The sequence below is a fragment of the Streptomyces sp. NPDC002467 genome (assembly GCF_042889825.1).
Classification (GTDB): Bacteria; Actinomycetota; Actinomycetes; order Streptomycetales; family Streptomycetaceae; genus Streptomyces.
The window spans coordinates 180,903-237,232 of the sequence record NZ_JBIARJ010000004.1 but is presented as its reverse complement, the minus strand read 5'-3'; the positions used below and the strand labels follow the sequence as shown (position 1 = coordinate 237,232).

47 protein-coding genes and 2 pseudogenes are annotated in these 56,330 nt (G+C 72.2%); 32 read left to right on the top strand and 17 right to left on the bottom strand.

Annotation, left to right across the window (positions count from 1 at the left end):
- Positions 1-175 precede the first annotated feature (175 nt).
- Positions 176-637, top strand: a complete 462-nt coding sequence (locus tag ACFYYJ_RS10745) for an ATP-binding protein (protein WP_385126716.1) — start codon at positions 176-178, stop codon at positions 635-637.
- 103 nt (positions 638-740) lie between these two features.
- On the opposite strand, the gene ACFYYJ_RS10740 is transcribed toward ACFYYJ_RS10745, so the two are convergent.
- The 3 genes from ACFYYJ_RS10740 to ACFYYJ_RS10730 form a co-directional block, all read right to left on the bottom strand.
- Positions 741-2,381, bottom strand: a complete 1,641-nt coding sequence (locus ACFYYJ_RS10740; RefSeq protein ID WP_385126717.1) for an ABC-F family ATP-binding cassette domain-containing protein — start codon at positions 2,379-2,381, stop codon at positions 741-743.
- A gap of 218 nt (positions 2,382-2,599) precedes the next feature.
- Complete coding sequence (locus ACFYYJ_RS10735; RefSeq protein WP_384590976.1) at positions 2,600-3,016, bottom strand: SsgA family sporulation/cell division regulator; 417 nt, start codon at positions 3,014-3,016, stop codon at positions 2,600-2,602.
- Positions 3,017-3,195: 179 nt separating this feature from the next.
- The gene (locus ACFYYJ_RS10730) at positions 3,196-3,645 is read right to left on the bottom strand and encodes a (4Fe-4S)-binding protein (protein ID WP_389130897.1); all 450 of its coding nucleotides are present in this window, start codon (positions 3,643-3,645) and stop codon (positions 3,196-3,198) included.
- Between the two features lie 95 nt (positions 3,646-3,740).
- On the opposite strand from ACFYYJ_RS10730, the gene ACFYYJ_RS10725 reads away from it, so the two are divergent.
- Positions 3,741-4,841 carry a WD40/YVTN/BNR-like repeat-containing protein gene (locus ACFYYJ_RS10725; protein ID WP_389130895.1) on the top strand — a complete coding sequence of 367 codons (1,101 nt, stop codon included), beginning with the start codon at positions 3,741-3,743 and terminating at the stop codon, positions 4,839-4,841.
- A 175-nt stretch (positions 4,842-5,016) separates the two neighbouring features.
- Here ACFYYJ_RS10725 and ACFYYJ_RS10720 read toward each other — a convergent pair whose 3' ends face one another.
- Positions 5,017-5,316, bottom strand: coding sequence for a YciI family protein (locus ACFYYJ_RS10720; RefSeq protein ID WP_389130893.1), 300 nt, complete (start codon positions 5,314-5,316; stop codon positions 5,017-5,019).
- A gap of 26 nt (positions 5,317-5,342) precedes the next feature.
- Between ACFYYJ_RS10720 and ACFYYJ_RS10715 the strand changes: the two genes are divergently transcribed.
- On the top strand, positions 5,343-6,023 hold the full coding sequence (locus ACFYYJ_RS10715) for an endonuclease V (protein ID WP_385126722.1): 681 nt from the start codon (positions 5,343-5,345) through the stop codon (positions 6,021-6,023).
- A gap of 62 nt (positions 6,024-6,085) precedes the next feature.
- On the opposite strand, the gene ACFYYJ_RS10710 is transcribed toward ACFYYJ_RS10715, so the two are convergent.
- On the bottom strand, positions 6,086-7,300 hold the full coding sequence (locus ACFYYJ_RS10710) for a saccharopine dehydrogenase family protein (protein ID WP_389130890.1): 1,215 nt from the start codon (positions 7,298-7,300) through the stop codon (positions 6,086-6,088).
- Between the two features lie 300 nt (positions 7,301-7,600).
- Between ACFYYJ_RS10710 and ACFYYJ_RS10705 the strand changes: the two genes are divergently transcribed.
- From ACFYYJ_RS10705 to ACFYYJ_RS10685, 5 genes are read left to right on the top strand one after another with little or no spacing between them, the layout of a single operon-like run.
- A complete protein-coding gene (locus tag ACFYYJ_RS10705) occupies positions 7,601-8,812 on the top strand; it encodes a CaiB/BaiF CoA transferase family protein (protein ID WP_389130889.1) in 1,212 nt (403 codons plus the stop codon).
- Complete coding sequence (locus tag ACFYYJ_RS10700; protein ID WP_385126726.1) at positions 8,812-9,837, top strand: LLM class F420-dependent oxidoreductase; 1,026 nt, start codon at positions 8,812-8,814, stop codon at positions 9,835-9,837. Before ACFYYJ_RS10705 ends, ACFYYJ_RS10700 begins: the two co-directional genes overlap by 1 nt.
- A 9-nt stretch (positions 9,838-9,846) precedes the next feature.
- On the top strand, positions 9,847-10,989 hold the full coding sequence (locus tag ACFYYJ_RS10695) for an acyl-CoA dehydrogenase family protein (RefSeq protein WP_385126728.1): 1,143 nt from the start codon (positions 9,847-9,849) through the stop codon (positions 10,987-10,989).
- Between the two features lie 46 nt (positions 10,990-11,035).
- Complete coding sequence (locus ACFYYJ_RS10690) at positions 11,036-12,250, top strand: acetyl-CoA C-acetyltransferase (protein ID WP_389130884.1); 1,215 nt, start codon at positions 11,036-11,038, stop codon at positions 12,248-12,250.
- 50 nt (positions 12,251-12,300) lie between these two features.
- Complete coding sequence (locus tag ACFYYJ_RS10685) at positions 12,301-14,472, top strand: 3-hydroxyacyl-CoA dehydrogenase NAD-binding domain-containing protein (protein ID WP_389130881.1); 2,172 nt, start codon at positions 12,301-12,303, stop codon at positions 14,470-14,472.
- Positions 14,473-14,538: 66 nt separating this feature from the next.
- Here ACFYYJ_RS10685 and ACFYYJ_RS10680 read toward each other — a convergent pair whose 3' ends face one another.
- The 4 genes from ACFYYJ_RS10680 to ACFYYJ_RS10665 form a co-directional block, all read right to left on the bottom strand.
- The gene (locus tag ACFYYJ_RS10680) at positions 14,539-15,510 is read right to left on the bottom strand and encodes an antibiotic biosynthesis monooxygenase (RefSeq protein WP_385362836.1); all 972 of its coding nucleotides are present in this window, start codon (positions 15,508-15,510) and stop codon (positions 14,539-14,541) included.
- Positions 15,507-18,233 (bottom strand): molybdopterin-dependent oxidoreductase, encoded by a 2,727-nt coding sequence (locus ACFYYJ_RS10675; protein ID WP_389130878.1) that lies wholly within the window; start codon positions 18,231-18,233, stop codon positions 15,507-15,509. Before ACFYYJ_RS10675 ends, ACFYYJ_RS10680 begins: the two co-directional genes overlap by 4 nt.
- Positions 18,230-19,057 carry an FAD binding domain-containing protein gene (locus tag ACFYYJ_RS10670; protein ID WP_389131348.1) on the bottom strand — a complete coding sequence of 276 codons (828 nt, stop codon included), beginning with the start codon at positions 19,055-19,057 and terminating at the stop codon, positions 18,230-18,232. The genes ACFYYJ_RS10675 and ACFYYJ_RS10670 overlap by 4 nt, the downstream gene beginning before the upstream one ends.
- Before the next feature lie 122 nt (positions 19,058-19,179).
- Positions 19,180-19,908 (bottom strand): MerR family transcriptional regulator, encoded by a 729-nt coding sequence (locus ACFYYJ_RS10665; RefSeq protein ID WP_385126734.1) that lies wholly within the window; start codon positions 19,906-19,908, stop codon positions 19,180-19,182.
- A gap of 85 nt (positions 19,909-19,993) precedes the next feature.
- Here ACFYYJ_RS10665 and ACFYYJ_RS10660 point away from each other — a divergent pair, with 85 nt between their 5' ends.
- The 4 genes and pseudogenes from ACFYYJ_RS10660 (at position 19,994) to ACFYYJ_RS10645 (ending at position 24,046) form a co-directional block, all read left to right on the top strand.
- Positions 19,994-21,826, top strand: coding sequence for an AMP-dependent synthetase/ligase (locus ACFYYJ_RS10660; protein ID WP_389130876.1), 1,833 nt, complete (start codon positions 19,994-19,996; stop codon positions 21,824-21,826).
- A 110-nt stretch (positions 21,827-21,936) separates the two neighbouring features.
- Positions 21,937-22,944: pseudogene (locus ACFYYJ_RS10655) on the top strand (TrkA C-terminal domain-containing protein); the annotation flags it as partial.
- Between the two features lie 2 nt (positions 22,945-22,946).
- Positions 22,947-23,320: pseudogene (locus ACFYYJ_RS10650) on the top strand (aspartate 4-decarboxylase); the annotation flags it as partial.
- A 93-nt stretch (positions 23,321-23,413) separates the two neighbouring features.
- Positions 23,414-24,046, top strand: a complete 633-nt coding sequence (locus ACFYYJ_RS10645; protein ID WP_385126739.1) for a DUF2461 domain-containing protein — start codon at positions 23,414-23,416, stop codon at positions 24,044-24,046.
- Positions 24,047-24,105: 59 nt separating this feature from the next.
- On the opposite strand, the gene sph is transcribed toward ACFYYJ_RS10645, so the two are convergent.
- Positions 24,106-25,092 carry a sphingomyelin phosphodiesterase gene (sph, locus tag ACFYYJ_RS10640; protein WP_389130872.1) on the bottom strand — a complete coding sequence of 329 codons (987 nt, stop codon included), beginning with the start codon at positions 25,090-25,092 and terminating at the stop codon, positions 24,106-24,108.
- A gap of 234 nt (positions 25,093-25,326) precedes the next feature.
- Between sph and ACFYYJ_RS10635 the strand changes: the two genes are divergently transcribed.
- Positions 25,327-26,235 carry an oxygenase MpaB family protein gene (locus ACFYYJ_RS10635; protein WP_385362845.1) on the top strand — a complete coding sequence of 303 codons (909 nt, stop codon included), beginning with the start codon at positions 25,327-25,329 and terminating at the stop codon, positions 26,233-26,235.
- Positions 26,236-26,246: 11 nt separating this feature from the next.
- Here the strand turns inward: ACFYYJ_RS10635 and ACFYYJ_RS10630 are convergent, their stop codons facing one another.
- A complete protein-coding gene (locus ACFYYJ_RS10630) occupies positions 26,247-27,782 on the bottom strand; it encodes a M1 family metallopeptidase (RefSeq protein WP_385126742.1) in 1,536 nt (511 codons plus the stop codon).
- A 696-nt stretch (positions 27,783-28,478) separates the two neighbouring features.
- On the opposite strand from ACFYYJ_RS10630, the gene ACFYYJ_RS10625 reads away from it, so the two are divergent.
- From ACFYYJ_RS10625 to ACFYYJ_RS10605, 5 genes are all read left to right on the top strand, one after another.
- Positions 28,479-29,336, top strand: coding sequence for a hypothetical protein (locus ACFYYJ_RS10625; protein ID WP_389130867.1), 858 nt, complete (start codon positions 28,479-28,481; stop codon positions 29,334-29,336).
- 84 nt (positions 29,337-29,420) lie between these two features.
- A complete protein-coding gene (locus ACFYYJ_RS10620; protein WP_389130864.1) occupies positions 29,421-31,883 on the top strand; it encodes a Tex family protein in 2,463 nt (820 codons plus the stop codon).
- A 437-nt stretch (positions 31,884-32,320) separates the two neighbouring features.
- Entirely contained in the window at positions 32,321-32,653 is a 333-nt protein-coding gene (locus ACFYYJ_RS10615; protein ID WP_385126747.1) for a hypothetical protein, read from the top strand.
- On the top strand, positions 32,643-33,818 hold the full coding sequence (locus tag ACFYYJ_RS10610; protein ID WP_385126749.1) for an MAB_1171c family putative transporter: 1,176 nt from the start codon (positions 32,643-32,645) through the stop codon (positions 33,816-33,818). Before ACFYYJ_RS10615 ends, ACFYYJ_RS10610 begins: the two co-directional genes overlap by 11 nt.
- A gap of 22 nt (positions 33,819-33,840) precedes the next feature.
- Positions 33,841-34,617 (top strand): SDR family NAD(P)-dependent oxidoreductase, encoded by a 777-nt coding sequence (locus ACFYYJ_RS10605; protein WP_385363632.1) that lies wholly within the window; start codon positions 33,841-33,843, stop codon positions 34,615-34,617.
- Between the two features lie 76 nt (positions 34,618-34,693).
- On the opposite strand, the gene ACFYYJ_RS10600 is transcribed toward ACFYYJ_RS10605, so the two are convergent.
- The 3 genes from ACFYYJ_RS10600 to ACFYYJ_RS10590 all read right to left on the bottom strand — a co-directional run bounded on the left by ACFYYJ_RS10600 (position 34,694) and on the right by ACFYYJ_RS10590 (position 38,171).
- The gene (locus ACFYYJ_RS10600) at positions 34,694-34,954 is read right to left on the bottom strand and encodes a hypothetical protein (RefSeq protein ID WP_385126753.1); all 261 of its coding nucleotides are present in this window, start codon (positions 34,952-34,954) and stop codon (positions 34,694-34,696) included.
- Positions 34,955-35,202: 248 nt separating this feature from the next.
- Positions 35,203-36,840 (bottom strand): ABC-F family ATP-binding cassette domain-containing protein, encoded by a 1,638-nt coding sequence (locus ACFYYJ_RS10595; protein WP_385126754.1) that lies wholly within the window; start codon positions 36,838-36,840, stop codon positions 35,203-35,205.
- 68 nt (positions 36,841-36,908) lie between these two features.
- Positions 36,909-38,171 carry an SLC13 family permease gene (locus ACFYYJ_RS10590; protein WP_389131345.1) on the bottom strand — a complete coding sequence of 421 codons (1,263 nt, stop codon included), beginning with the start codon at positions 38,169-38,171 and terminating at the stop codon, positions 36,909-36,911.
- Positions 38,172-38,336: 165 nt separating this feature from the next.
- On the opposite strand from ACFYYJ_RS10590, the gene ACFYYJ_RS10585 reads away from it, so the two are divergent.
- Both ACFYYJ_RS10585 and ACFYYJ_RS10580 read left to right on the top strand, forming a co-directional pair.
- Positions 38,337-39,314: a GlxA family transcriptional regulator gene (locus tag ACFYYJ_RS10585; protein ID WP_385126976.1), complete on the top strand. Its 978-nt coding sequence runs from the start codon at positions 38,337-38,339 to the stop codon at positions 39,312-39,314.
- A gap of 31 nt (positions 39,315-39,345) precedes the next feature.
- Positions 39,346-39,975: a DJ-1/PfpI family protein gene (locus ACFYYJ_RS10580; protein WP_389130856.1), complete on the top strand. Its 630-nt coding sequence runs from the start codon at positions 39,346-39,348 to the stop codon at positions 39,973-39,975.
- Between the two features lie 117 nt (positions 39,976-40,092).
- Here ACFYYJ_RS10580 and ACFYYJ_RS10575 read toward each other — a convergent pair whose 3' ends face one another.
- Positions 40,093-40,845: an enoyl-CoA hydratase/isomerase family protein gene (locus ACFYYJ_RS10575; protein ID WP_389130853.1), complete on the bottom strand. Its 753-nt coding sequence runs from the start codon at positions 40,843-40,845 to the stop codon at positions 40,093-40,095.
- A 173-nt stretch (positions 40,846-41,018) separates the two neighbouring features.
- Between ACFYYJ_RS10575 and ACFYYJ_RS10570 the strand changes: the two genes are divergently transcribed.
- On the top strand, positions 41,019-41,549 hold the full coding sequence (locus ACFYYJ_RS10570; RefSeq protein WP_385126970.1) for an ATP-binding protein: 531 nt from the start codon (positions 41,019-41,021) through the stop codon (positions 41,547-41,549).
- A 15-nt stretch (positions 41,550-41,564) separates the two neighbouring features.
- Here the strand turns inward: ACFYYJ_RS10570 and idi are convergent, their stop codons facing one another.
- Complete coding sequence (idi, locus tag ACFYYJ_RS10565; protein ID WP_385126968.1) at positions 41,565-42,164, bottom strand: isopentenyl-diphosphate Delta-isomerase; 600 nt, start codon at positions 42,162-42,164, stop codon at positions 41,565-41,567.
- Between the two features lie 119 nt (positions 42,165-42,283).
- Entirely contained in the window at positions 42,284-43,579 is a 1,296-nt protein-coding gene (locus tag ACFYYJ_RS10560; protein ID WP_389130849.1) for a GNAT family N-acetyltransferase, read from the bottom strand.
- A 409-nt stretch (positions 43,580-43,988) separates the two neighbouring features.
- Here ACFYYJ_RS10560 and ACFYYJ_RS10555 point away from each other — a divergent pair, with 409 nt between their 5' ends.
- From ACFYYJ_RS10555 to ACFYYJ_RS10505, 11 genes are all read left to right on the top strand, one after another.
- Positions 43,989-45,785 (top strand): DUF5941 domain-containing protein, encoded by a 1,797-nt coding sequence (locus ACFYYJ_RS10555; RefSeq protein ID WP_389131342.1) that lies wholly within the window; start codon positions 43,989-43,991, stop codon positions 45,783-45,785.
- Positions 45,782-46,534 (top strand): sugar phosphate nucleotidyltransferase, encoded by a 753-nt coding sequence (locus tag ACFYYJ_RS10550; RefSeq protein WP_389130846.1) that lies wholly within the window; start codon positions 45,782-45,784, stop codon positions 46,532-46,534. Before ACFYYJ_RS10555 ends, ACFYYJ_RS10550 begins: the two co-directional genes overlap by 4 nt.
- Positions 46,522-47,583, top strand: a complete 1,062-nt coding sequence (locus ACFYYJ_RS10545) for an iron-containing alcohol dehydrogenase family protein (RefSeq protein ID WP_389130843.1) — start codon at positions 46,522-46,524, stop codon at positions 47,581-47,583. The genes ACFYYJ_RS10550 and ACFYYJ_RS10545 overlap by 13 nt, the downstream gene beginning before the upstream one ends.
- Positions 47,561-48,340: a CDP-alcohol phosphatidyltransferase family protein gene (locus ACFYYJ_RS10540; protein WP_385126960.1), complete on the top strand. Its 780-nt coding sequence runs from the start codon at positions 47,561-47,563 to the stop codon at positions 48,338-48,340. The genes ACFYYJ_RS10545 and ACFYYJ_RS10540 overlap by 23 nt, the downstream gene beginning before the upstream one ends.
- Positions 48,341-48,348: 8 nt before the next feature.
- Positions 48,349-49,221, top strand: coding sequence for a glycosyltransferase family 2 protein (locus ACFYYJ_RS10535; protein WP_384751163.1), 873 nt, complete (start codon positions 48,349-48,351; stop codon positions 49,219-49,221).
- 97 nt (positions 49,222-49,318) lie between these two features.
- The gene (locus ACFYYJ_RS10530; RefSeq protein WP_384751142.1) at positions 49,319-50,248 is read left to right on the top strand and encodes an ABC transporter permease; all 930 of its coding nucleotides are present in this window, start codon (positions 49,319-49,321) and stop codon (positions 50,246-50,248) included.
- Positions 50,241-51,023, top strand: coding sequence for an ABC transporter ATP-binding protein (locus ACFYYJ_RS10525; RefSeq protein WP_389130839.1), 783 nt, complete (start codon positions 50,241-50,243; stop codon positions 51,021-51,023). The genes ACFYYJ_RS10530 and ACFYYJ_RS10525 overlap by 8 nt, the downstream gene beginning before the upstream one ends.
- A gap of 345 nt (positions 51,024-51,368) precedes the next feature.
- Positions 51,369-52,298 carry a squalene synthase HpnC gene (gene hpnC, locus ACFYYJ_RS10520; protein ID WP_385363637.1) on the top strand — a complete coding sequence of 310 codons (930 nt, stop codon included), beginning with the start codon at positions 51,369-51,371 and terminating at the stop codon, positions 52,296-52,298.
- The gene (gene hpnD / locus ACFYYJ_RS10515; protein WP_385363638.1) at positions 52,295-53,248 is read left to right on the top strand and encodes a presqualene diphosphate synthase HpnD; all 954 of its coding nucleotides are present in this window, start codon (positions 52,295-52,297) and stop codon (positions 53,246-53,248) included. The genes hpnC and hpnD overlap by 4 nt, the downstream gene beginning before the upstream one ends.
- Positions 53,249-53,627: 379 nt before the next feature.
- On the top strand, positions 53,628-55,034 hold the full coding sequence (hpnE, locus tag ACFYYJ_RS10510) for a hydroxysqualene dehydroxylase HpnE (RefSeq protein ID WP_389130834.1): 1,407 nt from the start codon (positions 53,628-53,630) through the stop codon (positions 55,032-55,034).
- A gap of 47 nt (positions 55,035-55,081) precedes the next feature.
- Entirely contained in the window at positions 55,082-56,182 is a 1,101-nt protein-coding gene (locus ACFYYJ_RS10505) for a polyprenyl synthetase family protein (RefSeq protein WP_389130832.1), read from the top strand.
- Positions 56,183-56,330 lie beyond the last annotated feature (148 nt).

The window sequence follows — 56,330 nt, the reverse complement described above, 5'->3', positions numbered from 1 at the left end:
GAGACAAGTAGTAGCACTGTGCACCGGGTTACGCTACGGTCGGTAGCGCAAGTCTCACACGGGGCAACCCCCGTGACCTCGTACGACCCTCCACGACCCACCGGATGACCAGCCGGATGACCAACCGGTCTTTGGTCACACTGCCGTCGACCACACCCTTTTTTGGAGCAGCACGATGACGGGCACTCTCGGCGGCCTGCGGCCGGTCCATGAGCCCCGGCGGACACCGCCCGAGGCGGCGAAGCTGAACTACTCGATACGTCTGCCGGGCGGCGCCTACTGCGCGGGCACGGCCCGTTCCGTCGTCCGGACCCTGCTCGACCGGCACGGCCTGCCCGACCTGCGCGAGACGGCGGCCCTCGCCGCCTCCGAACTCGTGGCGTACGGACACCGCTTCACGCCCGACAAAGAGATGATGCTGAAGATCCGCTGGCAGTACGACGCGCTGCGGATCGTCGTGTACGACCAGCACCCCGCGCACTCCTCGCCCGAGGAGAGCGAGGAGTGCCGGAGCCGGCGCAGCCGCGGGATGTGGCTGCTCGCCGCGGCCGTCGACGCCTGCGGTGGGGACTGGGGGCTCACCCCAGTCCTGACCTCGACGGGGGGCACCAAGTCGTGGGCCTTGCTGCCGCGTTAGCGACCGCCGAGTCGGCGACCGCCGTGACCGCCGCGTCGGCGACCGCCGTGACCGCCGAGTCGGCGACCGCCGTGTCAGCGACCGCCGCGTCGGCGACCGGTGATCATTCGTGCCACAGCGTCTCCCGGACCTCTTCGGCCGTCGTCGGCCGCAGTTCGCCGTCCAGCAGCAGCCACCGCGTGATGCCGATCGACTCCAGGAACGGCACGTCATGGCTGGCCACCAGGAGCGCGCCCTCGTAGGACTCCAGCGCGTCGGTCAGCTGCCGCACGCTCGACAGGTCCAGATTGTTCGTCGGCTCGTCGAGCATCAGCAGCTGCGGAGCGGGCTCCGCGAGCAGCAGCGCCGCCAGCGCCGCCCGGAACCGCTCGCCGCCCGACAAGGTGCCGGCCGGCCGGTCCGCCCGGGCGCCCCGGAACAGGAAGTGCGCGAGCCGCGCCCGGATCACGTTGTTCGTGGCCTGCGGGGCGAACCGCGCCACGTTCTCCACCACCGAACGGCTCTCGTCCAGTACGTCCAGGCGCTGCGGCAGGAACCGCGTGGTCACGTGCCCCACCACCTCCCCGGACACCGGATCGAGCTGCCCGGCGATCGTGCGCAGCAGCGTCGTCTTGCCCGAACCGTTGCGGCCCACCAGCGCGATCCGCTCCGGGCCGCGCAGTTCCCACTCGCCCCGCACCGCCGCCCCGTGGGCCAGCCGCACATCGCCGAGGGTCAGGACGCGCCGCCCGGGCGGGACCTGGGTGGCGGGGAGCTTGATGCGGATCTCGTCGTCGTCGCGCACCGCCTCCACCGCCTGGTCGAGCCGCTCCTTCGCCTGCGCGAGCTTCTCCGTGTGCATGATCCGGTGCTTGCCGGCCGATTCCTGCGCGGCGCGCTTGCGGGCGCCCATCACGATCTTCGGCTCGCGCTTGTTCTCGTACATCTTCTGGCCGTACCGCTTGCGCCGCGACAATTTGACCTGCGCGTCGGCCAGTTCGCGCTTCTGTCGCTGTACGTCGGCCTCCGCCACCCGGACCATCCGCTCGGCCGACTCCTGCTCGGCGGCGAGCATCTCCTCGTAGTCCGTGAAGTTCCCTCCGTACCAGCGGACTTCGCCGTCGCGCAGATCGGCGATCTGGTCGACCCGCTCCAGCAGCTCCCGGTCGTGGCTGACCAGGACCATCACCCCGGTCCAGGACTCGACGGCCGCGTACAGACGGCGCCGGGCCCGCAGGTCCAGGTTGTTGGTGGGCTCGTCCAGCAGCAGGACGTCCGGGCGGGCGAGGAGCAGCGCGGCCAGCCTCAGCAGCACGCACTCGCCGCCCGACAGTTCGCCGACGGTGCGGTCCAGTCCGATGCGGGCGAGCCCGAGCTGGTCGAGCATGGCGATCGCCCGCTCCTCCACGTCCCAGTCGTCGCCGACGGCCGTGAAGTTGGCCTCGGTGGCCTCGCCGGCCTCGATGGCGTGCAGGGCCGCGCGGGCCGTGTGGATGCCGAGGGCCTCGTCGACCCGGAGCGCGGTGTCGAGGGTGAGGTTCTGCGGCAGGTAGCCGACCGTGCCGGCGATGGCCAACTCGCCCTCTCCAGGTGCGAGTTCACCGGCGATCAGCTTCAGCAGCGTGGACTTGCCACAGCCGTTGAGCCCGATCAGACCGGTGCGGCCAGGGCCGACGGCCAGGGAGAAGTCCTCGAAGACGGGCGAGCCGTCGGGCCAGTCGAAGGACAGGGCGGAGCAGGTGATGAAAGCAGGGGCATGACTCATAGAGGCCTCCAGGTTGCGTGAATGGTGCGTGCAACGCGGGGAGACAGCCGACGGTCAGCGGTTGGCGGTGACGATGGTCGGTGTCTCGGACCTCAGAAGTCCAATGTCCTGCTCCGTTTCGACGGCGATGGGGCGTCTACGAAGCTACGGGCGGCCGGAGCCGCCCGCAAACGAATAACGGGAGACGGCGGCCGACGGGCCTCGGCCGCCGGCAGACCTCAGCAGCCGTCGCGCATCAGCTCGGCCAGGCTGTGGTCCATGTCGAGGTAGAGGTGCTCCAGGCCGGGCGGGACCACGACGGAGGCCCGCTCCAGGAAACGGTGCAGCTCGGCCGTGAGCATCAGCACGATCGCGACGCCCTCGGGGGCGTGGAACTCGATCGTGGTCCGGTCGCCGTCGTACGGGCGCACGCGTACGTCACCGTGACCGGACGGGCGGTCCAGCCCGGACTCCAGCAGCTCCCGCGCGAAGGTCCACGAGACCTCGACGCCCTCCAGCGTGGCCGGAGCGGGAAAGGCCATGCGGACGGCGAAGGGATCAGCACGGTCGTAGCAGAGGGTGACGGGCACGGTCTCGACCTTCGGCGCGGTGGCGACCAGACGGGCCTGAACGGCCTGCTCGATGACAGTGATCAAGGCGCACTCCCTTGCGGCGGATCTGCTGCCGGGCCGTGGGGTGGAGCCCGGCAACTCGATAGACGCCGGAATCGGCAAATCCGTGCATGGAAGGTGACGTGAGCTGTGTCACCGATTGGCCGGAACCCGACCGTGCGATCGCACAGAGTGACCATCCGTGTGGCGCGGAGGCTGGACGATCACTCGGAGTGGCAGCTTCCGGAGAGGTCGCAGAAGGGCTGATTAGCGCTCACTCCACAGGAGCAAAGCATGGCCCTGGTCTCCCTGCGGACCTCTCCGTCCGCGGTCGTCACGCTCAGGTCACCGCGCACCACGAGCCGGCCGGCCGAATCCCGCACGACGGTGGTCGGCCGGTCCGGCTCCTCCTCGGGCCCCTCGGCGAGCCGGTACTGGAGGGCCCCCGACGGGCAGCGGCGGATCACCTCGGCGGCCGACTCCGCCGCGGCGCCGTCCGGCTGGATCCAGGGGCGCCGCGCCGAGTCGAAGACCCCGGGCAGGCCGCGCACGCACTCGGCGGCGTGCAGGCATCGGCCGACCTCGTAGGTGATGGTGATCTGCTTGCCTTCGTAGGCCTTGGGTTTCTTGGGTTCTTCGGGCTTCTTGGCTTCCCCGGGTTCCGTGGACGTCATGGGACCACCGTAGGAAGCGGGCGGTGGGGACGCACCCTGGACGGAAAAACGGGCGTGCGTTAGCTTCCGGCGCCATGAGACTTCTGGGAGTTGGCATGTGCGCGGCAGTTTTGACGATGGGCTTACTGGCGGTCCCCGCCCAGGCGGACGAGTCCGGCGGGGCGCGTGAGGTGGGCGGGGCCGGCGGGGCGGGCGGGGTGGCGGAGCTGCACGGCGCCGGCTGGGCGCTCAAGAGCACCGGCAAGGAGGTCCGCTTCCGCGGGCTGTCGGCGGTCAGCCGGTCCACGGCGTGGGTGGCCGGCTCCAAGGGGACGGTCCTGCGCACGCTGGACGGCGGCCGCACCTGGAGCGACGTATCCCCGCCGGCGGCCGTGGCCGAAGGCCTGGAACTGCGCGACATCGAGGCCTTCGACGCCCGCCGCGCCGTGGCCCTGTCCATCGGGGAGGGCGAGGCCTCCCGGGTCCTGCGCACCGAGGACGGCGGCGCGACCTGGACCGAGGCCTTCCGCAACCCCGATCCCCGGGCCTTCTACGACTGCCTCACCTTCTTCGACCATCACCACGGACTGGCCGTGAGCGACCCGGTCGACGGCAAGTTCCGCCTCCTCTCCACGGCCGACGGCGGCCGCACCTGGCAGCCCCTCCCGACCGACGGCATGCCCGAGGCCCTGCCCGGCGAAGCGGGCTTCGCCGCGAGCGGCCAGTGCCTGGTCGGCGCGGGCCCGAAGGACGTCTGGCTCGCCACGGGCGGCGGTGCGACCGCACGCATCCTGCATTCGTCCGACCGCGGCCGGAACTGGACGGCCACGCAATCCACCGTCCCTGCCGGCGACCCGGCGCGCGGGGTCTTCGCCCTGGCCTTCCGCGACCGTACGAGGGGCCTCGCGGTCGGCGGCGACTACCGCACCGGCCAGCCCTCCCCGCAGGCCGGCTCCCGCTCCTCCGACGGCGGCCGCACCTGGACGCCGTCGACCACCCCGCCCCCTGCCTACCGCTCCGGTGCGGCCTGGTACCCGTACGGGTCGAACACCGCCCTCGCGGTGGGCCCGACGGGCACGGACGTCACCACCGACGGCGGCCGCAACTGGCGGCCACTGGACCCCGGTTCCTTCGACACGGTCGACTGCGCCCCGGACGCGGGCTGCTGGGCGTCGGGGGAAAAGGGCCGAGTGGCGAGGCTGGAGGCGGGGCGCTAGGGGGGGGTGCTTGGCGGGGCGTTCCGCTTGGCCGGGGCACCGACCTCGCCCTGTTCCGGTCGGCTGTTCACTCCCGGCAGGCTGGGTCCGCCCCCCTACCCCGCAGGGTCCAGGCCCCGTCCAGGCCTCCTCCAGGCCCGACGGGCTGGGGCGACGTACCGGTCACCGGCCTTCGTTACGTCGCCGGGTTCTCCCGTACCGTCGACAGGTCCGCCGAGGTCTTCGTCGCGATGAACTCCGTGATGCGGTAGGAGCAGACGCCCGACACCGCGAAGGGGTCCTCGGACGCGATCCTCTCGATCTCCGCCCGGGAGACCCCGCCGGCCAGGATCACGCCTCCGTCGCGTGGGACCTTGCGGCCCGACGCGAGGAAGACGCCGGCGGCGTAGTAGCCGTCCAGCCAGGCGATGTGGGCGTCCATCAGTTCTTCGACGGCTTCGATGGGGGCGGTGTAGCCGAGCTCCATTACGAACATGATCGTCAGGCTACTCTCGCTCCATCATGACGAGTGTGAAGACTCCAGCCGACGAGGCCGAGGCCCGGGCGATACAGGACGAACTGCGCCATCGGGTCGTGCTCGACGAGCCCGGCCCGCCGCCCGGACTCGGACTGGTCACGGGTGTCGACGTCGCCTACGACGACGAACGCGACCTGGTCGCAGCCGCGGCCGTCGTCCTCGACGCGGCCACCCTGGAAGTGGTCGAGGAGGCCACGGCCGTCGGGCACGTCAGCTTCCCCTACGTGCCCGGGCTGCTCGCCTTCCGGGAGCTGCCGACCGTGCTCGCGGCCCTCGACGCCCTGACCGCCGCGCCCGGCCTCGTCGTATGCGACGGCTACGGGCTCGCCCACCCCCGGGGTTTCGGCCTCGCCTGCCACCTCGGCGTGGTCACCGGGCTCCCGAGTGTGGGAATCGCCAAGAACCCGTTCACCTTCGCCTACGAGGAACCCGGCGCGCGGCGCGGCGACGCCGCCCCGCTGCTCGCGCCCGACGGGACCGTCGTCGGTCGGGCGCTGCGCACGCAGGACGGCGTCAAGCCGGTCTACGTCTCCGTCGGGCACCGGGTCTCGCTGGACAACGCCTGCGCCCACGCGCTCGCCCTGAGCCCCCGCTTCCGGATCCCCGAGACCACCCGGCACGCCGATTCGCTGTGTCGGCGGGCCCTGCGCGAGGCGGCCGCGTGAGCGCCGCGTGAGCGCCGCGTGAGCATCGGGTGAGCGCCGCGTGAGGCCGGCGGCGCCTTGGTTCAGCGTTCGTCCGCGACGCGGAAGACGATCCCCGCCTTCCGGAGCCGGTCGAGGAGGGCGTCGCCCATCGCCACCGCCGTGGTGAGCTGACCCGCCCGGTCGGGCAGGGTGTCGTAGGCCAGGCAGAGGGCCGACTCGGCCAGCATCTTCGCCGTCTCGCCGTAGCCCGGGTCGCCGCCCGACACCTCGGTGAGCACGCGCCGGCCGCCGCCCTCGCCGACGAACCGTACGGTGAACCAGCTGCGCGCGCGGCGTTCCGCGTCCGGACCCTGGCCCGACTCCCAGCGGTTCATCAGCCACCGCCGGGCGGGCGGAACTTGGGCCACCGCCACCGTCGCGGCCACCGCCGCCGTGCCGCCCACCGCGACCGGCAGGTGTTTGACGGAGGCGTAGTGCCGGTAGCGGAAGTCCGGGCCGTAGCGCTCCAGCGCGGCCGCCGACCGGGCCACGATCGTCGGGTCCATCGTGGGCAGCGGCAGGGCCCACGTGCCGGTCTCCCGGCTGAACCGGGGCGCGCCGACCGGCCCCCGGGCCCGTCGGCCCAGCAGCCGGGGCTCGTGCAGCCGGCGGGCGCGCGCGGCCGCGAAGGTCTGGGGGCCGCGCCCCAGTGCGGTCAGCGCGGAGGCCAGGGTCCCGCCGGAGAAGACGGCGTTGGACCGCATGAACCCGTCGACGCGCAGGGGAACCCCCTCGGGCAGCCGGGACACCGTGAAGTACGCCCCGAGGTCCGCCGGGATCGAGTCGAACCCGCAGGCGTGCACGATGCGTGCCCCGGTCTCGCGGGCCCGGGCGTCGTGCTCGACGTACATCCGGTCCACGAACTCCGGCTCTCCGGTGAGGTCCACGTAGTCCGTGCCCTCTTCGGCGCAGGCGGCGACCAGCTCCGCCCCGTACCAGACGTACGGTCCCACGGTGGTGGCGAGCACTCGGGTGGACGCGGCCAATCGGCGCATCGCGTCCGCGTCGCCGGCGTCGGCCGGGAGGAGGGGGAGGTCGGCGCAGGCGGGGTCGATGACCGCGAGCCGCTCGCGCAGTCGCTCCAGCTTGGCCTGGTTCCGGCCGGCCAGCGCCCATCGGCAGCCGGCGGGTGCGTGCGCGGCCAAGTACTCGGCGGTCAGTGCCCCCACGAACCCGGTCGCGCCGAAGAGCACGACGTCGTAGGCCCGTTCCGGATGGTCCTGCGGTCCCCGAGGGCTCCGCACCGTTGCGTTCATGACCGCTCCTCCCAGCTGGTGTCGGTGGCTGAGGCTAGCGCGCCGCGGACGTGCGACGAACAGTGCCCCGGGAGGGCGGGTCGGGCGTTCCGGGGGTGCGTCGTGCGAGGGCCGCGGTCGGGATCTCGGCCAGGATCTGGGCCGGGACCGCGGTCCGGGGTGCCCCTCGTGCAAGGGAAAATCCGACGGCGCGGGCAACCGGCTAAGCGCTTGCTCTTGTGCTGAGTGGAACACGTTCCTAGCATCACCGGTGTTACATCAGTTGTGTCACATGGTGGTCCTACGGATGCTGGGGGCTCGATGGCAGTGACAGGGAACGCGACCGCGGGCGGGAACGCGACCACGGGTGGGCGCGGCCCGCTCGCCGGAGTGCGCGTCGTCGAGCTGGCGGGCATCGGCCCCGGCCCGTTCGCCGCCATGCTCCTCGCCGACCTGGGGGCGGACGTCGTCCGGGTCGACCGGCCCGGCGGTGGCGGGCTCGCCGTCAATCCGGCGTACGACGTCACCAACCGCAACAAGCGCTCCGTACTGGTCGACCTCAAGTCGGACGGGGGCCCGGCCCGGGTCCTGGACCTGGTCGAACGGGCCGACGTCCTCATCGAGGGCTTCCGCCCCGGCGTCGCCGAGCGGCTCGGCGTCGGCCCGGCCGACTGTCACGCCCGCAACCCGAAGCTGGTCTACGGCCGGATGACCGGCTGGGGCCAGGAGGGCCCGCTCGCGCACACCGCCGGGCACGACATCGCGTACATCGCCGTGACCGGCGCGCTGGGCATGATCGGCGACCCGGACGGGCCCCCGGCCGTCCCCGCCAACCTCGTCGGCGACTACGCGGGCGGCTCGCTCTACCTGGTGATCGGCGTCCTCGCCGCCCTCCAGCACGCCCGGACCGGCGGCGTCGGCCAGGTGGTCGACGCCGCCATCGTCGACGGCACCGCCCACCTCACCGCCATGATCCACGGCATGATGGCGGCGGGCGGCTGGCAGGACCGCCGCGGGGCGAACCTGCTCGACGGGGGCTGCCCCTTCTACGGCACCTACGCGACCTCCGACGGCGGGTACATGGCCGTCGGCCCGCTGGAGCAGCAGTTCTACGACACCTTCGTGGAGTTGCTCGGCATCCGGGAAGAGGCCCCGGCCCGCAAGGACCTCGCCCGCTGGGGCGAGCTGCGGGAGACCGTCGCCGGGCGCTTCAAGACCCGTACGCGTGCGGAGTGGGCGGCCGTGTTCGAGGGTACGGACGCGTGCGTGGCGCCCGTACTGTCCCTGCGCGAGGCCCCGGACCACCCGCACCTCGCCGCTCGCGGGACCTTCACCGACTTCGGCGGGATCGTGCAGCCCGCCCCCGCGCCCAGGTTCTCGGCGACCCCGGCCGCCGTCACCGCCGGCCCGGCCCTGCCGGGGGCGCACACCGAATCCGTGGCCGCGGACTGGGACGTACCGGGCCTGTTGCAGGACGAGAACGCGGAGAAGGACGAGAACGTGGAGGACGAGAACGTGGAGAAGGACGGCTGATGGAACTGTCCATGATGCTCGACTACGCCGGCGACGCCCGCCGGGCCGCCGACCAGGCGGTGGAGCTGGAGTCGGCCGGGCTCGACGCGGTGTGGGTGGCCGAGGCGTGGGGCTTCGACTCCCCGACGATCATGGGCTACCTCGCCGCCCGCACCGAGCGCCTCAAGATCGGCTCGGCGATCCTCAACGTCTACTCCCGCACCCCGGGCCTCATCGCCCAGACGGCCGCCGGACTCGACGCGGTCTCCGGCGGCCGGGCGCTGCTCGGCCTCGGAGCCTCCGGCCCGCAGGTGGTCGAGGGCTGGCACGGCAAGCCGTACGACAAACCGCTTGGCCGGACCCGCGAGACGGTGGAGCTGTGCCGGCGCATCTGGCGCCGGGAGACGATCGACCACCACGGCATCACCGACATGCCGCTGCCGCCCGAGAAGGGCGGCCGGCACGGCAAGCCACTGAAGATCCTCACCCGGCCGGTGCGCAGCTCGATCCCCGTCTACATCGCCTCGCTCGGCCCCGCCAACGTGGCGATGACCGCGGAGATCGCCGACGGATGGCTGCCGACCCTCTTCATCCCCGAGAAGGCGCGGGAGGTGTGGGGCGAACCGCTCGCCCGGGGCGCCGCCAAGCGGTCCCCGGAGCTCGGGCCCTTGCAGACGGTGGCGGGCGGCCTGCTCGCCATCGGCGAGGACGCGGCCGCGGCGCGGGACCTCGCGCGCCCGCAGATCGCCCTGTACGTCGGCGGCATGGGCGCGGTCGGCAAGAACTTCTACAACGACCTCGCCGTGGCCTACGGCTACGAGGAGGAGGCCCGCAGGATCCAGGAGCTGTACCTCTCCGGCCGCAAGCGCGACGCCGCGGCCGCGGTCCCGGACGAATTCTGCGAGCTGATGACGCTGTGCGGGCCGGAGGGGTACGTACGCGAGCGCGTCGAGGCCTTCCGCGAGGCGGGCGTGACCATGCTGAACGTCACGCCCGTGGGCCCGGAGCCGGCCCGGCTGATCGAAACCGTCAGGAACTGGCTCTAGGGGGCCCCGATGCAACGCCGAATCTTCGACGCCGACCACGAGGCGTTCCGCGAGACCGTCCGCACCTTCCTCGCCAAGGAGGTGCTGCCGTACTACGAGCAGTGGGAGAAGGACGGCATCGTCGGCCGCGAGGCCTGGCGGGCCGCCGGTCGGCAGGGGCTGCTGGGCCTCGCCGTCCCGGAGGAGTACGGGGGCGGCGGGAACACCGACTTCCGCTACGCCGCCGTGCTCGCCGAGGAGTTCACCCGGGCGGGCGCCCCCGGGCTGGCCATCGGCCTGCACAACGACATCATCGGCCCCTACCTGACCTCGCTGGCCACCGAGGAGCAGAAGCGCCGCTGGCTGCCCGGCTTCTGCTCGGGCGAGATCATCACCGCCATCGCGATGACCGAGCCCGGGGCGGGATCCGACCTCCAGGGGATCCGGACCACCGCGGAGGACCGGGGCGACCACTGGGTGCTCAACGGCTCCAAGACCTTCATCTCCAACGGCATCCTCGCCGACCTGGTCATCGTCGTCGCGAAGACCACGCCCGAGGGCGGGGCGCACGGACTGTCGCTCCTGGTCGTCGAGCGCGGTGCGGAGGGTTTCGAGCGCGGCCGCAACCTCGACAAGATCGGCCAGAAGTCCCAGGACACCGCCGAGCTGTTCTTCAACGACGTACGCGTCCCCAAGGAGAACCTGCTCGGCGAGCTCAACGGCGCCTTCGTGCACCTTATGACCAACCTCGCCCAGGAGCGGATGGGCATCGCGATGGCCGGCATCGCCGCCGCCGAGCACCTGCTGGAGATCACCACCGCCTACGTCAAGGAGCGCGAGGCCTTCGGGCGGCCGCTCTCCAAGCTCCAGCACATCCGCTTCGAGATAGCGGAGATGGCCACCGAGTGCGCCGTCACCCGAACCTTCCTCGACCGGTGCATCGTCGACCACTCCAACGGCGAACTGGACCACGTCCACGCCTCGATGGCCAAGTGGTGGGCCACCGAACTCCAGAAGCGGGTCGCCGACCGCTGCCTGCAACTGCACGGCGGGTACGGATACATGACCGAATACCGGGTCGCGCGGGCCTTCACCGACGGCCGCATCCAGACCATCTACGGCGGCACGACCGAGATCATGAAAGAGATCATCGGCCGCTCCCTCCTCGGCTAGGCCGTCACCTCCGACCTACGCTCAGACCTCCCGAAAGGCTTGACCAGTGAGCACCGAAGCGTACGTGTACGACGCGATCCGCACCCCGCGCGGCCGCGGCAAGGCCAACGGCGCCCTGCACGGCACCAAGCCGATCGACCTGGTCGTCGGCCTCATCGACGCCCTGCGCGAGCGCAACCCCGGCCTCGACCCCGGCACCATCGACGACATCGTGCTCGGCGTCGTCGGCCCGGTCGGTGACCAGGGCTCCGACATCGCCCGTATCGCGGCCATCGCCGCCGGCCTCCCGGACACGGTGGCCGGCGTACAGGAGAACCGCTTCTGCGCCTCCGGCCTGGAGGCCGTCAACATGGCCGCCGCCAAGGTCCGCTCCGGCTGGGAGGACCTCGTCCTGGCCGGTGGCGTGGAGTCGATGTCCCGCGTCCCGATGGCCTCCGACGGCGGTGCCTGGTTCAACGACCCGATGACCAACTGGGACGTCAACTTCGTCCCGCAGGGCATCGGCGCCGACCTGATCGCCACCATCGAGGGGTTCTCCCGGCGCGACGTGGACGAGTACGCGGCCCTCTCCCAGGAGCGGGCGGTCGCGGCCATCAAGGACGGTCGCTTCGCCAAGTCCGTCGTACCGGTCACCGACCGCAACGGCCTCGTCGTCCTCGACCACGACGAGTTCGTCCGCCCGGGGACGACCGCCGACACCCTCGCCAAGCTGAAGCCCTCCTTCGCCGACATCGGCGAGCTCGGCGGCTTCGACGCGGTGGCCCTGCAGAAGTACCACTGGATCGAGAAGATCGACCACGTCCACCACGCCGGCAACTCCTCCGGCATCGTCGACGGCGCCTCGCTCGTCGCCATCGGCTCCCGCGAGGCGGGGGAGCGGAACGGTCTGACGCCCCGCGCCCGGATCGTCTCGGCGGCCGTGTCCGGCTCCGAGCCGACCATCATGCTCACCGGCCCCGCCCCCGCCACCCGCAAGGCCCTCGCCAAGGCCGGGCTGACCATCGACGACATCGACCTGATCGAGATCAACGAGGCCTTCGCCGGCGTCGTCCTGCGCTTCGTCAAGGACATGGGCGTCTCCCTCGACAAGGTCAACGTCAACGGCGGCGCCATCGCGCTCGGCCACCCGCTCGGCGCCACCGGCGCCATGATCCTCGGCACGATCGTCGACGAACTGGAGCGCCAGGACAAGCGCTACGGGCTCGTCACCCTCTGCGTCGGCGGCGGCATGGGCGTCGCCACCGTCGTCGAGCGCCTCTGAACACCGTCCTGTATCCCCCAGACCTCCTCTCTGACACGGAAGTAGCGAACATGAGCGAGTCCACCACGATCCGCTGGGAACAGGACGAGACCGGCGTCGTCACCCTGGTCCTCGACGACCCCGACCAGTCCGCGAACACGATGAACCAGGCCTTCAAGGACTCCATCGCGGCCATCGCCGACCGCGCCGAGGCCGAGAAGGACTCGATCCGCGGCATCATCTACACCTCCGCCAAGAAGACCTTCTTCGCGGGCGGGGACCTCAAGGACATGATCCGGCTGCGCCCCGAGCACGCGCAGTTGGCCTTCGACACCGGCACCGCCATCAAGAGCTCGCTGCGCCGCATCGAGACCCTCGGCAAGCCCGTCGTCGCCGCGATCAACGGCACGGCCCTCGGCGGCGGTTACGAGATCTGCCTGGCCTCCCACCACCGCGTGGTCCTCGATGCCCCCGGCACCAAGATCGGCCTGCCCGAGGTCACCCTCGGCCTGCTCCCCGCAGGCGGCGGCGTCACCCGCACCGTCCGCCTCATGGGCATCGCCGACGCCCTGCTCAAGGTGCTGCTCCAGGGCACCCAGTACAACCCGAAGCGCGCCCTGGACAACGGCCTGGTGCACGAACTGGCCGCCACCCCCGAGGAGATGCTGGCCAAGGCCCGCGCCTTCATCGACGCCAACCCGGAGTCGAAGCAGCCCTGGGACGTCCCCGGCTATCGGATCCCGGGCGGTACGCCGTCGAACCCGAAGTTCGCCGCCAACCTCCCGGCCTTCCCGGCCAGCCTGAAGAAGCAGCTGAACGGAGCCCCGTACCCGGCGCCGCGCAACATCCTCGCCTGCGCCGTCGAGGGCGCCCAGGTGGACTTCGAGACCGCGCTGACCATCGAGGCCCGCTACTTCACCGAGCTGGTCACCGGGCAGACCGCGAAGAACATGATCCAGGCGTTCTTCTTCGACCTCCAGGCCGTCAACGCGGGCCGCAGCCGCCCGCAGGGCATCGCCCCGCGCAAGGTCACCAAGGTGGCCGTGCTCGGCGCCGGCATGATGGGCGCCGGCATCGCCTACTCCTGCGCCCGCGCGGGCATCGAGGTGGTCCTCAAGGACGTCACCGCCGAGGCCGCCGCGAAGGGCAAGGCGTACTCCGAGAAGCTGCTCGACAAGGCGGTCTCCCGCGGCCGCACCACCGAGACCCAGCGCACCGAGCTGCTCGCCCGGATCACGCCCACCGCCGACGCCGCCGACCTGGCGGGCTGCGACGCCGTCATCGAGGCCGTCTTCGAGGACACCACCCTCAAGCACAAGGTGTTCCAGGAGATCCAGGACGTCGTGGCTCCCGACGCGCTGCTCTGCTCCAACACCTCCACGCTGCCCATCACGGGACTGGCGGAGGGCGTTTCGCGGCCCGTCGACTTCATCGGGCTGCACTTCTTCTCGCCCGTCGACAAGATGCCGCTCGTCGAGATCATCAAGGGGGAGCGGACCGGCGACGAGGCCATCGCCCGCGCCTTCGACCTGGTCCGCCAGATCAACAAGACCCCGATCGTGGTCAACGACTCGCGCGGCTTCTTCACCTCGCGGGTCATCGGCCAGTTCATCAACGAGGGCGTGGCGATGGTCGGCGAGGGCATCGAGCCCGCCTCGATCGAGCAGGCCGCGGCCCAGGCCGGGTACCCGGCCAAGGTCCTGTCGCTGATGGACGAGCTCACCCTCACCCTCCCGCGCAAGATCCGCAACGAGACCCGCAAGGCCTTCGAGGCCGAGGGCCGGGCGTGGTCCGAGCACCCCGCCGACACCGTCATCGACCGCATGGTCGACGACTTCGGCCGCCCGGGCCGCAGCGGCGGCGGCGGTTTCTACGAGTACGACGAGAGCGGCAAGCGCACCCGCATCTGGCCGGGCCTGCGCGAGCACTTCGCCAAGCCGGACGCGGAGATCCCGTTCGAGGACATGAAGGAGCGGATGCTCTTCTCCGAGGCCCTGGACACCGTCCGCTGCCTCGACGAGGGGGTCCTCACCTCGATCGCCGACGCCAACATCGGCTCGATCATGGGCATCGGCTTCCCGGCCTGGACCGGCGGCGTGATCCAGTACATCAACGGCTACGAGGGCGGCCTGCCCGGCTTCGTGGCCCGCGCCCGCGAGCTCGCCGCGCAGTACGGGGAGCGCTTCACCCCGCCGGCCTCCCTGGTGGAGAAGGCCGGCCGGGGCGAGACGTACACCGACTAGCGCGGTGCACGCGGAAGGCGGGCCGGTTCCTTCCCGGCCCGCCTTTCCGTACCGGGGATCCGACGGTCAGGGCAGCGTCCAGAACTGCCGGGTCACGAGGTAGAAGACGATCGCCCAGAACCCGAGCGCCGCCGCGACGATGCCGAGTCCGACGAGGTTGGTCCGCAGCGGCGGTGCGTCCGGCGCGGGCCACAGCCACCGCTTGAGCAGCCGGTTCACGTAGTACGGCATCGTGAAGAAGCTCATGGCCATGCTCGACAGCAGGTTGCCGATGAGCAGTCCGATCCAGATCGGCAGCTTCAGCGGGGACATGGCGAGCGCCAGCAGGACGACGGTCGGGTAGAGGCCCACCCAGACCGCGATGGCGGTCTTGGTCTCCGACGGCGGCGGCGCCTCCTTGCCGTTCTCCTCGAAGGCGAACCAACTGCCGAACGAGTTCTCGATCTTGTGCAGTTTGAAGTCGTGGAACCTCTCCCCTTCGGCGAGGATCTGCCGCCGGGTGTCCGACGTCAGCCACGCATCGAGGTGTTCGGCGTTGTCGTAGCGGTACAGGGTGGTCCACTCGTCCTGGAGGCCTTCGATCGGGCGGAAGATCTCCGTGCCGCGGAAGCCCGGGAACCTGCCCTCCTCCTCGCTCATCCGGCGTTGCCACTGGAGGAACTCGTCGACCTGCTCCGGGTGGACCCGGTGGGTCACCACCACCGTCACCAGCGGGTCCGTGGGCCGACTGCCGCCGCTGATCACCTGCTGCGTCCCGGGGCCGTCGAAGAACTTCTCCCCGATGTCGAGGAGCCGCTGGCGGGTCGCGCCGTTCATCCAGGCCTGGAGATGGGCGATCGAGTCGAACCGGTAGACGACGACCCAGTCGGGCTGCAGCTCCGTCGGCGCGGTCACCTCGGCGCCCAGGTGCCCGGCGTAGCGGGAGGCCGCGGCGTTGACGCCCTCCTGCCACTTCTCGTACTCCCGGTCCATGCCGGGCCGGATCCGGTGGCCGATGATGACGGTGGCCGCCGCGTCCGCCTGCTGCCCGATGGTCATCGTCTCGGGCCCGATCGGGCCGACTGGCTCTCACCGAGCCGGCTGTAGATCCGCTCCGGGGTCAGGGGCAGTTCGCGGTAGCGGACTCCCGTGGCGTCGCGCAGCGCGTTCGCCAGCGCGGGCGCCACCGGGTTGATGCAGCACTCCGCCATCCCCTTCGAATGCATGGCCCCGACCGAGTCGGAGGAACTCACCAGGAGCAGGTCGGTGCGCGGGACGTCGGCGTAGGTGGGGATCCGGTAGTTGCGCAGGTTCGGGTTGGCCATGACCCCGTCCGCGTCGACCATGAAGTTCTCGGTCAGCGCGAATCCGATGCCCTGGGCGACGCCGCCGTCCACCTGGCCGCGGACCTGCTCGGGGTTGATGAGCACGCCCGCGTCGGCCGCGTGGACGCTGTAGAGGATCCGGATCTCGCCCGTCACCCGGTGGACGGCGATGCGGAACCCCTGGGTGTTTGAGGTGACGCTGCGGGGCGAGCCGTAGGCCTTGCGGGCGGCGGTGAACCGGATCCCGCGCTCCCGGGCCACGGCGACGAGATCGGCCAGGGGCACGCGGTCGTCCCCGCACATGACGTGCTCGTCGTCCATGGAGCACATCACGACGTGGACGCCCGTTTCCGCGGCGGCGAACTCCAGGATGCGGTCGCGCACGGCGTTGGCCGCCCGGAGGACGGCGTTGCCCGCGACGAACAGGCCCGCGCTCGCGAAGGCGCCCGTGTCGAATCCCGTGCGGTCGGTGTCCGACTGCACCAGGCGGATCCGGGACGGTGTCGTACCCAGCTGGTTGGCCGCGATCTGTACGTGCGCGGTCGAGGTGCCCTCGCCGAACTCGACCGTTCCGATGGCGAGTTCGTAGACCAGGTCGTCGCCGAGCGTGACCCAGGCCTCGGAGATGTGCTCGGTCGGGGGAGCGGTCTCGTGCATGGAACTGGCCACACCGGTCCCCACGAGCCACCCGGGGCCGGGGGAGGGCTGGTCGGCCGTCCGGGCCAGTTCGCCGGCCACGAGGTCGATGCACTTGGCGAGCCCGTCCTCGTTGAACATCACGTCGTCGGGGCCGTCGTGGAGCGCGACGAGCGAATCGCCCGGGCGCACGATGTTGCGGCGGCGCAGTTCGAGCGGATCCATGTGGAGGGCGAGGGCCAGTTCGTCCATCGCGCATTCCACGGCGAAGGCGGGCTGGGTCATCCCGTACCCGCGCAGGGCACCGCTGGGAACGGTGTTGGTGTAGACGGAGTAGGCGTCGTACTTCTTGTTTGGGCAGCGGTAGATCATGACGGCGGAGCCGCCCGCGTAGAGGGTCTCCCCGCCGTGGTTGCCGTAGGCGCCCGTGTTGGACACGTTGCGGACCTGGAAGGCCGTGAGCGTGCCGTCGTTCTTCGCGCCGAGCTTGACCGTCAGCTTCATCGGGTGCCGGGGCGAGGCCGTGGTGAACTCCTCCTCGCGCGTGAACTCGAAGCAGACGGGCTTCCCGGTGTCCAGGGTGGCGAGGGCGACCAGGTCCTCGGAGATGACCTCCTGCTTGCCGCCGAAACCGCCGCCGACGCGCTTGCAGAACACGCGGAGCTGGTCGGGGCGCAGCGCGAACAGGTAGGCCAGTTTGACCTTGGCGATCGACGGCGACTGCGAGCTGGTGCGCACGTTCAGCCGGCCGTCCTCCATCCAGGCGATCGAGCCGTGGGTCTCCAGGTGGGCGTGCTGCACGCGCGGGGAGAAGTAGGTGCCCTCGTGGATCACGTCGGCCGCCGCGAACCCCGCGTCGACGTCGCCGATGTGCGAGTGGAGCTCCACCAGGAGGTTGTGGACGGAGTCCCGTACGAACGGGTCGGGCGAGTCGTGCAGTTGGGGCGCCCCGTCCGCCATGGCCTCCTCGGGGTCGAAGACCGCGGGCAGCACCTCGTACTCGACGACCAGCCTGCGGCAGCCCTCCTCCGCGGCCCCCACCGTGTCGGCGGCGACGACGGCGACGCGCTGTCCGGCGAAGCGGACGACGTCGTCGAGGATGTACGTGTCGTCCGGATCGACGAGGTGGTCGGTGTGGATCGCCGTGGTGAACCGTCTGCGCGGCACGTCCTGCCAGGTGTAGACCCGCCGCACGCCGGGGACCGCGAGCGCGGCGGCCTTGTCGATCGAGACGATCCGGGCGTGGGCGTGCGGCGAGTGCAGCACCTTGAGGTGCAGCATCCCTTCCATCCGGGTGTCCATCGTGAACTCGGCCCGGCCGGTGACCACGTCCTCGGCGGCGGGCGCGCCGACGCTCTTGCCGACGGCCTTGCCCGGGGCGGCCGTCTGCACGTGGGCGACGCCCTTGACGGCGTCCTCGATCCCCCGGTAGCCGGTGCAGCGGCAGAGGTTGCCCTTGAGCGACAGGGGCAGGTCGGCCTTCTGTTCCTCGGTGAAGGTCGCCGAGGTCATGATCATCCCCGCGGTGCAGAAGCCGCACTGGAAGCCGGGCGCGTCCCGGAACCGCTGTTGCGCGGGATGCAGGTCGCCGGGCGACCCGAGCCCCTCGATGGTGGTCACCTCACGGCCCTCGGCGCGGAAGGCCGGGGTGATGCAGCTGTGCACCGGTACGCCGTCCAGCCAGACCGTGCAGGCGCCGCAGTCGCCCGCGTCGCAGCCCTTCTTGACCCCGAAGTGACCGAGCGCGCGCAGGAACGTGCGCAGGCACTGGCCGGGTTCGGGCTCCGCGTCGAAGTCCTGTCCGTTCACGAGGTAGGTCATGCCGGGCCCCCAGCGATGATTTCACCGCGGATCTCTTCGGCGAAGTGCCGCGTCAGGTGGCGACGGTGGTCCGGTGTCCCGTTGGGGTCGGCGAACCACACGTCGGCGGGGATGGCGTCGATGCTCTCCCGAAGGGTGGGGGCATCGGGCATGGTCTCGAAGGCGAACCGCACCGGCCGGGTGGTGCCCGCGGTGACGGTGAGCAGCAGATTGCTGGTTCCGGGCGTGTGCGTGCCGATGAGGAACACGGTCGAGCGGCCCAGCTGGGTCAGGCTGAAGCGGCGGTGCGCGGCGCGTTTGCGCAGGGCGTGGGCCGGGATGTCGATGCGGCGCAGGATCTCCCCGGGCGCGAGCACGTTGCGGTTGTTCCCGGTCACGAAGTCGAGGGCGTCGACGGTGCGTACGGACCCGTCGGCGGCCCACAGCTCGTAGCGGGCCTCCAGCGCGACCGTGAGGGTGATCATCGGGCCGGCCGGCAGCGACATGCAGATGTTCCCGCCGACGGTCGCCGCGTTCCAGACCTTGAAGGAGGACAGGAACGCCTCGCAGGCCGTCGGGATGAGGGTGCCAGCGGTCCAGTCGGCCGGCGGCGCGAAGGCGTACAGGTCGCGGACGGTGCACGTGGCACCGATCTCCAGGCCCGCGTCGCTCGGCACGAGGGGGTCCCAGGCCAGCGACGTCAGGTCGACCAGGCGGCGCAGGTCGGGCTGCTCGGTGGAGAACAGCCAGGTGCCGCCCCCGAGCCAGGCGTCCCCGTCGTGCCAGTCGGAGCCGGGCCGGTCCGCCGGCCGCCGGACGACTTCGGTGATGGTGTTGAGGTCCATGAGTGCGAGCTCCCTCACGAAGGCGATCGTGAACTGCTCAGGGGTGGACCGGCCCGGCACGGAGCTTCCCCTTCACGGTACCCAGTACGACCGGGCCCCGCGCGGCGAGACCGCGCCGGCGCCTACTGCTCGCCGGATGCGAAGGCGGCCCGCAGTTCCTCGCGCAGGGACCGCTGGAAGGCCGTCACGAGGGCCTGCACCACCATCGGCTGCATGTGCGCCGACAGCGCCTTCATCGACTCCACCCGCTCCGGATCGCTCTCGCCCTCGGTGAACGGCCCCCACACCTCGTCCCGGAACAGCGCCGTCAGTTCGTGCGCCGCCGACCGCGCGTGCTCCATCAGCACCGTGCGCGCCGCCAGGATCGTCTCGTGCGCGATCGGTACGTCGAGCAGCGCGACCCCCAGCCGCAACAGCCCCACGTCCACGCGGAACCCGTCGCCCGCGGCCGCGAGCACGTTCATCGCCGTCAGCCGCCGCACGTCGGAGTCCGACAGGCTCCGACCGGCCCGCTTCTCCAGGTCCGCCCGCGAGACCTCCTGCGCCGCGTCCGGGGCCCAACTAGCCACCATCGCCCGGTGGATCGCCAGGTCGTGCGCGCTCAGATCGTCCGGCAGGGCCTCCAGATAGCGCTGGCAGGCCGACAGCGTCATCCCCTGGTGCTGGAGCTCCTCGATCAGGGCCAGCCGGGACAGGTGCTCCGGCCCGTAGTGGCCCACCCGACGAGGTCCGATCACGGGAGGGGGCAAAAGCCCGCGCGTGCTGTAGAACCGTACGGTGCGCACGGTGACGCCCGCCCGGGCCGCCAGCTCGTCGACGGTGAGCATCGGCTCGGGTGCCCGGTCGGCCATCGTCTGCGCCTCGCTCTCTGCTCAACGGCTTGGGTTCAACAGTATTGCTGTCGCACCAACGATGTGAAACGGCCAGGAGCTGCCCATGACCACGAACCTGCGACTGCCCGGACGACCCGAAGAGATCACCTTCCCCGCCCTGCTGGCCCGCAACGCCGCCGAACACGGGAACCTGCCGGCCCTCTCGTGGCGCTCGGGCGACGGCTGGGAGACCCTCACCTGGAGCGAGGTCCGCCGCAAGGTGGCCGTCCTCGCCTCCGGCTACGCCGCCCTCGGCGTCGAGCGCGGCGAGCACGTCCTGATGATGATGGGCAACCGCCCCGAGCACTGGCTCAGCGACCTCGCCCTCGTCCACCTCGGCGCCGTCCCCGTCACCGTGTACGGGACCTCCGCGCCCGAGCAGATCGCCCACATCGCCCGCCACAGCCGGGCCAGGACCGCCGTCGTCGAGGGCGCCCGGGAACTGGCCCGGTGGGAGCCGCTGCTGGCCGACGCCGGCACGCCCCTGGAGCGCCTGGTCGTCGCCGAGCCCGCCGAGGCGGGCCCGCACCGTACCTACGGTTCCCTGTACGCGAGCGGTGCCCGGCTGCACTCCGCCGAGGCCTTCGAGAAGGCCTGGCAGGACACCGCCCCCGAGGACCCGCTGACCGTCGTCTACACCTCGGGCACCACCGGCGACCCCAAGGGCGTCCGCCTCACCCACCGCAACCTCGCGCTCCAGGCCGTCCGCCTCGACCGGCACGTGGAGCTGCCCGAGCACGCCGAGCACATCTGCTACCTGCCCTTCGCGCACATCGCCGAGCGCGTCCTCGGGATCTACCTGCCCCTGCTGCGCGCCGCGCACGTCCGGCTGTGCGCCGACCCGACCGCCGTCTCGGCCGCCGTCCGCGAGCTGCACCCCGTGCAGTTCTTCGGGGTGCCCCGGGTCTGGGAGAAGCTCGCCGCCTCCGTACGGGCCGTCCTCGCGCAGCTCCCCGAGGAGCAGCGGCGGGCCATCGAGGCCGCGGGCGACCTGGCCCGGGCCCGGGCCGGACACCGGGAGCGGGCCGAGGAGGTCCCGGCCGCGCTCGAAGCCTCGTACGCGCAGGCCAAGGAACAGGTCCTGGACCCGCTGCTGCGCCTCGCGGGGCTGGACCGGCTCGTCTGGACGGCCAGCGCCACCGCGCCGATGCCCCTCGACGTGGTGCGCTTCTGGGCCGGTTGGGGGATCACCATCATGGACGCCTGGGGGCTCACCGAGACCTCCGGCGTGTGCACGGTCAACAGCCCGGACGGCTTCCGGCTCGGCTCGGTGGGCCGCGCGATCGAGGGGCTGGAGCTGAGGCTCGCCGAGGACGGGGAGATCCTCACCCGCGGCGAGACCGTCTTCGCCGGCTACCTGCGCCCCGACGGATCGGTGGACGGCGCGGCCGACGCAGAGGGCTGGTTCCCGACCGGGGACATCGGCCGGCTCGACGAGGACGGGTTCCTCTGGATCACCGACCGCAAGAAGGAACTGATCATCACCTCGAACGGCAAGAACGTCTCGCCGGCCCTGGTGGAGAACACCGTCAAGGAGCACCCGCTGATCGGCCAGGCGCTGGTGCACGGCGACGGCCGCTCCTACCTCGTCGCCCTGCTGGTCCTGGACGCGGAACTCGCCCCGGTGTGGGCTGCGGCCAGGGGCATCGAGGCCGCCTCGCCCGGTGAGCTCGCCGGGCACCCGGCCGTCCGGGAGGAGATCGCCCGCGCGGTCGAGGCGGCCAACGCGAGACTGAACCGGACCGAACAGATCAAGAGGTACCGGCTGCTGACGGAGGAGTGGGGCCCCGAGACGGGGGAGCTCACCCCGTCGCTGAAACTCCGCCGCCGGGTGGTCCGGGAGAAGTACGGGGACCTGATCGACGGCCTGTACGCGGAGGCCGGCGAAGCCCCGTAACCCGGATGGGCGAGTCCGGTGGGCGGATCACCGCCCACCGGACAAAGCTGGTGAAATAATCATATTCACCCCTGATGGATCCGGGGCCGGGCGAGGCCGGGTGAGTGCCGATGGGCGTGCTCACTGACCACCCCGAACTCGCCCTCTTCCTCTGCCTGGCCCTCGGCTACCTGCTCGGCAAGGTGCGCGTCGGCCCGATCACCCTCGGCTACCTGGCGGGACCGCAGTTCTTCGCCAACCTCAACCGCAAGAGCCTGCGCTTCTTCACGCTCTGCCTGATCGAACTGGTCAGCGTGCTCGGCATCGCCTACTTCCTGGCCAAGGCCTTCGACCTCGACGTCGGAACCGCCTCCGGCATCCTCGCCGGGGCGGCGACCGAGTCCGCCGTCGTCGGCACCGCCACCGAGGCGATCGGCAAGCTCCCGGACCTGACGGCCGAACAGATCAGCACGCACCAGGGCCACGTGGCCACCGCCTACACGGTCTGCCACCTCTTCGGCCTGGTCACCATCGTCATCTACACCAGCCAGATCATGCCGATGCTGCTGCGCGTCGACCTGCGCGACTCCTCCCGCTCGCTGTGGGAGCGGATGCGCGGCGGGGGCGCGGGCGGCCTGCAGAACGACGAGCGCGAGGCACTGCCCGGCCTGGTCGGCCGCACGTACCTGGTCACGCACGCCGACGGCCGTACCGTCGGGCAGTTGGAGTCGGACCACGGCGGCCGGATCACCGTCGAGGCCGTCCAACGCGGCTCCAGGACCCTCACCCCCGACCCCGGGCTCGAACTGACCCTCTCCGACCTGGTGCTGGTCGTCGGACGCCGCGCCAACACCATCGAGGCCGGCCGGGCCATCGGCCCCGAGACCCCCGGGATCCCCGGTCTGGACACCCCGCTCGCCACCAGCCAGATCGCGGTGACCGACCGCGCCGTGTCCGGCAAGACCCTGGACCGGATCCAGCGGGACCACCCCGAACTGCGCGACGGGGTCTACGTCACCGGGGTGCTCCGGGGCGAACAGCACCTGCCCGCCACCCCGGAGACCGTCGTCGAGCGCGGGGACGTCGTCACGATGGTCGGCGCCCGCGCCGACCTCAACCGGATCGTCAAGAAGATCGGCAGGAGCGCATCCGCGAGATCGTCCGGCGGCGCCTCGGACTCCTGCTGGAGGGCGCCCAGATGAAGATCGCCGAGGACGACGGTCGGGCCGGCTACTACGTCGAACTCGACCTGCTGGCCGAGGCGGAGCGGGTCCACGGCAAGGACTTCGCGGACTTCCCGGAGAAGAACCACGAGCCCGTCGACCCGCTGTTCCGGCTCGCCGAGCAGACCTCGGTGGTGCTGCTCAACGGCGGCGGTTCGACGGGCCCGAGTGGTCCGTGCGGGTCTCGCCGGCCAACCTCGACGACCTGGACTACCTGAAGATCGGCCACCACCTGCGGGAGATCTTCCAGGACTACGCCACGGAATGGGAGCGCGCCAAGGCCGCCGGCTGAGCGGGCGCGGAACGGTGCGACGCGGCCGTCCGGCCGGGTCGCACCCCGTTCCCGCGGGCTGCGCGGCGCGGTCCGTCGGTGTCTACTGGCGTCATGGCTTTCTCCGGTTTCCCCCAGGAGGCGTTCGCCTTCTACGAGGCCCTGACCGCGGACAATTCCAAGAGTTACTGGACCGCGCACAAGGAGACGTACGAGTCGGCCGTCCGCGAGCCGATCCAGGAGCTGTGCGCCGAGCTCGAAGCCGAGTTCGGCCCGGCGAAGATCTTCCGCCCGTACCGCGACGTCCGGTTCTCCGCCGACAAGACGCCCTACAAGACCCAGCAGGGCGCGCACACCTCACAGGGCTACTACGTCGCGGTCGACGCCGACGGCCTCATGGTCGCCGCCGGGCTCCACGGCCCCTCCTCCGAGCAGCTCGCCCGCTACCGGGCCGCCGTGGACGCCGACCGTCCGGGGGAGGAACTGGCCGCCGTCCTCGAAACCCTCCGGGCCGACGGGTTCGAGCTGGCGGGCGAACGGCTCAAGACCCGGCCGCGCGGCGTCGCGGCCGACCACCCCCGCCTCGACCTGCTCCGCTACCGCAGCGTCTACGCCCACCGCGGCTGGCCGCCCGACGCCTGGGTCGGCACCCGCGAGGCCCTCGACCGCGTCCGCACGTCCTGGCGGGCCCTGCGCCCGTTCGCCGACTGGTGCGCCACGCACGCCGGCGCCCCGGGGGAGCGGTAGCGGGGCCGCGACGGGGTGTGGGGTGCGACCGGAGGGCCGGGCCGCACCCCACAGCCGGACTAGCGGCCGATCAGCGGATAGTGGTCGGAGAGGTTGGAGTAGGTGTAGGAGGTGCCCCAGCTGGAGACGGTCCAGGGCGCCGACTCCTCCTTGACGACGTTGTTCTCCCAGCCCGCCGGACGGGCGTTGCCCTTGCGGTACAGGACGTAGTCCAGGTCCTCGCGGGGGTCCGTCGGATAGCGGTAGTTGGCGATCGAGTTCAGCGCCGTGTCGAAGGAGTACGGGTGGCCCGTGCGGGTGTCGGAGGGCGCCAGGTCCGCGTTGGCCAGCATGGAGGCGAGCTCCGGCGTGCGCGAGTCGACGTTCATGTCGCCCGCCACGATGACCTGCTCGTTGGCCGGGATGTTCTTCCCGTCCAGGAACGCGTCTATGGAGCGGAACTGACGGGCGCGCATCTCCGCCGCCTCGCCCGCGCCGCAGCCCGGGTCCGTGGACTGGGCGTGGGTGCCGACCACGTGCACCTTGGTGCCGTTCACGTTCAGCACCACGTACGCGAAGCCCTTGTTGGACCACCAGTCGGCGCCGCAGGCGTCCTTGTAGACGACCTGCTCCTTGCGGATGATCGGCCACTTGCTGAGCACCATGACGCCGCCGTCCTCCGGGGTGGTGGAGGAGTACGAGCCGCCGGTGGCGTCCCATCCGCTCTTGCTGCGGCCGACGACCGGGGTGGCGTACGGGTACTGCGCGGCCGCGTTGGCCCTGAGCGCGTCCGAGGCGCCGTTGTCGAAGGCCTCCTGGAGCACGACCACGTCGTGGCCCTGGAAGAAGGAGGCCTTCGGGATCTCCGCGGCCCGGTGGTCCTGGCCCCAGTTCGGGTACAGGTTCTTGCTCATCAGGAACACGTTGTACGACAGGACGCTGAGCCGGGGCGCGGCGGCGCTCTCCGCGGCCGTGGCGGCGGGCGCGGTGGTGGCGGCCAGGGTGCCGGCGGCGATCGCGGCCACGACCGCGGCGGCGGCGCGGTGACGGCGGGGGGAAGGCAGCATGAGGACTCCATCGTTCCTGCGGGGGAAGATCGGCTCCGCCATCCAAGCAGCCGCGGTTACCTCTGGGTAACACCCGTGCGGCGACTTTCTGTCCGGGCCACGACAAGGTGGCGACCCGGGCGCCCGGGCGCCGTCGCGCGTCGTGGGACGCCCGGCGGCCGGCCCGGGCCCGGCGGCCCGATCCGTCCGCAGGTCATACTGGGTATCGGCGAGATCGACACCCTGGGGGCGCACATGAGCGGGACCGAGCGGCGGGCGGTCTCCGGGACCGGGGCGCACCGGAAGCCCGGCGGCCGGACCGAGCCCGAGCCGCCCCCGCCCGGCGGCGTGCTGTGGACCATCGCGGGCGACGTCCGGGCCCTGCTCATGCTGCCCGCCGCCTTCACCCTCCAGGTCGCGCACCCGGCCATCGGGGCCGGAGTCGATCAGTACTCCGTCTTCCGCACCGACCCCTGGGGCCGTGGCGAACGCTCCCTGCGCTCGGTCCAACTGTGGGTGTACGGCGGCGAGGAGGCCGCCGAGGAGGGCCGCCGGGTGCGCCGCCTGCACAAGGACATCCAGGGCACCGACACCCGCGGCCGCCCGTACCACTCCCTCGACCCCGCCTGCTACGCCTGGGTGCACGCCACCGGCTTCCCGATCTACCTCTACGCCGGGCGCTACCTGCTGCGCCGCTTCACCCCCGCGCAGGAGCGGCAGCTCTACCGGGAATGGCTCCAGGTCGGCCGGATCCTGGGCCTGCGCGACCGGGACATGCCGCAGAGCATCGAGGAGTACCGGACGTACTGGGCGCGGATGCTGGCCGAGGAGATCGAGCCGACCAAGGTCGCCCGAGAGCTCCTCGCCACCGACGTGCCGCTGCCCCGGCCCGAGGTCGGCCCGCTCGCCGCACGGCTCCTTCTGCGGCTCCTCTGGCCGGCGCTGCGCGCCGCGTTCCTGCACTTCCGTGCCTTCGTCACCGTCGGGTACATGCCGCCCGAGGCGCGGGCCGTCCTCGGACTGGAGTGGAGCGCGGCCCAGGAGCGCCGGCTGCGCCGGTTCAGCACGGCCGCGCGGATCCTCGTACCGCTGCTGCCCGAGCGGCTGCGGTACCTGCCCATCGCGCGGGCGGCGCGCGCCCGGTGGCACGCCGCCGCCCGCTGACGGGACGGGACTCAGCGCCCGCCGCGCTCCTCGTGCTCCGCGTGCTCGTGGATCGTGTTCGTCTCCGCGATCTTCTTCCAGGACTTCGGCTCGGTCTTGGCGACCGGGGCCGAGAGGGAGCGCGCCGAGGCGCCCGGGGCCGTGGGGTTCAGGGCCGAGGCGTCCGGCTTGCCCGGGGTGTACAGCCAGGTCTGGAAGAGCTGCGCGAGGGGCTGCCCGGAGACCTTCTCCGCGTACGAGACGAAGTCCGCGACCTTCGCGTTGCCGTAGGCGCGCTCGGTCGGCCAGCCCTTGAGGATCCGGAAGAACTTCTCGTCGCCGATTCGGTTGCGCAGCGCCTGGAGCGCGATGGCGCCACGGTCGTAGACGGCACCGTGGAACTGGTTCTCCGGACCGGGGTCACCCGGCTTGACCTGCCAGAACGCATCCTCCGCCGGGCGCAGGCCGTACGCCCAGTCGGCGAGCTCCTGCGCGGTGCCCTCGCCCTCCTTCTCCGACCACAGCCACTGGCTGTAGCGGGCGAAGCCCTCGTTGATCCAGATGTCCTTCCAGCCGTCCACCGAGACGCTGTCGCCGTACCACTGGTGGGCCAGCTCGTGCACGACCACCGAGACGTTCGCGCCGTTCTGGAACTGGCGCGGCCCGTAGAAGGGGCGGGTCTGCGTCTCCAGCGCGAAGCCGGCGGTCACGTTCGGGACGTAGCCGCCCAGCGCGTTGAAGGGGTACGGCCCGAAGACCCCTTCCAGCCACTCCGCGACCTCGCCGGTCCGCTCCACGCTCGCTCGCGCCGCCCCCGCGTTGTCGCCGAGGTCCTTGCTGTAGGCGTTGAGGATCGGGAGTCCGCTCGCCGTCTTGTCGGTGGTGATGTCGAACTTGCCGACGGCGAGGGTGGCCAGGTAGGTGGCCTGGGGCTTGTTGGAGCGCCAGTTGTACCTGGTCCAGCCGAGCCGTGAAGTCTGCGACTGGAGCACGCCGTTGCTGATGGCCTGGGTGCCGTCGGGGACGTTGACCGATACGTCGAAGGTGGCCTTGTCGAGCGGGTGGTCGTTGCTCGGGAACCACCAGACCGCCGAGTCGGGCTCCTGCGCGGCCACGCCGCCGTCGGGCGTGCGCTGCCAGGCCGTCCAGCCGTCCACCTTCAGCTCGGAGGGCTTGCCCGCGTACTTGACGACGACGGTGAGCGGGGTGTTGCGGGCGACCGCCTTGGCGGGGGTGACCTCCAGCTCCTGGGCGCCGGAGGTGGCGAACTTCGCCTTGACGCCGTTGACCCTGATCTCGCTGACCTGGAGCCCGAAGTCGAGGTTGAAGCGGGACAGGTCCTGCTTGGCGGTGGCGAGGAGGGTGGCGGTTCCCTCCAGCAGGTCCGTCTGCGGCTGGTACTGCAGGCGCAGGTCGTAGTGCGACACGTCGTATCCGCCGTTGCCGCTGGCCGGGTAGTAGGGATCGCCGATACCCGGGGCGCCCGGACCGTAGCTCGCCGCGGATGCCGGGATCACCAGCAGCAGGGAAGCGGCGAGCACGCTCGGGGCGATGACTTTGCGGTGCACGAATGGCTCCAAGTGGTAGGGGAGACACATCGGTTCAAGGTCTCGTCGTCCGACGGTATTCACGCGTGACGCATCAGGTCATGTCCATGGCCCCTGCTTTCACACGAACGTCATCCGGCCGTTGCGCCCCGCGGGGTGGAGGGGAGCCTCGGCGGGGCCCGGCCGGAGTGTCGGCGCCCCCGCGTGGCCGCCCCGAACGCCGTGACCTGCGGCGCGGCGGCGGTGCCGGGTCCGGTGGCACGGGTCGCCCGGGTGCCGGGACGGCCGCCGCCCACCGGGAAGCCCGCCTCGGTCCGCCGTCCCCACCTCTCCGGATCGGCCGGATAGGACCGGTCCCCACCCCCACCCCGAAGCCCCTACCGGGCGGGGCCGGGGCGACCCCGCCCGGCCTGCGCCCGTCCGTCCGCCCGTCCGTCCGTCCGGCCCGGGCGTTCGGACCGGGCCCGGCGGGGGTCCGTGGTGCGCGGCTCCGTCCGGTGGGGGCGAGGGGCGCCCTCGCCGGACGGATGGACCCGGGCGGGGCACGCCCGGCCGGGAGCCCAGGGCCTGGCGCCGGGGCCGGGGGCCGGGAGCCGGGTCGGAGCCCCGGGTCGTGCGGCCGCGGGCAGGGGGGCGCAGGGGCGGCGTACGGGCCGGATCGAGCCAGGCCACCCGCGAGGGTTCCCGGCATACTGAGCAGTCGGTAACCTGGCCGGCATGACGATTCCCCCGCTCGCGGCCCGGCATTGTTGGCACGCGGCCATCAACCCGCTGCACTCGACGATCTACTTCTCGCCGGACACAGCCAAGGAGTTCGCAGCCCTGGGGATCACCGATCCCGTCGCCGTCAACCTCGCCCAACGCTCCGCCGCCATGGGCGCGGTCGGGGCCGGCTCCGTGACGGCCACGTTCTACAACTACAGCCACGACCACGTCGCCCGGTACCTGCCCGCCGTCTGGGACACCGCCGGCCCCGAACAGGTCCTCGCCGCCCGGCTGCGGGCCGCCGACACCACCCTGCGCCGGCTGCTCGGCCCCGAGACCATGGGGTCCGCCGAGCTCGTCGAGGCCGCGGACCTGGCGATACGCGCCACCGAGGGCTGCACCCGGCACGCCCGCGTCCTCTACGCCGCCCACGCCGACCTCCCCGTCCCCGAGGAACCGCACCTGCGGCTCTGGCACGCCGCGACCCTGCTGCGCGAGCACCGCGGAGACGGTCACCTCGCAGCCCTGCTCCTCGCGGGACTCGACCCCGTCGAGGCCCTCCTCAGTCACACCGCCACCGGCAAGGGCATGAGCCCGAAGTGGATCAAGCGCATCCGCGGCTGGGACCAGGCGGACCTGGACGCCGCCGCGGACCGGCTCCGCGCACGCGGCGTGCTCGACGCCGACGGCACCCTCACCGAGCACGGCGCCGCCCTGCGCGAGCAACTGGAGACCGACACCGACCGCCTCGACGCCGCCCCGTACGAGCACCTCGGCGCCGACGGCCTCGCCCGCCTCGCCGAACTCGGCGGCGCCGTCGTGCGCCAGGCCATGGCCGCCGGCGCCTTCCCGCCCGACCTGCGCGGCTGACGCCCGGGCCTCCCGCCGTCCGTCACCGCCACCTGCCACAATTGGCAGCCTTCCAGTGCAAACGAAGGCAGGCGGGACCCGATCGTGACGACGTCCATCGAAGGCAGGATCGCCGAGGAGCTCGGCGTACGGGAGCGGCAGGTCAAGGCGGCCGTCGAGCTGCTCGACGGCGGCTCGACCGTGCCGTTCATCGCGCGCTACCGCAAGGAAGCGACCGAGATGCTCGACGACGCCCAGCTGCGCACCCTCGAGGAGCGGCTGAGGTATCTGCGCGAGCTGGAGGACCGGCGCGCGGCGATCCTCGACTCCGTACGGGAACAGGGCAAGCTCGACGCCGAGCTGGAGGCGCGGATCAACGCGGCCGACACCAAGGCCCGGCTGGAGGACATCTACCTCCCGTTCAAGCCCAAGCGCCGCACCAAGGCGCAGATCGCCCGCGAGGCCGGTCTGGAGCCGCTCGCCGACGGGCTGCTGACCGACCCGTCGGTCGAACCCGCCGCCGCGGCGGCCGCGTTCGTCGACGCCGACAAGGGCGTCGCCGACCCGGCCGCCGCCCTGGAGGGCGCCCGCGCCATCCTCACCGAGAAGTTCGCCGAGGACGCCGATCTGATCGGCGAACTGCGCGAGCGGATGTGGGGCCGAGGCCGGCTCGCCGCCAAGGTCCGCGACGGCAAGGAGGAGGCGGGCGCCAAGTTCGCCGACTACTTCGACTTCGCGGAGCCGCTCACCGCACTGCCCTCGCACCGCGTGCTGGCGATGCTGCGCGGCGAGAAGGAGGACGTCCTCACCCTGGAGCTGGAGCCGGAGGAGCCTTCCGACGTTCCCGGCCCCTCCACGTACGAGGGCATGATCGCCCGCCGCTTCGGCGTCGCCGACCGCGGCCGCCCGGGCGACAAGTGGCTCGCGGACACGGTCCGCTGGTCCTGGCGCACCAAGATCCAGGTGCACCTCGGCATCGACCTGCGGACCCGGCTGCGCGCCGCCGCCGAGGACGAGGCCGTACGGGTCTTCGCGTCGAACCTGCGCGACCTGCTCCTGGCCGCCCCCGCCGGCACCCGCGCCACCCTCGGTCTCGACCCGGGCTTCCGCACCGGGGTGAAGGTCGCCGTCGTCGACGCCACCGGCAAGGTCGTGGCCACCGACGTGATCTACCCGCACGTGCCCGCCAACAAGTGGGACGAGTCCCTCGCCAAGCTGGCCCGCCTCGCGAAGGAGCACGCGGTCGAGCTGGTCGCCATCGGCAACGGCACGGCCTCCCGCGAGACCGACAAGCTCGCCGGGGACCTCATCACCCGCCACCCCGAGCTGGGGCTCACCAAGGTGATGGTCTCGGAGGCCGGCGCCTCCGTGTACTCCGCCTCCGCCTTCGCCTCGCAGGAACTCCCCGGCATGGACGTGTCCCTGCGCGGCGCGGTCTCCATCGCCCGCCGCCTCCAGGACCCGCTCGCCGAACTCGTGAAGATCGACCCGAAGTCGATCGGCGTCGGCCAGTACCAGCACGACCTGTCCGAGGTGAAGCTCTCCCGCTCCCTCGACGCGGTCGTCGAGGACTGTGTGAACGGCGTCGGCGTGGACGTCAACACCGCCTCCGCGCCGCTGCTCTCTCGGGTCTCGGGCATCAGCGGCACCCTCGCCGAGAACATCGTCGCCCACCGCGACGCCAACGGCCCCTTCCGCAGCCGCAAGGGCCTCAAGGACGTGGCCCGCCTCGGCCCGAAGGCGTACGAGCAGTGCGCGGGCTTCCTGCGCATCCGCGGCGGCGACGACCCGCTCGACGCCTCCGCCGTGCACCCCGAGGCGTACCCGGTCGTCCGGTCCATGGGCAAGACGTCCGGCGGCGAGGTGGCGGCCCTGATCGGCAACACCTCCGTACTGCGCTCGCTGCGCCCGGAGCAGTTCGTCACCGAGGCCTTCGGTCTGCCCACGGTCACCGACATCCTGCGCGAGCTGGAGAAGCCGGGCCGCGACCCGCGCCCCGCCTTCAAGACGGCCACCTTCAAGGAGGGCGTGGAGAAGATCGGCGACCTGGCCCCCGGGATGATCCTGGAGGGCGTGGTCACCAACGTGGCCGCCTTCGGCGCCTTCATCGACATCGGCGTCCACCAGGACGGGCTGGCGCACGTGTCGGCCCTTTCGAAGAACTTCGTCAAGGACCCGCGGGACGTGGTCAAGCCGGGCGACATCGTCCGCGTGAAGGTCATGGACGTGGACATCCCGCGCAAGCGCATCTCGCTGACGCTGCGTCTGGAGGACGAGGCCGACCGCCCGGCGGGCGGCGCCCCCGGGCAGGACCGCCAGGAACGCCGCTCGGGCGGAGGCCGTCCGCCGCAGCAGCGCGGCGCTGGTGGCGGTCAGGGGCAGGGACAGGGCCGGCGCGGTGGCGGCCAAGGCCAGAGGCAGGGCCAGAGCCAGGGCCAGGGCCAGGACCAGCGGGGTCAGGGCCGGCGGCAGGGCGGCGGCAGCGCCCCCGCACCCGCCAACAGCGCGATGGCGGACGCCCTGCGCAGGGCCGGCCTCACCGGCCCCGAGGACCGCCGCAAGCGGTAGCGGGAACGCCCTCGCGCACCTCTCGCGCGGGCCCGGCAAGCATGGCCGAATACCTTCCCCACCAGGGGAGTTGCCTTGCCAATGGCGGCAGAAGATATGTAGGCATGTGGAACGCCCGTTCGTCACTCGGCGGACGGGCTTCCGCGTTCCCCTCAGGACCGATGTTCCCCGAGGCCGGTTTGAAGGCACAGGACACCATGCCCATGCCCCCGCACGCCTACAGACGCTGCCCGAGAAAGGGTCCGAAGAGGGATCACATGTCCCACCGGCGAATCAGTCTGCGCAAAAGGTGCGAGAACATTCTCGGCCATCTGGAATTACCCCATCCATTCTCCCTGGATGAGCTCTGCAGCCGAATAGCCGAGCAGCGCGGCCGCCCCATCCGCCTGCACCCGCTTCCCAAAGAGGCGGCGGAGACGGGGGTTTGCGGACTCTGGGTGGGAACGGTCAGCGTCGACTACGTCTTCTACGAGGCGCAGACCACTCCGCTGCACCGGGAGCACATCGTGCTCCACGAACTGGGCCACATCCTCTTCGGTCACCATTCCGTGGAAGCCGACGACGCCGACGTCGACGACGGCCACGCCCTCACCGTGCTCGGGCGCACCAACTACACCACCCGCCAGGAGCAGGAAGCGGAGATGCTCGCCAGCATGATCCGCATCCGCACGGCGAACACCGCCCCGCACGCGGCCGCGGCCACGCCCCGCGACACCCTGGCCCGGCTGGAGTCCGCCATGGGATACGAGCGGAGGAACGGTGGCCGCTGACCTGACCGCCTTCGGCAACTGGCTCGCCGTGCCCAGCGTGGCGTGCCTGTGGATCGCGCTGCTGCTCCGCGCCCCCGGCGCCCTGCGCTCCCCGCAACAGCGCGGCCTGTGGCTTGCCGTGGCCACCGCGGCCGCCGCGATGACCCTGAACCTGCCCGACGTGGTCGCCTACGCGATGCGCCGCGGCCCCGACTACGCCCACGCCATCGGGCTCTTCCGCAACTTCAGCGGCGTCCTATCGGCGGGCGCCGTGCTCTACTTCGTGGCCGCCACCACCAAGGGCCGGCGGCTCCAACTCGCCTCCTGCGTCGCGACCGTGGGATGGCTCGGGGCCCTGTACGCCCTGGACGTGGCCGCGCCCGCACACGGCGGCCACACCATGCCGCCGGTCGGCGACCCGGTGCCCTCCCTCGCCTACTGGCTGGTCCTGATCTCCGCGCACCTGGTGGCCAACACCGTCTGCGTGGCCCTGTGCTGGCGCTACAGCCGCCGCACCGAGAGCAGGGGCCTGGCCGCCGGGCTGCGGTTGTTCGGGCTCGGCACCGCGCTCGCGGGCCTCTTCTGGTTCGCGTACCTGCTCAAGGGCCTCTTCGGCAGCACCTGGGCGATGCCCGCCCTGCCGCTGCTGATGAACCTGCACGGCCTGCTGCGCGCCGCCGCGATCCTGGTGCCCACGCTGTTCACCTTCCGGCGCGGCGCCGCCGACATCGCCATCGCGTGGCGGCTGTGGCCGCTGTGGCGCGACCTGGTCCAGGCCGTACCGCACGTGGCCCTCAACAAGCCGCGGGCCGGGCGGGTGGTGGAACTGCTGTGGCCGCCCGTCCCGCGCAACCTGCTCGTCTACCGCAAGGTCATCGAGACGCGCGACGCGATCCTGATCCTGGGGGAGTACGTCGCCCCGGGCGCCCTGGAGCAGGCCCGCGACCACGTCGCCGGACGCGGGGTACCCGAACAGCGACGCACCGCCGCCGCGTTGGCCCGCGTACTGCGGGAGGCGCGGCAGGCGAAACTCGACGGACTGCCCGGGCAGCCGGGCGAGGCGGCCGCGCTGGAACTGCCGGCCGCGATCCAGACCACGAAGGCGGACGGGGACCTGGCGGACGAGGCGGCGTTCCTCGTCGACGTCGCCCAGGAATACGCCGCCGCGGCAACCACCGGAAAGTGAACCCGCCTTGAGCACGTCGACGATGAGCACGACCGTACTGATCACGGGCGCCAGCGCCGGACTGGGCGCCGCCTTCGCCCGCGGATTCGCCGCCAAGGGCTGCGACCTGGTCCTCGTGGCCCGCGACAAGGACCGCCTCGACGCCCTCGCCGGGGAGCTGGGCCGGCAATTCGCCGTGGCCTGCGAGGTGTTGCCGGCCGACCTGCTGGACCCGGCCCAGTGCGCGTCGGTCGTCGAGCGGCTCGCGGACCGAGCCCGGCCCGTGGACGTCCTGGTCAACAACGCGGGCTTCGGACTGCCGGCGCCGTTCCCCCACAGCCCCGTGGAGGACGAGGAGCGGATGCTGGACCTGCTGGTCAAGGTCCCGCTCCGGCTCACCCACGCCCTCCTGCCGGGCCTGCGCGAACGCCGCCGGGGAGCCGTCCTCAACGTCTCCTCGGTGGCGGGTCTGTTGCCCACGGGGACCTACGGCGCGGCCAAGGCCTGGATCACCGCCTTCAGCGAATCCCTCCGGGTGGACATGGAGCCCTACGGCGTCCGCGTCCTCGCGGTCGTGCCCGGCTTCACCCGCACCGAGTTCCAGGAGCGGGCGGGGATGGACGTCAGCTCACTGCGCGACGCGGTCTGGCTGGAACCGGAAGCGGTGGTCGACCGTGCGCTGCGGGATCTGGCGCTGCGCCGCCCCCTCAGCATCACGGGCCGCCGCTACCGCGCCTACGCGCTGGCGGTCCGACACCTCCCGCGCGACTTCGTGGCCCGGAAGATGGCGCGCACCCGGCGCGCCCCGGCGGACCGATAGGAGGAGGGCGGCCGAAGCCACCGGACAGGCCGATGCGCGGCCCCGTCAAGGGCCGCGCCGGCCAGGGTCGAAGGGATCAGCCGCAGTCGTCGTCCCAACCGCCGCCCCAGTTGCCGTAGTCGTCGTCGTTGTCCCAACCACCGTGGTGGCCGTGCCAGCCGCCGTAGCCGCCGTAGCCGCCGTCGTCATCGTGGTCCCAGCCACCGGCGACGTAGCTGACGTGCTGCGTCGGGGTTGCCGCGGAAGCGGAACCGGCGGTCGCGAGGGCGGCTCCGCCGGCCATCAGAACACCGGCAGCGGACACTGCGAACAGGCGCTTCGCTCTCTGTGCAAACATGAGAATTTCCCTTTCCTTCCGCTCTCTCGCACCCCATTCGAGGTGTGAGGAGGCGGAACCGCAGCCGCAGGATCAGAATGCGCAGCGCGGATCGGATACAGGGCCGCGGGAAATGCGAAAGCACGTTTCCAGTCGACGCGGGACTCCGGGGACTCCGGCCCGCGCGGGCGTGCTCCGCGGTTGCGGCTCTCACTTACAGAGGCTAGTCCCGTTCGAGTCGATCGGCACCTCGGGACGTGCCCCTTTTCCTACAGCTCGACGACCTTGCCGGCCGCGACCTCCAGGCGGCGCGTCACCCGAACGGCGTCCAGCATCCGGCGGTCGTGCGTGACCAGCAGGAGCGTGCCCTCGTAGGACTCCAACGCCGATTCCAGCTGCTCGATCGCCGGCAGGTCCAGGTGGTTGGTGGGCTCGTCCAAGACCAGCAGGTTCACCCCGCGACCCTGGAGCAGGGCCAGCGCCGCGCGGGTGCGCTCGCCGGGGGAGAGGGTGGCCGCCGGGCGCAGGACGTGGGCCGCCTTGAGGCCGAACTTGGCCAGCAGGGTGCGGACTTCGGCCGGCTCGGTGTCCGGGACCGCCGCGCAGAAGGCCTCCAGCAGGGGCTCGTCGCCGAGGAACAACCCGCGGGCCTGGTCGACCTCGCCGACCAGGACGCCGGAGCCCAGGGTCGCGGAGCCGGAGTCCGGGGTCAGCCTGCCCAGGAGCAGCGCCAGGAGGGTGGACTTGCCGGCGCCGTTCGCCCCGGTGATCGCGACCCGGTCCGCCCAGTCGATCTGCAGGCTGGCCGGGCCGAAGGCGAAGTCCCCGCGCTTGGCGGCCGCCTCGCGCAGGGTGGCCACGACCGAGCCGGAGCGCGGGGCCGCCGCGATCTCCATGCGCAGCTCCCACTCCTTGCGCGGCTCCTCCACGACCTCCAGCCGCTCGATCGCCCGCTGCGTCTGGCGGGCCTTCGCGGCCTGCTTCTCGCTGGACTCGCCGCGCAGGTTCTTGCCGATCTTGTCGTTGTCGCCCGCCTTGCGGCGGGCGTTGCGCACGCCCTTGTCCATCCAGTTGCGCTGCATCTGCGCCCGGCCTTCGAGGGCGGACTTCTTGTCCGCGTACTCCTCGTAGTCCTCGCGGGCGTGGCTGCGGGCCCGGGCCCGCTCCTCCAGGTAGGACTCGTAGCCGCCGCCGTAGAGGTTGATCTGCTGCTGGGCCAGGTCCAGTTCGAGGACCTTGGTGACCGTCCGCGTCAGGAACTCGCGGTCGTGGCTGATCACGACGGTGCCCGCGCGCAGCCCCTTGACGAAGCGCTCCAGCCGCTCCAGACCGTCCAGGTCCAGGTCGTTCGTGGGCTCGTCGAGCAGGAAGACGTCGTAGCGGGAGAGCAGCAGCGAGGCGAGGCCCGCGCGGGCCGCCTGGCCGCCGGAGAGCGCCGTCATCGGCAGGTCCAGGCCGACCGTGAGGCCGAGGTCGTCCGCGACCTCCTCGGCCCGCTCGTCGAGGTCCGCGCCGCCCAGGTCCAGCCACCGGTCCAGCGCCGTCGCGTACGCGTCGTCCGCGCCCGGAGCGCCGTCCACCAGGCCCTGCGTCGCCGCGTCCAGCTCAGCCTGCGCCGCGGCCACGCCGGTGCGGCGGGCCAGGAACTCCCGTACGGACTCCTCCGCCCGGCGCTCCGGCTCCTGCGGGAGGTGGCCGACGGCGGCGGTGGGCGGGGAGAGCCGCAGTTCACCGGTCTCGGGGGTGTCCAGCCCGGCCAGCAGGCGCAGCAGGGTCGACTTCCCGGCGCCGTTGACGCCGACGAGACCGATGACGTCGCCGGGCGCGACGACGAGGTCGAGATCGGCGAAGAGCGTGCGCTCACCGTGCGCGGCGGTGAGCTTCTTGGCGACGAGGGTTGCAGTCATGATGCGCCGATCCTATCGGCCCGTTCCCGGGGCCCCGGCGGCCGATCGGCCGCCGGACCGGCCGCGGGTCACGTACCGATCACCCGCAGACCGGCCCACAGCGCGGTCACGGCGGCGGCGAGGCCGAGCGGAGTGGTCAGCAGGCCGAGGCGGGTGAATTCGGACACGGAGACGCGCACGGCGTGCGTCCGGAGCACCCGCCGCCACAGCAGGGTGGCCAGGGAGCCGGCGTAGGTCAGGTTCGGGCCGATGTTCACGCCGATCAGCACGGCCAGCACCTGGCCGGGCCCGCCCGGCACGGCCGGCGGGAGCAGGGCGAGCACCGCGGGCAGGTTGTTGATCAGGTTGGCCAGTACGGCGGCCACGGCGGCCGTCGCCAGCAGCGCGGGCAGCGAGTCCCCGGCCGGCAGCACTCGGGCCAGCCCGTCACCCAGCCCGTGGTCCACCACCGCGCCCACGACCACCCCGAGGGCCAGTACGAACAGGCAGAACGCGGGTGCCGTCGAGGCCGCGATCCGGCGCGCGGTGGTCTCCCGGCGCCGCAGGGCCCGGACGGCCAGCACGGCCGTACCGGCCAGGGCCGCCCACGCGGGGCTCGCCCCGGCGAAGGAGGCCAGGGCGAAGCCGGCCAGCGTCAGGAGGAGGACGGCGAGTGCGAAACGGGGCAGCGGCGGCCGCTCCCCGGCCACCGGCACGTGCTCCGGCGGGGCCTCCAGGTCGGTCCGGAACCAGCGGCGGAACACCGCGTACTCCACTCCGATGGCCACCAGCCACGGCAGCGCCATCAGCGCCGCGAACCGGGTGAAGGAGAGGCCGCTCGCGGTGAAGGCGAGCAGATTGGTGAGGTTGGAGACGGGCAGCAGCAGCGAGGCCGAGTTCGCGAGGTGCGCGGTGGCCAGGACGTGCGGCCGGGGCCGGGCCCCGAGCCGGGCCGTCGTCGCCAGTACCACCGGGGTCAGCAGCACCACCGTCGCGTCCAGGCTCAGCGCGGCGGTGACCACCGAGGCCACCGCGAACACCCCGCCGAGCAGCGCCGTAGGGCCGCGGTCGGCGGAGAGCCGGGCGACGGCGGCGCCCGCGGCGCGGAACAGGCCCTCGTCGGCGCAGAGCCGGGCCAGCGCCAGGACGACCGCCAGGAACCCGACCACGGGCAGCAGGTCGCGCACCCGGTCCCAGGCGACGGCGGGCGACACCACCCCCAAGGCGATGAGCAGCCCCGCCGCCGGCACCGCGGCCGCGGCCTCGGGCAGACCGCGTGGGCGGAAGACGGCGAAGGCCAGTACCCCGAGGAGGAGGACGGCCGACAGGGACTCGGCGGCGACGGTGTTCAGGGGGTACTCCGGAAGGGCGGCGCGGGGACCCCGACAGGATGACACCGGGGTGTCCGGGCCCCCGAGGCGGGGCCGGTCGGCCCCCATCCGCAGCGCCTCGGCATGGCGGGATAGGTGGGAAGCGCGTCATTGCGGCCATCGCGCGGGGCGGCCCACCATGAGGGCATGAGGTTGTCGCCGCGAAACGACGTGCTCGTCGTCCTCTACGACGGGGTGCAGAGCCTGGACGTGACCGGGCCGGTGGAGGTGTTCGCCGCCGTCGCCCGTTTCCCCGGGCGGTCGGCGTACGAGATCCGGACGGTGTCGCCGGGAGGCGCGCCCGTGCGGACGAGCAGTGGCCTGACGCTGGTGCCCGACGGGGACCTGGAGAGTGCCCGGCCGGGCGCCGGGACCACGCTGCTGGTGCCCGGGGGCCGCTACCGGGCCGACTTCGAGCCGCGGCTCACCGACTGGCTCCGCGCCCACGGGGGTGCCGCGGAGCGGCTCGTGTCGGTGTGCACCGGAGGGCTGCTGCTGGCGGAGGCGGGGCTGCTGGACGGGCGACGGGCGACGACGCACTGGTACGTGTGCGAGCAGATGGCGCGGGACTACCCGGCCGTCGTGGTCGAGCCGGACCCCATCTACGTGCGCGACGGACCCGTGGCCACCTCGGCCGGGGTCACGGCGGGGATCGACCTCGCGCTCGCGCTGGTGGAGGAGGACCACGGCCGGGACGTCGCGCTGAAGATCGCCCGGCACCTCGTGGTGTTCCTGCGCAGGCCCGGCAATCAGGCCCAGTTCAGCGCGCAGCTCGCGGCCCAGACGGCGCGGCGCGATCCCCTGCGGGACGTCCAGCAGTGGATCACGGAGCACCCGGACGGCGACCTCGGCGTCGACGCCCTCGCCGCACGGGCCCGCCTCTCGCCACGGCACTTCGCGCGCGCCTTCCAGGCGGAGACGGGCGTCACCCCGGGGCGGTTCGTGGAACGGGTCCGCGTGGAACACGCCCGCCGGCTGCTGGAGGAGGGCACGGAAGGGGTCGCCCAGATCTCCCGCGCCTGCGGCTACGGCACGCCGGAGGCCATGCGGCGCGCGTTCGTGAGGACCCTGGGCCAGCCACCCGCCGAGTACCGCCGCCGCTTCGGCCCCACCCGCACCCCCTGACCTGTTGTCCGTCCACCGCTCCGGAGGAGCCATGCAGATCGCCGTACTGCTCTACGACCGCTTCACCGCGCTCGACGCCGTCGGGCCCTTCGACACCCTCGGGCGGCTGCCCGACGCCGAGGTCGTGTTCGTGTCCGAGCGCCCCGGGCCCGTGCGGACCGACAACGGTGCGCTCGCGCTCGTCGCCGACAAGGGGCTCGACGAGGTGACCGGGCCGGACGTCGTCGTCGTGCCCGGCGGGCCGCACCCCGAGCTGGAGATGGAGAACCCCGCCGTGATGGAGTGGCTGAGGGCGGTGGACGCCGGCACCACCTGGACCACCTCCGTGTGCACCGGATCCCTGTTGCTGGCGGCCGCCGGACTGCTCGACGGGCGGCGGGCCACCAGCCACTGGCTGTACCTGGACCGGCTGCCGAAGTTCGGCGTCGAGGCCACCGGGGAGCGCGTGGTCACCGACGGGAAGTACGTCACCGCCGCCGGGGTCTCCTCCGGGATCGACATGGGACTCACCCTGGTCGGCCGGATCGCCGGGGACGAGTACGCGCAGGCCGTCCAGCTGATGACGGAGTACGACCCGCAGCCGCCCTACGACGCCGGCTCGCCGGCCAAGGCCCCGGCCGCGCTCGTCGCGAAACTCAGGGGGAACAACCCGCTGGGCTAGGGAAGAACGCCCGCGCGCAATCAGCGGGGCATGCCGGCCGGGCCGCCGCGGCCCGTCTCCCGGCGCGCCGCGCCGGACACCGCGCGTTCGGGCGGCCCCCCGGGACGGTGCGGCGGCTCACGGGGTCCACGTGAACACCGGCGGCCGCCGTTCCAGGAACGCGGCGACACCCTCCGCGGTGTCGTCGCTTCCGGCCGCCTGCGCCTCCCAGTGGTCCTCCCGGTCCGTCCGGCCGTCAGCGAACTCCTTCGCCGCCGCCTGCGTCAGCTGCGAGCGCGAAGCCAGGATCCGGGCGAACTCGGCCACCCGCTTGTCCAGTTGACCGGCCGGCAGCAGCTCGTTCAGGAAACCGGCGCGCAGCGCCGCCTCAGCGCCGATCAACTCGGCGGAGAAGAGAAGGTACTTGGCCCAGGCCGGGCCGACCAGCGTCGCCAGCCGCCGGGTGGACGACGCCGGGTAGACGATGCCCAGCTTCGCCGGGGTCACCCCGAACGACGCGCCCTCCTCCGCGAAGCGCAGATCGCACGCCGCCGCCAGCTGGCTGCCGCCGCCCACGCAGAACCCGCGGATCGCCGCCAGCGTCGGCTTGGGGAAGGCGGCCAGCGCCTCCTCCGCGGTCACGGCGAGGGCCCGCGGGTCCTCGTCCCCGGTCAGCGAGGAGATGTCCGCGCCCGCGCAGAAGGTCGGTCCGGCCCCGGTCAGCACGAGCACCCGTACGTCGGGATCGTCGGCCAGGCCCGCCAGCAGCCCGGGCAGCGCGCGCCACATCGCCGCCGTCATGGCGTTGCGCTTGGCGGGATGCGAGACGACCACGGTCGCCACCCCGTCGGCCACCGTGTGGAGGAGTGCGGGATCCCCGGCTGAGTTCATGCGCCGGATGGTATCCAGCGGATCAGGAACAGTCGAAAACTGACTCCGTCATACGCCAGTGGTCGGAAAGCGTCCGATTGGCGCTGATTTCTGGTCAGCGGTTCGGTCCGGACCAGCCCGTTCCCCACTCTTGTCGCGTGGAGACGATCGAGCGCGAAGACGGGGGACGGAATATGGATGTCAGCGGGAGCGTCCCGCCGGCCAGGGAGGCGGAGCCGGCGGCTCCGGCCGACCCCCTCGCCTACGAGGGGGTATGGAGGTTCACCGCCCCCGCGGTAGAAGAATCCGTTCCGCAGGCCCGCCGCGCGGTCCGTGACCTGCTCGGGCGGCAGGGGGTGCCCGCCGATCAGGACATCGTGTACTCCCTGCTGCTGATCGTCTCCGAACTGGTGACGAACTCGGTCCGGCACGCTGCCCTGCTCTCGCCCGAGGTCGCGGTCGAGGTGGCGATCGGCCGCTCGTGGGTACGGGTGGCCGTCGAGGACGACCACCCGTACCGCCCCAAGGCGCTGGAGGCCGATTTCGGCCAGACCGGCGGCCGGGGTCTGCTCCTGGTCCGCGAGGTCACGCTGGAGTCCGGCGGGGTCTGCGACGTCGAGCACACGTCGACCGGCGGCAAGGTCATCTGGGCGGCCCTGCCGCTCACGGCCCCCGCCGCGCCGATCCCCGCGCCGCATCCCGCCGCGCCGACCCCGGCCGGCTGAGGAGCGCGGAGGGGGCTACCAGCCCGCCGCGTCGCCCGTCAGCTCGCGGATCGCGGGCCGCGCCGCGTCCAGCACGGTCATGAACCAGGCCGAGAACGGCACTTCGGCGTGCTGCTTGGCCAGCTCCTCGGCGGTGACGAAGGCGGTGTCCGCGATCTCCTCCGGATCGGGGTGCACCGCGGCCTGCGCGAGTCCCACGAAAAGGTGGTTGAACTCCTGCTCCACCAGGCCCGACGCGGGGTCCGGGTGGTTGTAGCGCACCGTTCCCGCCTCCGCGAGCAGCGACGGCGAGAGCCCCAGCTCCTCGTGGGTCCGCCGGGCGGCCGCCGCGAACGGCGACTCCCCCGGATAGGGGTGACCGCAGCAGGTGTTCGACCAGACGCCGGGGGAGTGGTACTTCCCGAGCGCCCGCTGCTGGAGCAGCAGCCGGCCCTGCTCGTCGAAGAGGAACACAGAGAACGCCCGGTGCAACTGTCCCGGCGCCTGATGGGCGGAGAGCTTCTCCGCCGTGCCGATCGTGTTGCCGGACTCGTCGACCAGTTCGAGCATGATCGGTTCTTGGGTCCCGGTGCCGTCGGTCGCGCTGCTGGCGGCGGTGGCTGGTGTGGTCGGCATACCCATCCTTCGCTTCGGACTTCGGCCTTCAGTCTGCCGTACAAAAGGGGCTTGTCCCCACTTCGAAGATCTGTCCACGTCCGTTCCCCGCCGCGTGCTATGCGGCGGGGAACGGAGCATCAGACCCCGAAGGGGGCCGGATAGCCGATCGTGCCCGCCGGGACCGGGACGGAACCGTCCAGCACCAGCGCCATCATGGCCTCGTCCGGCACCTCGAAGGGCGCCCGGATCCCGAACCGCGACGCCGGTACGAAGCCGAAGCGCGGGTAGTACTCCGGGTGCCCGAGGACCAGAACGAGCGACTCCCCTTGCTCCCGGGCCGCCGAGAGCAGAGCCCGGACGACCGCGCTGCCCGCGCCCGACCGCTGGAGCGCGGGATCCACCGCGACCGGGGCGAGCGCGAGCGCCCGTACCCCGTCCACCTCGCAGGCGGTCAGCAGGGCGTGCGCCACCACCGACCCGTCCGGGCCCTCGGCCACGTACGACAGCCCGGGCAGCCACGCGTCGTCCGCGCGCAGCGCGTCCACGAGGTCCGCCTCCAGCGGGGTCTCGAAGGCCGCCAGGTTGACGGCCCGTACGGCGACCGCGTCGGCCGCCGTCTCCGGGCGGGCCGGCCAGGCCCCGCCGTTGCCGGCGATCACCGGGCGCAGCACGTAACCGGTGTAGCCGTACTCGTGTCCGTGCCGGGCCCGTACGTCGAGCTCCTCGCGGGTGGCGGCCAGCGCGGCCTCCATCGCGGGGGAGCCGGCGCCGGAGCCGGTGCGCACCCGCTCGGCGAGCGGACCGTAGTACTCGGCCCAGTCGGAGTCGGGCAGGTGGTGCACGCCGAGCACCCGGTACCCGGCGCTCTGGGCGGCGGCCAGGTTCCCGGCGGTGGAGCGCAGCGGGCACTGCGCGTCCCAGAAGGCGCGCGCCCCGGGGGACGGCTCCGCCACGGTCCACTCGCACTCGGTCAGCACGATCGTGCCGCCCGGGGCGAGCAGCCGCCGCCAGCGCGCGAGCGCGGTGTCGAAGCCGATGGTGTAGGCGGAACCCTCCGCCCACACGAGGTCGAAGGAGCCGTCGGGGAACTCATCGTCGGGAAGGGCGCCCATGTCCGCACGCACGGTACGGACCCGGTCGGCGAGCCCGCGGGCGCGGGCTTCGGCGCGCAGCTCTTCGAGGAAGGGGTCGTGCAGGTCGACGGCGGTCACCTCGGCGCCGTCCGCGCCCGCCTCGGCGGCCAGCAGCAGGGCGCTGCGGCCGGGCCCGCAGCCCAGGTCGAGGACGCGCGGCCGCTTCGGCAGCGGTCCGCACAGGGACAGCAGGTGACGGGTGCTCGCGTCGGAGCCCGGAGCCTGCCGGGGCAGGCCGTGGTGAAGGGTGAAGAACGCCTCGATGAAGGCGGACGTGCTCGTACTGGTTGCGTCGGTCAACGTGAACCCTTGGAAAAGGGGGCTCCGGCCGACCAGGGGCCTGTCGGTGGTGGGATCAGGCCCGGCGGTCGGGTGCCCCGGGGGAAAGGGGATGGGAGATGCACCGGAGTTCGCTGCGCATGGCCGCGACCACTACGACGGTCATCAACCCACCTCTTCCTCGCTCGTCCGCCTACAGGGCGTGTCCACCGTAACATCCACGCCGTTTGTGGTACGGCGCCATGATCGTCAATGATGGCCGGGCCGAGCTCCGCCAAGGACTCGACGGGGCCGGTCGCCCGGCGATATTCCGCTTGTCCGGGCGTAAACGGGTGGTGAACCCCGGCTTCCATTCATCCGATAGCCTCAGCCGACGTGCCGCGCCCCCGTGGGGGCGCCGTCCGCAATCCGTCACAAGGAGTGAGTTCGTCTGCCGACCGTCATCCTCACCGGCCTGCCGGTCCCCGGATCACCGCTCGCGGGCGAGCTGCGCTCCCTCGGCTTCGACGTCCGCACCGCCGCCGGTCCCAAGGAATCCGCCGCCGCACTCGCGGGAGTCCCCGCCGACCAGCGCGTGGCCGTCGTCGACAGTGCCTTCGTCGGGCACGTGCACGCCCTGCGCCTCGCGCTGACCGACCCGCGCTTCGACGCCTGCGCCGTCACCGGCGCGCTCTCCGTTCAGCCCGGCGCCCGTCCGGCCCTCGACGAGGCCGCCGCCAAGGCCGCCGCGCTCGGCCCCGACGGCTCCGGCCCCTACGCGGACCTGCTCGCCGACACCGTCGAGGCCGCCGGGACCACGGTGCAGCGCCCGGAGCTCGGCACCCTCGTCGCGGCCGTCCCCGCCACCGAGGCGGAGCGGGAGGCGGCGAAGGCCGCCGTCGCCGCCGTGGACGACGAGGCCGTGCGCCTGCGGACCGCCGTGAAGTCCCGCGACGGGTTCTTCACCACCTTCTTCATCAGCCCGTACTCGCGCTACATCGCCCGCTGGTGCGCGCGCCGCGGCCTGACCCCGAACCAGGTCACCACCGCGTCGCTGATCACCGCGCTGATCGCGGCCGGCTGCGCCGCCACCGGCGAGCGCTGGGGCTACGTGGCGGCCGGTGTGCTGCTCCTCGTCTCCTTCGTGCTGGACTGCACCGACGGGCAGCTCGCCCGCTACTCGCTCCAGTACTCGACGATGGGCGCCTGGCTCGACGCCACCTTCGACCGCGCGAAGGAGTACTCCTTCTACGCGGGCCTGGCGCTCGGCGCGGCCCGCAACGGCGACGACGTGTGGGGTCTCGCCGTCGGCGCCATGGTCCTCATGACCTGCCGGCACGTCGTGGACTTCTCGTTCAACGAGGCCAACCACGACGCCACCGCCAACACGAGCCCGACGGCGGCCCTCTCCGACAAGCTCGACAGCGTCGGCTGGACGGTCTGGGTCCGCCGGATGATCATCCTGCCGATCGGCGAGCGCTGGGCCATGATCGCGGTCCTGACCGCCTTCACCACCCCCCGGATCGTCTTCTACGCGCTGATCGTCGGCTGCGCCTTCGGCGCGCTCTACACCACCGCCGGTCGCGTGCTGCGCTCGCTGACCCGCAGGGCGAAGCGCACCGACCGGGCCGCCCAGGCCCTCGCCGACCTCACCGACTCCGGCCCGCTCGCCGAGCTCCAGGCCCGGCTGCTGCGCGGCCGCGCCGGGACCTTCGGATCGGTGTACGTCGCGGCCCTCGGCACGGTGCTGATCATCGGGGCCGCCCTGTACCTGCCGTTCGGCGACCCGCGGCTGATCGCAGCCGCGGTGATCTACGCCATGACCGCCGGCCTCGCCGTCGCGGCTCCGCTCAAGGGCGCCCTCGACTGGCTGATCCCGCCGCTGTTCCGGGCCGGGGAGTACGTGACGGTCCTCGTGCTCGCCGCCAAGGCGGACGTCCCCGGGGCCCTCCCGGCGGCATTCGGCCTGATCGCGGCGGTCGCCTACCATCACTACGACACGGTGTACCGCATTCGCGGTGGCACCGGAGCGCCCCCGCACTGGCTGGTGCGGACGATCGGCGGCCACGAGGGCCGGGTCCTGCTGACCACGGTCCTCGCCGCCGTCCTCGTGGGGCGCGCATCGGACTTCCCCGTCGCGCTCACGGTCCTGGCCGTGTTCGTGGCAATCGTGGTGCTCGCGGAGAGCATCCGCTTCTGGGTCTCCTCCGGGGCACCCGCCGTACATGACGAAGGAGAACCAGCATGATCGGCCTTGTACTCGCTGCCGGTGCCGGGCGCCGCCTGCGTCCCTACACCGACACCCTGCCCAAGGCCCTCGTGCCCGTCGGCCCCGAGGGAGACGAGGAGAGCCTGACGGTTCTCGACCTGACCCTCGGCAACTTCGCCGAGGTCGGCCTCACCGAGGTCGCGATCGTCGTCGGCTACCGCAAGGAAGCCGTCTACGAGCGTCGGGAGGCCCTGGAGGCCAAGTACGGCGTCAAGATCACGCTGATCGACAACGACAAGGCCGAGGAGTGGAACAACGCCTACTCCCTGTGGTGCGCGCGTGAGGTCCTCAAGCAGGGCGTGATCCTCGCCAACGGCGACACCGTCCACCCCGTGTCCGTCGAGCGGACCCTGCTCGCGGCCCGCGGCAACGGCCAGAAGATCATCCTCGCCCTCGACACGGTCAAGAACCTGGCCGACGAGGAGATGAAGGTCGTCACCGCCGACGGTCAGGGTGTCCGGAAGATCACCAAGCTGATGGACCCGGCCGACGCCACCGGCGAGTACATCGGCGTCACCCTCATCGAGCCCGAGGCCGCCGAGCAGCTGGCCGAGGCGCTGAAGACCACCTTCGAGCGCGACCCCGACCTGTACTACGAGGACGGCTACCAGCAGCTCGTCAACGACGGCTTCACGATCGACGTGGCCCCCATCGGCGACGTCAAGTGGGTCGAGATCGACAACCACGACGACCTCGCCAAGGGCCGGACGATCGCATGCCAGTACTGACGAGGCTCATCCCCTCGCCCGTCGTCGTCGACATCAGTCGCGGGGCGATGGACGATCTGGCCGGCCTCCTGGCCGACCAGCGGATCTCGGCGTCCGGCAAGCTCGCGATCGCGATCAGCGGCGGGTCCGGCCAGGTGCTGCGCGCCAAGCTGGAGCCCGTGCTGCCGCACGCCGACTGGTACCCGGTCGTCGACGGCACCATCGACTCCGCCGTCAAGCTGGCCGACGACATAAAGGGCCGTCGCTACGACGCCGTCGTCGGCCTGGGCGGCGGCAAGATCATCGACGTGGCCAAGTACGCCGCGGCGCGGGTCGGGCTGCCCATGGTGGCGGTCGCCACCAACCTCTCGCACGACGGCATCTGCTCGCCCGTCGCGACCCTCGACAACGACAACGGTCGCGGCTCCTACGGCGTGCCCACCCCGATCGCGATGGTCATCGACCTCGACGTGATCAAGGAGGCGCCGGTCCGGTTCGTCCGCGCCGGCATCGGCGACGCGCTGTCCAACATCTCGGCCATCGCCGACTGGGAGCTCTCGCACGAGATCAACGGGGAGACCGTCGACGGCCTGGCCGCCGCGATGGCCCGTACCGCCGGCGAAGCCGTACTGCGCCACCCCGGCGGCTGCGGCGACGACGAGTTCCTCACCGTGCTCTCCGAGTCGCTCGTCCTCACCGGCATCGCCATGTCGATCAGCGGGGACACCCGCCCCGCCTCGGGCGCCTGCCACGAGATCAGCCACGCCTTCGACCTGCTCCACCCCGGGCGCTCCGCGCTCCACGGCGAGCAGGTCGGCCTCGGCGCCGCCTTCGCGATGCACCTGCGGGGGGCCGCGGAGCAGTCCGGACTCTTCGTGCAGGTGCTGCGCCGGCACGGCCTGCCGGTCGTCCCCGAGGAGATCGGCTTCAGCGTCGACGAGTTCGTCGAGGCCGTCGAGTACGCCCCGCAGACCCGCCCGGGACGCTTCACGATCCTGGAACACCTCAACCTGTCCGCCGCCGAGATCAGGGACGCTTACGCCGACTATGCCAAGACCATCCGTAGCTGAACTCCGGCCCGTCGTTCACCCGGCGGGCGTCAAGGACCGGGTCAGCGGCGAGCACTGGGGCGGCCGCCTCTACATGCGTGAGATCTCCCTGCGCATCACCCGCGTCCTGGTCACCACCAAGGTCACGCCGAACCAGCTGACCTACGTGATGACCCTCTGCGGGGTCCTCGCCCTCCCGGCCCTGCTGGTGCCCGGCATCCTCGGTGCCGTACTCGGCGTCGTGGCCGTGCAGCTCTACCTGCTGCTCGACTGCGTCGACGGCGAGGTCGCCCGCTGGAAGAAGCAGTTCTCGCTCTCCGGCGTGTACCTGGACCGCGTCGGCGCCTACCTGTGCGACGCGGCGGTCCTGGTCGGCTTCGGCCTGCGCGCCGCCGACCTCTGGGGCGGCGGCCGGATCGACTGGCTGTGGGCGTTCCTGGGCACCCTCGCGGCGCTCGGCGCGATCCTGATCAAGGCCGAGACGGACCTGGTCGGCGTCGCCCGCCACCAGGCCGGCAAGCCCGTGGTCAAGGACGCGGCGGCCGAGCCGCGCTCCTCCGGCATGGCGCTCGCCCGCCGGGCGGCCGCGGCGCTGAAGTTCCACCGCCTCGTCCTGGGCATCGAGGCCTCGCTGCTCATCCTGGTGCTGGCCGTCGCCGACCAGATCCGCGGCGACCTGTTCTGGTCCCGGGTCGGCGTCGCCGTGCTCGCCGCCATCGCGATGCTCCAGACCGTGCTGCACCTGGTGTCGATCCTGGCCTCCAGCAGGCTCAAGTGAGCGAGCCGATGCGGCTGGGCGCCGTGATCATCACCATGGGCAACCGCCCCGACGACCTGAAGGCCCTGCTCGACTCCGTGGCCCGTCAGGAGGGCGACCCGGTCGAGGTCGTCGTCGTGGGCCAGGGCGTGAAGGTCACTGACCTTCCCGAAGGGGTCCGCACCGTCGACCTGCCCGAGAACCTGGGCATCCCGGGCGGGCGCAACGTCGGCATCGAGGCCTTCGGCCCCGGCGGCTCCGACGTGGACGTCCTGCTGTTCCTGGACGACGACGGTCTGCTGGAGCGCACCGACACCGCGGAGCTGTGTCGGCAGGCCTTCGCGGAGGACCCGGGGCTCGGCATCGTCAGCTTCCGGATCGCCGACCCTGAGACGGGTATCACCCAGCGCCGTCACGTGCCCCGGCTGCGTGCCTCGGACCCGATGCGCTCCTCGCGCGTGACCACCTTCCTCGGCGGCGCCAACGCGGTGCGCACGAAGGTGTTCGAGCAGGTCGGGGCGCTTCCGGCGGAGTTCTTCTACGCGCACGAGGAGACCGACCTCGCCTGGCGGGCCCTTGACGCGGGGTGGTCGATCGACTACCGGGCGGACATGGTCCTGCTGCACCCCACCACGGCCCCCTCCCGGCACGCCGTTTACCACCGTATGGTGGCTCGTAATCGTGTGTGGCTCGCGCGCCGCAACCTGCCCGCGCCGCTGGTCCCGGTCTACGTGGGCGTCTGGCTCCTGCTGACGCTCCTGCGCAAGCCCTCGGGGCCGGCGTTGAAGGCCTGGTTCGGCGGTTTCCGGGAGGGGTGGACGACTCCCTGTGGTCCCCGCCGCCCGATGAGATGGCGTACGGTCTGGCGGTTGACCCGTCTGGGCAGACCACCTGTCATCTGACCAGTCCGCGTCTGCGAACATGACGCGATCATGGGCCTCGTGCCACCTGCCTGATGCCCGAGACCTGGCCGCATCTTGAAGACGAAAGTTTCAACTTGTGAGTGACACAACCCACGACGGCGCCCTCGCCACGAGCAAGCCGCCGTCCGCCGACGCGGGACTGAGCCCCGCGGAGCTCGCCAGGAAGTACGGCCTCACGGTGAGCGGCGCCCGGCCCGGCCTGGGCGCGTACGTGCGCCAGCTCTGGGGCCGGCGCCACTTCATCATGGCCTTCTCCCGGGCCAAGCTGATGGCCCAGTACAGCCAGGCGAAGCTCGGCCAGGTATGGCAGGTGGCGACCCCGCTGCTGAACGCGTTCGTCTACTGGCTGATCTTCGCGAAGATCATGCAGGCGGACCGCGGCATGCCCAAGGGTGTCTACATCCCCTTCCTGGTGATCGGGATCTTCGTCTTCACCTTCACGCAGAGCTCGCTGATGGCGGGTGTCCGGGCGATCCCCGGAAACCTCGGCCTGGTCCGCGCGCTGCACTTCCCGCGCGCCTCCCTGCCGATCTCGTTCTCGATGCAGCAGCTGGGACAGCTGCTCTACTCGATGGTCGTGGTGTTCGTCGTGGTGATGGCCTTCGGGAACTTCCCGAGGCTCTCCTGGCTGCTGGTCCCCCCGGTGCTGGTGCTGCAGTTCGCCTTCAACACCGGCCTCGCCATGATCTTCGCGCGGATGGGCTCCAAGACGCCCGACCTCGCGCAGCTGATGCCGTTCGTGACCCGTACGTGGATGTACGCCTCCGGCGTCATGTTCTCGATCAGCGCGATGCTCGCGACGAAGCCCCAGTGGATCTCCGACGTGCTCCAGTGGAACCCGGCCGCGATCTACATGGACCTGATCCGGTTCGCCCTGATCGACAAGTACGGCGCGGAGAACCTGCCGCCGCACGTCTGGCTCTTCGCGGTCGGCTGGGCCGTGGTGATCGGCCTCGGCGGCTTCGTGTACTTCTGGAAGGCTGAGGAGCGTTACGGCCGTGGCTGAGAACAACCAGGGGCGCATCCCCACCGTCATCGCCGACGACGTCCACATCGTCTACCGAGTGAACACCGGCAGCTCCGGCAAGGGCAGCGCCACCGCCGCGCTCAGCAAGATCATGCGCCGCGGCAAGGGCGACGCGCCGGGCGTCCGCCGGGTCCACGCCGTGCGCGGCGTCTCCTTCACCGCGTACCGGGGCGAGGCCATCGGTCTCATCGGGTCGAACGGCTCCGGAAAGTCGACCCTGCTGCGCGCCATCGCGGGTCTGCTGCCCTGCGAGGCGGGCAAGGTCTACACCGACGGCCAGCCCTCGCTGCTGGGCGTGAACGCGGCGCTGATGAACGACCTCACCGGTGAGCGCAACGTCGTCCTCGGCGGTCTCGCGATGGGAATGAGCCGCGAGCAGATCAAGGAGCGCTACCAGGACATCGTCGACTTCTCGGGCATCAACGAGAAGGGCGATTTCATCTCCCTGCCGATGCGCACCTACTCCTCCGGTATGGCGGCGCGTCTGCGTTTCTCCATCGCGGCGGCCAAGGACCACGACGTCCTGATGATCGACGAGGCGCTCGCCACCGGTGACCGCAGCTTCCAGGTGCGTTCCGAGAACCGTATCCGGGAACTGCGGGAGAAGGCCGGCACGGTCTTCCTGGTGAGCCACAACAACAAGTCCATCCGCGACACCTGCGACCGGGTGCTGTGGCTGGAGAAGGGCGAACTCCTGATGGACGGGCCGACGGAGGAAGTCGTCTCGGCCTACGAGAGGGCGTCCAACGGCTGACCGCCAACCGGTTTCGCCCGGCCCCCGCCGCTTCACGCGGCGGGGGCCTCGGCGTGTTTTTCCGTATTCCGCGACGACATCAAGTGGCGCGACGAATACCCCGGAGGTCGCCGCGGCGTTGTACAGCGTAAGCTGATGCGGTCCTGAATCGAGCCAAGAGGGGACGATTCCCCACAGGTGAGCGCTCGTGAAAAGTTCCGGGCGCGACCCCCGGGATACCCCGGCGGCGTGTCCGAAATAGGATGTATTGGGTCGGCAGTGTAGAACGGGAGATGTGACGGCAATGGCTACGGGAATTCTCCGGCCCCCAGGCTCTACGGCCGTCCCCGCCCCGGGCGGCGGGCGGTGACCCCGGGGCACGACCTCCGCTCCTCGTCCGACACCGTCCACGTGCGCGCCACCCTCGACAAGGCGGCCGCGGAGAACTTCCCCGTGGCCCCCGTCTTCCTGCCCCGCGCCTGGCGCGACGGCCTGACGGCGGTCTACGGCTACGCCCGCCTCGTCGACGACATCGGGGACGGCGATCTCGCACCCGGCGGACTCGACGCCGTACTCCTCGGCCTCGACCCGGCCGCCGTCGACGACCGCCCCGCCATGCTCGACGCCTTCGAGGCCGACCTGCTGCGCGTCTTCGGCGGCACGGACGGCCCGCCCCGTCACCCGCTGCTGCTGAACCTCCAGCCCGTCGTCCGCGCCCACGGCCTGACCCCCGAGCCGTTCCTCGGCCTCATCGAGGCCAACCGGCAGGACCAGCACGTCGCGCGCTACGAGACGTACGCCGACCTGCTCGGCTACTGCGAGCTCTCCGCGAACCCGGTGGGCCGCCTCGTCCTGTCGATCACCGGGACGGCCACCCCCGAGCGGATCCGCCGCTCCGACGCCGTCTGCACCGCCCTGCAGATCGTCGAGCACCTCCAGGACGTCGCGGAGGACCTCGGTCGCGACCGGATCTACCTCCCCGCCGAGGACATGCGGCAGTTCCACGTCACCGAATCGGACCTGGCCGCCCCGTCCGCCGGCATGGCCGTGCGCTCCCTGATCGCCTACGAAGCCGAGCGCGCGCACGAACTGCTGGACGAAGGCACCCCGCTCGTGGGCAGCGTGCACGGCAGGCTCCGCCTGCTGCTCGCGGGATTCGTGGGAGGGGGGCGCGCCGCCCTGCGGGCCGTCACCGCCGCCGGCTTCGACGTACTCCCCGGACCGCCGGGGCCCACCAAGACCGGCCTGCTCCGCGAGGTGGCCGCCGTCCTGCGCACCGCGTCGAGAAAGGGGTGAGCCCGACCGTGGAGCAAACCGCACACGTGTCCGCACCCGTCCAGGCGGCCTACGGCTACTGCGAGGCCGTCACCGGATCGCAGGCGCGCAACTTCGCGTACGGCATCCGACTGCTGCCCACCGACAAGCGGCAGGCGATGTCCGCGCTGTACGCCTTCTCCCGGCGGGTCGACGACATCGGCGACGGCACGCTGCCGCCCGAGGCGAAGCTGGTCCGGCTGGAGGAGACCCGGGCGCTGCTCGGGCGGATCCGGGCCGAGGAGGTCGAGGAGGACGACACCGACCCGGTGGCCGTCGCCCTCGCCCACGCCTCCCGCCGCTTCCCGATCCCGCTCGGCGGCCTCGACGAACTCATCGACGGGGTCCTGATGGACGTCCGCGGCGAGACCTACGAGACCTGGGACGACCTCAAGGTCTACTGCCGCTGCGTGGCCGGGGCCATCGGGCGGCTGTCGCTCGGCGTGTTCGGCACGGCGAACGCAGGGGGCACGGACGCCGCGCGCGCCGCGGAGTACGCCGACACCCTCGGTCTCGCCCTGCAACTCACCAACATCCTGCGCGACGTCCGGGAGGACGCGGGCAACGGGCGGACCTACCTGCCCGCCGAGGACCTCGCCAAGTTCGGCTGCGCGGAAGGCTTCCACGGCGACCGGGCCCCCGCCGGCTCCGACTTCCCCGGGCTCGTCCACCACGAAGTCCGGCGCGCCCGGGCCCTGTTCGTCGAGGGCTACCGGCTGCTGCCCCTGCTCGACCGGCGCAGCGGCGCCTGCGTGGCCGCCATGGCGGGCATCTACCGGCGCCTGCTCGACCGCATCGAGCGCGAGCCGGAGGCGGTGCTGCGGGGCCGCGTCTCGCTCCCGCCGCACGAGAAGGCGTACGTCGCCGTCCGAGGCCTCTCGGGCCTGGACGCCCGCACGATCTCCCGCCAGTCCTCCCGGAGGCGAGCCTGATGGCCACGCCGACGCTCGTCACCGCCGGCCGCACCACCCAGCCCGTCCGGCGTTTGAGGACCGGGGGTCCGGGGGCGGAGCCCTCGCCGGGTCCGGGCGGAGCCCGGGGAACGGTGGAAGGGCGGGTAGGGGACACGCTCCGCGCGGCGGCACCCGGCGCGGCCCGCACGCGAACGGCCGCCGGGGCCGGGCGCGCGCCGCGGCACCTCCTCGTGCGTCGAACGGGCAGCGGTAGCGGCAAGTACAGCGGGGTCGCGTTCGACGCCCTGCGGGGGCGCCCCGCCGCACACCCGACCCCGGCGGCGGGGGGTGTCGCCCGGGCAACCGCTCCGGCGGTGGGTGCGTCTCCCGCACCGCACCACACCACCAGGGAGGGCGTATGAGCGGCAGCGACACCCGCGGCGGCGACACCCGCGGCGACAGCCGTGCCGTCGTCGTCGGCGGAGGGCTCGCCGGCGTCACGGCCGCGCTCGAACTCGCCGACGCCGGACTGGAGGTGACCCTCCTCGAAGGCCGCCCCCGGCTCGGCGGGCTCGCCTTCTCCTTCAAGCGCGGCGAACTCACCGTCGACAACGGCCAGCACGTCTACCTGCGCTGCTGCACGGCCTACCGCTGGTTCCTCGACCGCGTCCAAGGCGCCGCCCTCGCGCCCCTCCAGGACCGCCTCGACGTACCCGTCCTCGACGTGGCCGACCCGCGCGGCCCGCGCCTCGGCCGGCTGCGCCGCAGCGCCCTGCCCGTGCCCCTGCACCTGGCCGGCTCCCTCGCCCGCTACCCGCACCTCTCCCTCGCCGAGCGCGCGGCCGTCGGCCGCGCCGCCCTCGCCCTGCGCCGCCTCGACCCCGCCGACCCGGCCCTGGACGGCCTGGACTTCGCGACCTGGCTCGGCCGCTACGGCCAGTCCGCCCGTACCATCGAGGCCCTCTGGGACCTCGTCGGCGTCGCCACCCTCAACGCGACCGCCCGGCACTCCTCGCTCGGCCTGGCCGCCATGGTCTTCAAGACCGGCCTGCTCTCCGAGAACGGCGCCGCCGACATCGGCTGGGCCCACGTACCCCTCGGGGAGCTGCACGACACCCTCGCCCGCAAGCAGCTCGACGCGGCCGGCGTACGGACCGAGCTGCGCACCCGGGTCACGGGCATCTCCGCCACGCCGGAAGGGACCTGGCGGATCGACACCGAGGGCGAGTCCCTCGACGCGGGAACCGTCGTCCTGGCCGTCCCGCAGCGCGAGGCGCACGGGCTGCTCCCCGCCGGCGCCCTCGCCGACCCCGACAAGCTCCTGGACATCGGCACCGCGCCGATCCTCAACGTCCACGTGGTCTACGACCGCAAGGTCCTGCGGCAGCCCTTCTTCGCCGCGCTCGGCTCGCCGGTGCAGTGGGTCTTCGACCGCACCGACTCCTCCGGACTGCCCGACGGCGGCCAGTACCTGGCGCTGTCCCAGTCCGCGGCCCAGGACGACATCGACGAACCCGTCTCCGTCCTGCGCGCCAAGTACCTTCCCGAGCTGGAGCGGCTGCTGCCGGCCGCGCGGGGCGCCAAGGTACGGGACTTCTTCGTCACCCGGGAGCGGACGGCCACGTTCGCCCCCACCCCCGGCGTCGGCCGGTTGCGCCCCGGGGCGCGAACCGACACGCCGGGGCTCTACTTGGCCGGTGCGTGGACTGCCACCGGTTGGCCCGCGACCATGGAGAGCGCCGTCAGGAGCGGACTGAGCGCGGCACACGCCGCACTCGCCGCCCTCGGCCGCCACCGCGAACACCCTCTGCAGGAGGCGGCATGACGACCATCAGCACGACCGCAGCACGTACAGGAACCAGAGGAGAGCCAGTGAACCCGGGGAATCCGGCTGTCGAGAACACGGGTGCCGGTGTGGGCACGGCCGGCGGGGGCGTGGAGACGGCCGACACGCTCGCCCTGCTGGAGCGCGGCCGCACGCTGTCCACCCCCGTTCTCCGTGCCGCCGTCGACCGGCTCGCGGCGCCCATGGACACCGTCGCCGCCTACCACTTCGGCTGGATCGACGCCCAGGGCAACCCGGCGGACGGCGACGGCGGCAAGGCCGTGCGCCCCGCCCTCGCGCTGCTCTCCGCCGAGGCCGCCGGAGTGCCCGCCGAGGTCGGCATCCCGGGCGCCGTCGCGGTCGAGCTCGTGCACAACTTCTCGCTGCTGCACGACGACCTCATGGACGGCGACGAGCAGCGCCGCCACCGCGACACCGTGTGGAAGGTCCACGGACCGGCCCAGGCCATCCTGGTCGGCGACGCGCTGTTCGCCCTCGCCAACGAGGTCCTGCTGGAACTCGGCACGGTCGAGGCGGGGCGCGCGACGCGCCGGCTGACCACGGCCAGCCGCAAGCTCATCGACGGCCAGGCCCAGGACATCTCCTACGAGCACCGCGAGAGCGTCAGCGTCGAGGAGTGCCTGGAGATGGAGGGCAACAAGACCGGCGCCCTCCTCGCCTGCGCGGTGTCCATCGGCGCGGTGCTCGGCGGCGCGGACGACCGCACGGCGGACAAGCTGGAGGAGTACGGCTACCACCTGGGCCTCGCCTTCCAGGCGGTGGACGACCTGCTCGGCATCTGGGGCGACCCGGACGCCACCGGCAAGCAGACGTGGAGCGACCTGCGCCAGCGCAAGAAGTCCCTGCCGGTCGTCGCCGCGCTCGCGGCGGGCGGGCCGGCCTCGGCCGAACTGGCCGAGCTGCTCGCGGCGGACGCGAAGAGCAGCGACTTCGAGAACTTCTCGGAGGAGGAGTTCGCGGCCCGCGCGGCCCTCATCGAGGCGGCCGGCGGCCGCCAGTGGACGGCGGACGAGGCACGCCGCCAGCACGCGATCGCGATCCGCGCGCTGGAAGACGTGGACATGCCGCAGCGGGTGCGCGAGCAGTTGGTCGCACTCGCCGACTTCGTCGTCGTGCGCAAGAGGTGACCGCCACCCGACGGCGGATATGACTCGCGAGTCGCGGGGGGGGGGGGGGGGGGCGGGCCGCGGGCCCCCCCCCCCCCCCCCCCCCCCCCCCCCACCGCAAGGGGACGACGAACAAGCCAGGCCCACCCCACCCCGCGGCGCCCCCCGC

Excerpts from the sequence above, each read along its gene's own strand:
- ACFYYJ_RS10745 (WP_385126716.1), top strand. The coding sequence starts at position 176 with ATGACGGGCACTCTCGGCGGCCTGCGGCCGGTCCATGAGCCCCGGCGG.
- ACFYYJ_RS10740 (WP_385126717.1), bottom strand. The coding sequence starts at position 2,381 with ATGAGTCATGCCCCTGCTTTCATCACCTGCTCCGCCCTGTCCTTCGAC.
- ACFYYJ_RS10730 (WP_389130897.1), bottom strand. The coding sequence starts at position 3,645 with ATGACGTCCACGGAACCCGGGGAAGCCAAGAAGCCCGAAGAACCCAAG.
- ACFYYJ_RS10725 (WP_389130895.1), top strand. The coding sequence starts at position 3,741 with ATGTGCGCGGCAGTTTTGACGATGGGCTTACTGGCGGTCCCCGCCCAG.
- ACFYYJ_RS10720 (WP_389130893.1), bottom strand. The coding sequence starts at position 5,316 with ATGTTCGTAATGGAGCTCGGCTACACCGCCCCCATCGAAGCCGTCGAA.
- ACFYYJ_RS10715 (WP_385126722.1), top strand. The coding sequence starts at position 5,343 with ATGACGAGTGTGAAGACTCCAGCCGACGAGGCCGAGGCCCGGGCGATA.
- ACFYYJ_RS10710 (WP_389130890.1), bottom strand. The coding sequence starts at position 7,300 with ATGAACGCAACGGTGCGGAGCCCTCGGGGACCGCAGGACCATCCGGAA.
- ACFYYJ_RS10705 (WP_389130889.1), top strand. The coding sequence starts at position 7,601 with ATGGCAGTGACAGGGAACGCGACCGCGGGCGGGAACGCGACCACGGGT.
- ACFYYJ_RS10700 (WP_385126726.1), top strand. The coding sequence starts at position 8,812 with ATGGAACTGTCCATGATGCTCGACTACGCCGGCGACGCCCGCCGGGCC.
- ACFYYJ_RS10695 (WP_385126728.1), top strand. The coding sequence starts at position 9,847 with ATGCAACGCCGAATCTTCGACGCCGACCACGAGGCGTTCCGCGAGACC.
- ACFYYJ_RS10685 (WP_389130881.1), top strand. The coding sequence starts at position 12,301 with ATGAGCGAGTCCACCACGATCCGCTGGGAACAGGACGAGACCGGCGTC.
- ACFYYJ_RS10680 (WP_385362836.1), bottom strand. The coding sequence starts at position 15,510 with ATGACCATCGGGCAGCAGGCGGACGCGGCGGCCACCGTCATCATCGGC.
- ACFYYJ_RS10675 (WP_389130878.1), bottom strand. The coding sequence starts at position 18,233 with ATGACCTACCTCGTGAACGGACAGGACTTCGACGCGGAGCCCGAACCC.
- ACFYYJ_RS10670 (WP_389131348.1), bottom strand. The coding sequence starts at position 19,057 with ATGGACCTCAACACCATCACCGAAGTCGTCCGGCGGCCGGCGGACCGG.
- ACFYYJ_RS10665 (WP_385126734.1), bottom strand. The coding sequence starts at position 19,908 with ATGGCCGACCGGGCACCCGAGCCGATGCTCACCGTCGACGAGCTGGCG.
- ACFYYJ_RS10660 (WP_389130876.1), top strand. The coding sequence starts at position 19,994 with ATGACCACGAACCTGCGACTGCCCGGACGACCCGAAGAGATCACCTTC.
- ACFYYJ_RS10645 (WP_385126739.1), top strand. The coding sequence starts at position 23,414 with ATGGCTTTCTCCGGTTTCCCCCAGGAGGCGTTCGCCTTCTACGAGGCC.
- sph (WP_389130872.1), bottom strand. The coding sequence starts at position 25,092 with ATGCTGCCTTCCCCCCGCCGTCACCGCGCCGCCGCCGCGGTCGTGGCC.
- ACFYYJ_RS10635 (WP_385362845.1), top strand. The coding sequence starts at position 25,327 with ATGAGCGGGACCGAGCGGCGGGCGGTCTCCGGGACCGGGGCGCACCGG.
- ACFYYJ_RS10625 (WP_389130867.1), top strand. The coding sequence starts at position 28,479 with ATGACGATTCCCCCGCTCGCGGCCCGGCATTGTTGGCACGCGGCCATC.
- ACFYYJ_RS10605 (WP_385363632.1), top strand. The coding sequence starts at position 33,841 with ATGAGCACGACCGTACTGATCACGGGCGCCAGCGCCGGACTGGGCGCC.
- ACFYYJ_RS10600 (WP_385126753.1), bottom strand. The coding sequence starts at position 34,954 with ATGTTTGCACAGAGAGCGAAGCGCCTGTTCGCAGTGTCCGCTGCCGGT.
- ACFYYJ_RS10595 (WP_385126754.1), bottom strand. The coding sequence starts at position 36,840 with ATGACTGCAACCCTCGTCGCCAAGAAGCTCACCGCCGCGCACGGTGAG.
- ACFYYJ_RS10585 (WP_385126976.1), top strand. The coding sequence starts at position 38,337 with ATGAGGTTGTCGCCGCGAAACGACGTGCTCGTCGTCCTCTACGACGGG.
- ACFYYJ_RS10580 (WP_389130856.1), top strand. The coding sequence starts at position 39,346 with ATGCAGATCGCCGTACTGCTCTACGACCGCTTCACCGCGCTCGACGCC.
- ACFYYJ_RS10575 (WP_389130853.1), bottom strand. The coding sequence starts at position 40,845 with ATGAACTCAGCCGGGGATCCCGCACTCCTCCACACGGTGGCCGACGGG.
- ACFYYJ_RS10570 (WP_385126970.1), top strand. The coding sequence starts at position 41,019 with ATGGATGTCAGCGGGAGCGTCCCGCCGGCCAGGGAGGCGGAGCCGGCG.
- idi (WP_385126968.1), bottom strand. The coding sequence starts at position 42,164 with ATGCCGACCACACCAGCCACCGCCGCCAGCAGCGCGACCGACGGCACC.
- ACFYYJ_RS10550 (WP_389130846.1), top strand. The coding sequence starts at position 45,782 with ATGATCGGCCTTGTACTCGCTGCCGGTGCCGGGCGCCGCCTGCGTCCC.
- ACFYYJ_RS10545 (WP_389130843.1), top strand. The coding sequence starts at position 46,522 with ATGCCAGTACTGACGAGGCTCATCCCCTCGCCCGTCGTCGTCGACATC.
- ACFYYJ_RS10540 (WP_385126960.1), top strand. The coding sequence starts at position 47,561 with ATGCCAAGACCATCCGTAGCTGAACTCCGGCCCGTCGTTCACCCGGCG.
- ACFYYJ_RS10535 (WP_384751163.1), top strand. The coding sequence starts at position 48,349 with ATGCGGCTGGGCGCCGTGATCATCACCATGGGCAACCGCCCCGACGAC.
- hpnE (WP_389130834.1), top strand. The coding sequence starts at position 53,628 with ATGAGCGGCAGCGACACCCGCGGCGGCGACACCCGCGGCGACAGCCGT.